Origin of the sequence: Skermanella aerolata KACC 11604, from assembly GCF_000936425.1 — a bacterium.
In the GTDB taxonomy this organism is placed as follows: domain Bacteria; phylum Pseudomonadota; class Alphaproteobacteria; order Azospirillales; family Azospirillaceae; genus Skermanella; species Skermanella aerolata.
Genome location: NZ_AVFK01000020.1, coordinates 1 through 55948 on the forward strand (window position 1 = coordinate 1; position 55948 = coordinate 55948).

The 55948-nt window shown below is 65.2% G+C and carries 57 protein-coding genes (1 of these 57 cut by a window edge); 26 read left to right on the plus strand and 31 right to left on the minus strand.

Annotated elements, in window-relative coordinates; translation table 11 throughout:
• The first annotated feature begins 630 nt into the window (after window positions 1-630).
• The 4 genes from N826_RS21955 to N826_RS21970 all read left to right on the plus strand — a co-directional run bounded on the left by N826_RS21955 (window position 631) and on the right by N826_RS21970 (window position 2777).
• Window positions 631-828, plus strand: coding sequence for a hypothetical protein (locus tag N826_RS21955; RefSeq protein ID WP_044432369.1), 198 nt, complete (start codon window positions 631-633; stop codon window positions 826-828).
• A 123-nt stretch (window positions 829-951) separates the two neighbouring features.
• Window positions 952-1281 carry an STAS-like domain-containing protein gene (locus N826_RS40380; protein ID WP_052831786.1) on the plus strand — a complete coding sequence of 110 codons (330 nt, stop codon included), beginning with the start codon at window positions 952-954 and terminating at the stop codon, window positions 1279-1281.
• Between the two features lie 89 nt (window positions 1282-1370).
• Entirely contained in the window at window positions 1371-1874 is a 504-nt protein-coding gene (locus tag N826_RS21965) for a hypothetical protein (protein WP_044432370.1), read from the plus strand.
• 72 nt (window positions 1875-1946) lie between these two features.
• Window positions 1947-2777, plus strand: coding sequence for an endonuclease III domain-containing protein (locus N826_RS21970; RefSeq protein WP_147040915.1), 831 nt, complete (start codon window positions 1947-1949; stop codon window positions 2775-2777).
• On the opposite strand, the gene N826_RS21975 is transcribed toward N826_RS21970, so the two are convergent.
• Complete coding sequence (locus tag N826_RS21975; RefSeq protein WP_044432371.1) at window positions 2720-4057, minus strand: hypothetical protein; 1338 nt, start codon at window positions 4055-4057, stop codon at window positions 2720-2722. The genes N826_RS21970 and N826_RS21975 overlap by 58 nt on opposite strands.
• Window positions 4054-5184: a hypothetical protein gene (locus N826_RS21980; RefSeq protein WP_044432372.1), complete on the minus strand. Its 1131-nt coding sequence runs from the start codon at window positions 5182-5184 to the stop codon at window positions 4054-4056. The genes N826_RS21975 and N826_RS21980 overlap by 4 nt, the downstream gene beginning before the upstream one ends.
• A 251-nt stretch (window positions 5185-5435) precedes the next feature.
• Here N826_RS21980 and N826_RS21985 point away from each other — a divergent pair, with 251 nt between their 5' ends.
• Window positions 5436-6920 (plus strand): protein adenylyltransferase SelO family protein, encoded by a 1485-nt coding sequence (locus N826_RS21985; protein ID WP_044432373.1) that lies wholly within the window; start codon window positions 5436-5438, stop codon window positions 6918-6920.
• On the opposite strand, the gene N826_RS21990 is transcribed toward N826_RS21985, so the two are convergent.
• Entirely contained in the window at window positions 6883-7263 is a 381-nt protein-coding gene (locus N826_RS21990) for a hypothetical protein (RefSeq protein WP_044432374.1), read from the minus strand. The genes N826_RS21985 and N826_RS21990 overlap by 38 nt on opposite strands.
• 227 nt (window positions 7264-7490) lie before the next feature.
• On the opposite strand from N826_RS21990, the gene ppk2 reads away from it, so the two are divergent.
• Window positions 7491-8405: a polyphosphate kinase 2 gene (gene ppk2, locus N826_RS21995; protein ID WP_084721021.1), complete on the plus strand. Its 915-nt coding sequence runs from the start codon at window positions 7491-7493 to the stop codon at window positions 8403-8405.
• 266 nt (window positions 8406-8671) lie between these two features.
• On the opposite strand, the gene N826_RS22000 is transcribed toward ppk2, so the two are convergent.
• From N826_RS22000 to N826_RS22045, 11 genes are all read right to left on the minus strand, one after another.
• Window positions 8672-10306: an ABC transporter permease gene (locus N826_RS22000; protein WP_052831834.1), complete on the minus strand. Its 1635-nt coding sequence runs from the start codon at window positions 10304-10306 to the stop codon at window positions 8672-8674.
• Between the two features lie 195 nt (window positions 10307-10501).
• The gene (gene upp, locus N826_RS22005) at window positions 10502-11152 is read right to left on the minus strand and encodes a uracil phosphoribosyltransferase (RefSeq protein ID WP_044432375.1); all 651 of its coding nucleotides are present in this window, start codon (window positions 11150-11152) and stop codon (window positions 10502-10504) included.
• 220 nt (window positions 11153-11372) lie between these two features.
• Window positions 11373-11672 (minus strand): 50S ribosomal protein L28, encoded by a 300-nt coding sequence (gene rpmB, locus N826_RS22010; RefSeq protein WP_044432376.1) that lies wholly within the window; start codon window positions 11670-11672, stop codon window positions 11373-11375.
• A 143-nt stretch (window positions 11673-11815) separates the two neighbouring features.
• A complete protein-coding gene (locus N826_RS41850; RefSeq protein WP_084721025.1) occupies window positions 11816-12073 on the minus strand; it encodes a toxin-antitoxin system HicB family antitoxin in 258 nt (85 codons plus the stop codon).
• On the minus strand, window positions 12070-12498 hold the full coding sequence (locus tag N826_RS22015; protein ID WP_044432377.1) for a putative toxin-antitoxin system toxin component, PIN family: 429 nt from the start codon (window positions 12496-12498) through the stop codon (window positions 12070-12072). The genes N826_RS41850 and N826_RS22015 overlap by 4 nt, the downstream gene beginning before the upstream one ends.
• A 98-nt stretch (window positions 12499-12596) precedes the next feature.
• Window positions 12597-13487 (minus strand): glutamate racemase, encoded by an 891-nt coding sequence (gene murI, locus N826_RS22020; protein ID WP_052831788.1) that lies wholly within the window; start codon window positions 13485-13487, stop codon window positions 12597-12599.
• A 116-nt stretch (window positions 13488-13603) separates the two neighbouring features.
• Entirely contained in the window at window positions 13604-14320 is a 717-nt protein-coding gene (gene tenA, locus N826_RS22025; RefSeq protein WP_044432379.1) for a thiaminase II, read from the minus strand.
• Between the two features lie 6 nt (window positions 14321-14326).
• Entirely contained in the window at window positions 14327-14659 is a 333-nt protein-coding gene (locus N826_RS22030) for a ferredoxin family 2Fe-2S iron-sulfur cluster binding protein (protein ID WP_044432380.1), read from the minus strand.
• 132 nt (window positions 14660-14791) lie between these two features.
• Window positions 14792-15430 (minus strand): hypothetical protein, encoded by a 639-nt coding sequence (locus N826_RS22035; RefSeq protein WP_044432381.1) that lies wholly within the window; start codon window positions 15428-15430, stop codon window positions 14792-14794.
• A gap of 135 nt (window positions 15431-15565) precedes the next feature.
• Window positions 15566-16690: a cysteine desulfurase family protein gene (locus tag N826_RS22040; protein ID WP_044432383.1), complete on the minus strand. Its 1125-nt coding sequence runs from the start codon at window positions 16688-16690 to the stop codon at window positions 15566-15568.
• Between the two features lie 53 nt (window positions 16691-16743).
• Window positions 16744-17229 carry an Rrf2 family transcriptional regulator gene (locus N826_RS22045; RefSeq protein WP_044432384.1) on the minus strand — a complete coding sequence of 162 codons (486 nt, stop codon included), beginning with the start codon at window positions 17227-17229 and terminating at the stop codon, window positions 16744-16746.
• Window positions 17230-17605: 376 nt separating this feature from the next.
• On the opposite strand from N826_RS22045, the gene N826_RS22050 reads away from it, so the two are divergent.
• Complete coding sequence (locus tag N826_RS22050; RefSeq protein WP_044432385.1) at window positions 17606-18268, plus strand: alpha/beta hydrolase; 663 nt, start codon at window positions 17606-17608, stop codon at window positions 18266-18268.
• A gap of 197 nt (window positions 18269-18465) precedes the next feature.
• Here N826_RS22050 and N826_RS22055 read toward each other — a convergent pair whose 3' ends face one another.
• Window positions 18466-19533, minus strand: coding sequence for an anhydro-N-acetylmuramic acid kinase (locus N826_RS22055; protein WP_044432386.1), 1068 nt, complete (start codon window positions 19531-19533; stop codon window positions 18466-18468).
• A gap of 141 nt (window positions 19534-19674) precedes the next feature.
• On the opposite strand from N826_RS22055, the gene tyrS reads away from it, so the two are divergent.
• Window positions 19675-20928: a tyrosine--tRNA ligase gene (tyrS, locus tag N826_RS22060; RefSeq protein ID WP_044432388.1), complete on the plus strand. Its 1254-nt coding sequence runs from the start codon at window positions 19675-19677 to the stop codon at window positions 20926-20928.
• A 201-nt stretch (window positions 20929-21129) separates the two neighbouring features.
• On the opposite strand, the gene N826_RS22065 is transcribed toward tyrS, so the two are convergent.
• Window positions 21130-24333, minus strand: a complete 3204-nt coding sequence (locus tag N826_RS22065) for a YhdP family protein (protein WP_044432390.1) — start codon at window positions 24331-24333, stop codon at window positions 21130-21132.
• 114 nt (window positions 24334-24447) lie between these two features.
• Here N826_RS22065 and N826_RS22070 point away from each other — a divergent pair, with 114 nt between their 5' ends.
• Complete coding sequence (locus tag N826_RS22070) at window positions 24448-27456, plus strand: bifunctional [glutamine synthetase] adenylyltransferase/[glutamine synthetase]-adenylyl-L-tyrosine phosphorylase (protein ID WP_244619667.1); 3009 nt, start codon at window positions 24448-24450, stop codon at window positions 27454-27456.
• Here the strand turns inward: N826_RS22070 and N826_RS22075 are convergent.
• The 5 genes from N826_RS22075 to N826_RS22095 all read right to left on the minus strand — a co-directional run bounded on the left by N826_RS22075 (window position 27440) and on the right by N826_RS22095 (window position 30443).
• Window positions 27440-29032 (minus strand): FAD-dependent oxidoreductase, encoded by a 1593-nt coding sequence (locus tag N826_RS22075; protein ID WP_044432393.1) that lies wholly within the window; start codon window positions 29030-29032, stop codon window positions 27440-27442. The two genes, N826_RS22070 and N826_RS22075, sit on opposite strands and share 17 nt — an antisense overlap.
• A gap of 11 nt (window positions 29033-29043) precedes the next feature.
• Entirely contained in the window at window positions 29044-29364 is a 321-nt protein-coding gene (locus tag N826_RS22080; RefSeq protein WP_044432394.1) for a twin-arginine translocation signal domain-containing protein, read from the minus strand.
• A gap of 15 nt (window positions 29365-29379) precedes the next feature.
• Entirely contained in the window at window positions 29380-29634 is a 255-nt protein-coding gene (locus tag N826_RS22085) for a hypothetical protein (RefSeq protein ID WP_044432396.1), read from the minus strand.
• A 32-nt stretch (window positions 29635-29666) separates the two neighbouring features.
• Window positions 29667-29831 carry a hypothetical protein gene (locus N826_RS22090; protein ID WP_157599358.1) on the minus strand — a complete coding sequence of 55 codons (165 nt, stop codon included), beginning with the start codon at window positions 29829-29831 and terminating at the stop codon, window positions 29667-29669.
• A 168-nt stretch (window positions 29832-29999) separates the two neighbouring features.
• Window positions 30000-30443 carry a GNAT family N-acetyltransferase gene (locus N826_RS22095; RefSeq protein ID WP_147040917.1) on the minus strand — a complete coding sequence of 148 codons (444 nt, stop codon included), beginning with the start codon at window positions 30441-30443 and terminating at the stop codon, window positions 30000-30002.
• Window positions 30444-30627: 184 nt separating this feature from the next.
• Between N826_RS22095 and N826_RS22100 the strand changes: the two genes are divergently transcribed.
• The 9 genes from N826_RS22100 to soxA all read left to right on the plus strand — a co-directional run bounded on the left by N826_RS22100 (window position 30628) and on the right by soxA (window position 39041).
• The gene (locus N826_RS22100) at window positions 30628-32553 is read left to right on the plus strand and encodes a potassium transporter Kup (RefSeq protein WP_052831792.1); all 1926 of its coding nucleotides are present in this window, start codon (window positions 30628-30630) and stop codon (window positions 32551-32553) included.
• A gap of 159 nt (window positions 32554-32712) precedes the next feature.
• A complete protein-coding gene (locus tag N826_RS22105) occupies window positions 32713-33183 on the plus strand; it encodes a (2Fe-2S)-binding protein (RefSeq protein ID WP_044432401.1) in 471 nt (156 codons plus the stop codon).
• Window positions 33184-33204: 21 nt separating this feature from the next.
• Window positions 33205-35397, plus strand: a complete 2193-nt coding sequence (locus N826_RS22110; RefSeq protein WP_044432403.1) for a xanthine dehydrogenase family protein molybdopterin-binding subunit — start codon at window positions 33205-33207, stop codon at window positions 35395-35397.
• A gap of 16 nt (window positions 35398-35413) precedes the next feature.
• Window positions 35414-35728, plus strand: coding sequence for a c-type cytochrome (locus N826_RS22115; protein WP_052831794.1), 315 nt, complete (start codon window positions 35414-35416; stop codon window positions 35726-35728).
• 11 nt (window positions 35729-35739) lie between these two features.
• Window positions 35740-37011: an NAD(P)/FAD-dependent oxidoreductase gene (locus tag N826_RS22120; RefSeq protein WP_044432405.1), complete on the plus strand. Its 1272-nt coding sequence runs from the start codon at window positions 35740-35742 to the stop codon at window positions 37009-37011.
• The gene (gene soxX, locus N826_RS22125) at window positions 37008-37412 is read left to right on the plus strand and encodes a sulfur oxidation c-type cytochrome SoxX (protein ID WP_044432406.1); all 405 of its coding nucleotides are present in this window, start codon (window positions 37008-37010) and stop codon (window positions 37410-37412) included. The genes N826_RS22120 and soxX overlap by 4 nt, the downstream gene beginning before the upstream one ends.
• Before the next feature lie 16 nt (window positions 37413-37428).
• Complete coding sequence (locus N826_RS22130; protein WP_211099344.1) at window positions 37429-37893, plus strand: SoxY-related AACIE arm protein; 465 nt, start codon at window positions 37429-37431, stop codon at window positions 37891-37893.
• Window positions 37894-37911: 18 nt separating this feature from the next.
• Window positions 37912-38232, plus strand: coding sequence for a thiosulfate oxidation carrier complex protein SoxZ (gene soxZ / locus N826_RS22135; RefSeq protein WP_044432407.1), 321 nt, complete (start codon window positions 37912-37914; stop codon window positions 38230-38232).
• Window positions 38233-38270: 38 nt separating this feature from the next.
• Entirely contained in the window at window positions 38271-39041 is a 771-nt protein-coding gene (gene soxA, locus N826_RS22140) for a sulfur oxidation c-type cytochrome SoxA (protein WP_244619668.1), read from the plus strand.
• Window positions 39042-39047: 6 nt separating this feature from the next.
• Here soxA and N826_RS22145 read toward each other — a convergent pair whose 3' ends face one another.
• The 4 genes from N826_RS22145 to N826_RS22160 form a co-directional block, all read right to left on the minus strand.
• Complete coding sequence (locus tag N826_RS22145; RefSeq protein ID WP_044432410.1) at window positions 39048-39929, minus strand: terminase small subunit; 882 nt, start codon at window positions 39927-39929, stop codon at window positions 39048-39050.
• A gap of 700 nt (window positions 39930-40629) precedes the next feature.
• Complete coding sequence (locus N826_RS41855; protein WP_084721029.1) at window positions 40630-41043, minus strand: DUF2442 domain-containing protein; 414 nt, start codon at window positions 41041-41043, stop codon at window positions 40630-40632.
• A 141-nt stretch (window positions 41044-41184) separates the two neighbouring features.
• A complete protein-coding gene (locus N826_RS22155; RefSeq protein ID WP_084721031.1) occupies window positions 41185-41457 on the minus strand; it encodes a helix-turn-helix domain-containing protein in 273 nt (90 codons plus the stop codon).
• A complete protein-coding gene (locus N826_RS22160; RefSeq protein WP_044432412.1) occupies window positions 41447-41710 on the minus strand; it encodes a BrnT family toxin in 264 nt (87 codons plus the stop codon). The genes N826_RS22155 and N826_RS22160 overlap by 11 nt, the downstream gene beginning before the upstream one ends.
• 619 nt (window positions 41711-42329) lie before the next feature.
• Between N826_RS22160 and N826_RS22165 the strand changes: the two genes are divergently transcribed.
• Window positions 42330-42551, plus strand: coding sequence for a hypothetical protein (locus N826_RS22165; protein WP_147040919.1), 222 nt, complete (start codon window positions 42330-42332; stop codon window positions 42549-42551).
• 66 nt (window positions 42552-42617) lie between these two features.
• Here the strand turns inward: N826_RS22165 and N826_RS22170 are convergent, their stop codons facing one another.
• Both N826_RS22170 and N826_RS22175 read right to left on the minus strand, forming a co-directional pair.
• Window positions 42618-43187: a 2,4'-dihydroxyacetophenone dioxygenase family protein gene (locus tag N826_RS22170; protein WP_211099345.1), complete on the minus strand. Its 570-nt coding sequence runs from the start codon at window positions 43185-43187 to the stop codon at window positions 42618-42620.
• 371 nt (window positions 43188-43558) lie between these two features.
• Window positions 43559-44182: a TetR/AcrR family transcriptional regulator gene (locus tag N826_RS22175; RefSeq protein ID WP_044432415.1), complete on the minus strand. Its 624-nt coding sequence runs from the start codon at window positions 44180-44182 to the stop codon at window positions 43559-43561.
• 229 nt (window positions 44183-44411) lie between these two features.
• Here N826_RS22175 and N826_RS22180 point away from each other — a divergent pair, with 229 nt between their 5' ends.
• The 5 genes from N826_RS22180 to N826_RS22200 are packed head-to-tail and all read left to right on the plus strand — an operon-like array spanning window position 44412 to window position 50929.
• Window positions 44412-45584: an isovaleryl-CoA dehydrogenase gene (locus N826_RS22180; protein ID WP_044432417.1), complete on the plus strand. Its 1173-nt coding sequence runs from the start codon at window positions 44412-44414 to the stop codon at window positions 45582-45584.
• 9 nt (window positions 45585-45593) lie between these two features.
• The gene (locus tag N826_RS22185; RefSeq protein ID WP_044432419.1) at window positions 45594-47201 is read left to right on the plus strand and encodes a carboxyl transferase domain-containing protein; all 1608 of its coding nucleotides are present in this window, start codon (window positions 45594-45596) and stop codon (window positions 47199-47201) included.
• 29 nt (window positions 47202-47230) lie between these two features.
• Window positions 47231-48022, plus strand: coding sequence for an enoyl-CoA hydratase/isomerase family protein (locus N826_RS22190; protein ID WP_044432516.1), 792 nt, complete (start codon window positions 47231-47233; stop codon window positions 48020-48022).
• A gap of 4 nt (window positions 48023-48026) precedes the next feature.
• On the plus strand, window positions 48027-50024 hold the full coding sequence (locus N826_RS22195; RefSeq protein ID WP_044432420.1) for an acetyl/propionyl/methylcrotonyl-CoA carboxylase subunit alpha: 1998 nt from the start codon (window positions 48027-48029) through the stop codon (window positions 50022-50024).
• Window positions 50025-50026: 2 nt separating this feature from the next.
• Window positions 50027-50929: a hydroxymethylglutaryl-CoA lyase gene (locus N826_RS22200; protein ID WP_044432422.1), complete on the plus strand. Its 903-nt coding sequence runs from the start codon at window positions 50027-50029 to the stop codon at window positions 50927-50929.
• A 28-nt stretch (window positions 50930-50957) separates the two neighbouring features.
• On the opposite strand, the gene N826_RS22205 is transcribed toward N826_RS22200, so the two are convergent.
• The 3 genes from N826_RS22205 to N826_RS22215 are packed head-to-tail and all read right to left on the minus strand — an operon-like array spanning window position 50958 to window position 53660.
• Window positions 50958-51968, minus strand: a complete 1011-nt coding sequence (locus tag N826_RS22205) for an ABC transporter substrate-binding protein (protein ID WP_044432424.1) — start codon at window positions 51966-51968, stop codon at window positions 50958-50960.
• Window positions 51969-52014: 46 nt separating this feature from the next.
• The gene (locus N826_RS22210) at window positions 52015-52803 is read right to left on the minus strand and encodes an ABC transporter permease (protein WP_044432426.1); all 789 of its coding nucleotides are present in this window, start codon (window positions 52801-52803) and stop codon (window positions 52015-52017) included.
• Window positions 52804-52805: 2 nt separating this feature from the next.
• Entirely contained in the window at window positions 52806-53660 is an 855-nt protein-coding gene (locus N826_RS22215) for an ABC transporter ATP-binding protein (protein ID WP_044432517.1), read from the minus strand.
• Between the two features lie 252 nt (window positions 53661-53912).
• Here N826_RS22215 and N826_RS22220 point away from each other — a divergent pair, with 252 nt between their 5' ends.
• A complete protein-coding gene (locus N826_RS22220; RefSeq protein ID WP_044432427.1) occupies window positions 53913-54782 on the plus strand; it encodes a DUF4351 domain-containing protein in 870 nt (289 codons plus the stop codon).
• 203 nt (window positions 54783-54985) lie between these two features.
• Window positions 54986-55330 carry a DUF4351 domain-containing protein gene (locus N826_RS22225; protein ID WP_052831797.1) on the plus strand — a complete coding sequence of 115 codons (345 nt, stop codon included), beginning with the start codon at window positions 54986-54988 and terminating at the stop codon, window positions 55328-55330.
• Window positions 55331-55364: 34 nt separating this feature from the next.
• Here N826_RS22225 and ilvA read toward each other — a convergent pair whose 3' ends face one another.
• A protein-coding gene (ilvA, locus tag N826_RS22230; protein WP_044432428.1) for a threonine ammonia-lyase, biosynthetic crosses the window boundary here: on the minus strand, window positions 55365-55948 show its 3' end. The gene runs 940 nt beyond the window's last position; only the last 584 of its 1524 coding nucleotides appear in the window; its start codon lies off the right edge, out of view — the gene reads right to left on this strand; its stop codon occupies window positions 55365-55367.

Sequence of the window (55948 nt, forward strand, 5' to 3'; positions counted from 1 at the left end):
TGGCCCAGTTGTTCGGGTCCTTCTGCAGCTTCATCACTTCGTCGTTGGCATATGCCGAGCCGGCTGTCGCAATGAATGCAACAGTCGCAAGCAGGATTTTCATCCGGCGCATATATCGTCTCCTCCCAGGTTTGTTGTCTGTCTTACAACACTCACACTTATTTTCTCGATCGACTTCTTTGAATGGCCGACCGTTTTCCGCCTCCTGACTTATGGGCGAATTTTTTAGAAGATCAGCCTACCTGCTCTTCCGAGGCTCTACAATAAGACTTTAGAAGGCACTGGGGGAATTGACCCTAAAGGGTTGATCCGGCGTGTATATGAGGGAAGTGGAGCATTTCTTTCGATGGGTTGTCGGCGCGTTTGATTGAACTAAAAGGGCGGAAGAAACTAAGTTTTAGGAAATTTGCAGAATTGTTACTTCGCACATGCAGCAAAAACGTCGGAAGGACTCGCCTGCCTACTGCTATGGACTTGTCAAAGTCTGGCAAAAGGTCAGAGCATCCCTAACCTTAGTAAGGCACTTAAATATCACAGTAGGGGACGGGGCACTGGGAAACCTCTCGCTGGTTACCAGTTCGTTAAGGCTTGTTCTCTGATGATCCCACCGCTGGACGCATCCAGGAGTCAATGATGATCGAACTCGTTCTGCTGGTCTGCCTTGCCTCGAACCCGACCGAATGTCACAAGGAATGGCCTCCGTTCGAATCGGCCCAGGCGAGCATGCACGCCTGCCTGTTCGAAGGGCAGCGCCAAGCCGTGCAGTGGGCGGAAGCCCATCCCAAGTACCGCGTCCGCAAATGGAGCTGCGGCCTGTCGGCCTCCTGAGCCGTTCCGGCCGGGCGTTTCCGCTCACTTTCGCGGGTCCCCATTGATAGCTCGCCGGTTCCGGCGATTTTCGCTAACCTCCGTCGGCAGGACAGGGCTCGAGAGGCAGGGCCGGAGGACGCGATGATCAGGATCGACATCGGCAAGGACTTCTCGCAGGTCACCGGCGGCCGCCGCCGCGACAGCGGCGCGCACAGCGCCGAAGCTTTCCGGGACGACCTGCTCGTCCCCGCCTTGCGGCGGGGCGGGCGGGTCGTCGTCGACATAACCGGCCCCTCATACTCCATGGCATGGCTGGAGGAAGCCTTCGGCGCCCTTCAGGACCTGGGTTTCACGAGTGAAGACCTGTCGGACCGCTTGGAGATCGAGGCCAAGGGCGACTACCGCTATACCGCCGAGGCAATCCGCGGCTATATCCTGCGGTCCGATCCGGTCGTTTCCAGTACGGAATAAAATCCTTTATTTCGCATCCCGCCTCTTGGCGCGGGAAGGTTTCCACGTTACAGTGAACAAATCATGAACAGCCGCTCGGGATCGATTTCATGTGGGAGGACAAGGCGTTCCTGGGCAGTGTGCTGACCAGTCTTGTGCTGACCAGTCTTGTCGGCGGCGCGCTGGGTGGCGCGCTGATCATGGCGTTGACCAACACGGTGCTCAGCCGGATCGGCCTGCGAAGCGGCGACCTGACGGCCCGGATCGACGACCTGTGCCGCGACATCGAGCGCTACGCTGATATCGGCGTCCATGTCTGGTCGATGCCCACCGCCGATCTGGGGGTGGAAGGCATCCGCCTGCGTTCCGCGCTCTACGGCTTGCAGCGCCGGATCGAGATGTGGCTGGACCTGCTGGACAGGGAAAGCTGGCTGTTCCGGTTCGACGCCGGGGACGACCTGATCGCCTTGTTCGAGGCAGTCACCGGCGGCGATTTCCCCGAAGCCAACCGTGCGGCCGATCCCGCCCGCTGCCAGGATATCCAGCGGCGGGCCGCCGGCCTGATCGTAGCGATACGCCGGTCCCGCCGAAGCCTGCTGCACGGGCTGTTCTGACTGGCTCTCAAGGCGGGCTTTCCTAGGGAAGCGTTCGTTCTACTTGGTATTTCTTCAGTATGAGGGATGCCGATGGCCCAGCTTTCCGAGACGGCCCTGATCGAGAAGGTGCTGGAGATACACCACAGGCTCTGCGTCGCGTACGAATGTCCGGTGGCGTATTTCCACAGTCTCGATCCCTTGAGCGAACTGGTTTCGTCGCTGCTGTCGCACCGGACCCGCAACGCCGATTCGGGCCGGGCGTTCAAGGCGCTCCGGGCAGCCTATCCGGACTGGGCGGCCGTCCGCGACGCGCCCACCGCCGATATCCAGCAGACCATTGCCGGCGTCACGTGGCCGGAACAGAAGGCGCCGCGAATCCAGCAGATCCTGCGCGGCATCACGGAGCGCCGGGGCGGCGAGCTGTCGCTCGACTTCCTCGCCGACCTGGAGGTGACGGAGGCGCGGGCTTGGCTGGAAACGCTGTCCGGCGTGGGTCCCAAGACCAGCGCCGCCGTCCTCAGCTTCAGCACGCTGCGCCGGCCGGCCCTGCCGGTGGACAGCCACCACCACCGGGTCGCCGTCAGGACCGGCATGATCCCGCCGACCCTGGCGGTCGGCCCGTCACATGCCGTGCTCTCGGCGCAGTTGCCGGCGAACTGGGATGCCCAGCGGATCTATGACAACCACGAAGTCATGATGCTGCACGGCCAGCGCTGCTGCTACTTCCGCAATCCCGCCTGCGGCCGCTGTACGCTGCTCGACCTCTGTCCGACCGGCCAGCGCCGGATGGCGCCCGGCAAGCAGTCCGGAAAGGATGCCGGCACCGATCCAGTCAGCGACCCGAGTGCCGACCCTGGCGCCGATCAGGTCCGGGCGGCCGCCGACATCAGCTTGGATCGCAGTTCCTTCGTCCGTTCATAGCCTTCGACGATATCGCAGATCCGCAGGCGGTCCACGATGATCTGGTCGATCTCCGCCCTGGAAAGCCCTTGGGCGACCGCCGAACGGACCTGTTCCAGGGCTTCCTGATCCATCGACCGGGTGATCGTGTCGAAACGGGCCTTGGTGTGGTGGTCGATCTTCAGCGACCGCGCCAGATCGCGGAACTGGCGGAGAGCGCCTGCACGCTCTTCCGCCTCGACGGCCTGGGCATCGGTGGCGGGTGCTGGATTGGCCTTGGTGGCCGCCATCGACACCGCCGAGTCCTCGGCCGTGCGGTTCAGGTTCTCCACGACGAAATCGCCGATCGCGCGCCGGGTTCGGTCCAGCGTCCTGGCATCGACGTTGATGCTGCCCCATTGCCGCTTGCGGCCCAGTGCGTCCAGGCTGCTGACCAGACGCCCCGCCACCTTGGCGGCGACCTGCAGGTCGGTGCGGGGGATGTCGACAAGCCGGTCCGCGTCCTCCCCCAGCTTGTCGATCACCGACTGGGTAAGGTCGCCGACAAGGGCGTCGCGCTGCCGCTGGGTCGCCTGGATCTTCACCCGCTCCAGCAGTTCCAGGACCTTCGCCGGCTCTCCCGACAAGGCCAGCAGGATACGGGTGAACAGCGCCACGTCTTCCGGCAGGGGCAGCGTGATGAAGACTTCCTCGATCATCTGGACGTGGTGGGGCTGGAGATCCTCGAACGGCTTGGGCGGCAGGTCGGCCTTTATCTGCTCGATCCGGGCGCCGAACCGCAGGAAAGCCGCCATGTCGGCGATCTGGTGCAGGACATCCTCGTCCCGCCCGATCCGCTCGGTGCGCAGGCGCTGGTCGGTCGCGGCGCGCTTGGCGAAGTCGGCCAGGATATCGGACGCGGCCGGCCACAGGCGCTCGCCGAAGGCGAGGGCGAAGTCCCGGTGCTTGGTCGTCTTGCCCATAAGCTCGGCCCGTATGGCGACCGACTTGGCTTCCCCCATCGCCGATTCGAAGATCTCCGTGACGGGCCGGATGATCGCCCGGTTGAACCGCTTCGAGCCGCGCCGGTAGGACAGGGGACCGTCGAGCAGGTCTTCCACCGGAGCGAACAGGATGCGCGCCACCGACAGGGGGCGGGGCGGCCGTAGCCAGAACAGGCGGTGGCGGACCTTCGAGATCGCCTCGTCCAGCTGGGTCCGTTCCGGCAGCGTATCGACGATGCGGACGATCTGGATCAGCTTGTCGTCGGAAGCCTGGGCTATCGCGCTGCTGAGTTGCTGAAGCTCGGCCCAGGTGGTCATAGCATGGCTCCCTTCAGCACTTCGTTCCGGGCGACCTGCTCCATCAGGTTCCTGCCGGTCCTCCAGTCCTGGTTCAGCCGAACCCATTTGCGCTGGATGGACTTCGATTCCTGATCCAGCCCGCTCTCGGTCCATTCCGAGACTTCCCTCGGCATGACCGGGATCAGCCGGGCCATCTCCAGGATCGTATCGCGCTGGCGTTCGTGCGGCTCGTTCTCGACCGAGGTCCAGAGCGCCACGATATAGGACCAGCCGTCCAGCAGCCACGCAAGCCTGGACATCTGGCCGCTGATGATCTTCGCGTCGCGATCCCAGTTCCGCATGATGCTGAGCACGTTGCGGATCAGGCCGTCGCTCTCGCCCATCGTAACCCGGGCCATCGACGTCGTATGTAGGGCCACCGCCGCCGCGAAGCGTCCGACCTCCGCCGCCGCCGTCACGTCGCGGCTCTGCCACTGGGTCAGCGATTCGGCGAAGGCGTCCAACTCGCCCAGCAGACGCCGGAGCCGCCCCGGAGTAGGCGCCCACGGCAGCCCGACCGTGAAGGTCGATCGGGTCAGGACCTCGATCCGCTGGTAGAGGATCTCGGGCGAAATCTGCAACGCATGGGCTACCTGGAAGATCGCCCGCTTCATGCGGGCTTCGGTATCCTCGCCGGGACGTCCGGCCAACAGTTCCTGCGCGGAGATCCCGGCCAGCTTCAGCATGTCCACGACCAGCAGGAAGTTGGTCAGCAGCGCCTCTTCCTTCTCCTGCGCCAGCAGGGTCTCTGCGCGCCGCATCGCGTCGCGTCCGGCAAGCCCCTTGGCCGCAACGGAGAGGGTTGCGGTCCGCACGGTCGCCGGGTCCATCCGCTCGATCGCCAGCACCGCATCGTACAAGGCATGGTCGTGCAGGGTCACGGTCGCGAACTGGACCAGCGAGCGCCATGCCAGGATATAGGAGCCCTTGCCGCCGGCAAGGTTGGGCAGGATCAGTTCGACCCTGTCGCCATCGGACTGCCGGATGCGGGACTGGACCAGCAGGGGAGTGGTGAAATCCACCGCGACCCCCCGTTGGGCGAAGGTCGACGGAGCGAACTCCGCCGGTTTCTCCATGATCTGCCCGAGTATGTCGGCCGATGACATTCAAGAATACTCCAGAACACGCTTGCAACCAGTCATTACCTTAGACTGTCGAGGTTAACGCAATATATAGATGTAAAGTTTTGGTATATTTTATGTAAAATTTACTGCGCTTTACGGATGGTCGATGCATCGTGCCATTTCCGGGAAATCGAGTATACAGAAGCTGCATGCGACCGTTTCGCCATGCCGCCTGTTGTGGCCGGGGTATCCGCTATAAGACTCGCATCAGGACTGGGAAGATCGAAGGTACCATGGCTGAATCGGTTCGGAACGTCTTCACCGCCGCCCGTCATCACGAAGAACTGGGCGACGCCTTCTACGACGCCGTGGAGCCGGCGCGCTTCCCGGCGCATATCCAGCGTTGGAGAAACCGGCGCTGGGCGGAGCGGGTGGGGCTGGGCGGCCTATCGGACGGGGAGTGGATCGCCCATTTCGGCCGGTTCGAGCCGCTGCCCGGCAGTCTGGACCGTCCGCTGGCGCTGCGCTACCACGGCCACCAGTTCCGCAGCTACAACCCCGAGCTCGGCGACGGGCGGGGCTTCCTGTTCGCACAGTTGCGCGACCCGGTAGACGGCCGCCTGCTCGACCTTGCCACCAAGGGCAGCGGCGAGACGCCCTGGTCGCGCGGTGCCGACGGGCGCCTGACGCTGAAGGGCGGCGTGCGCGAAGTGCTTGCGACCCAGTTGCTGGAGGCGCGCGGCGTCGACACCTCGAAGAGCTTCAGCCTGATCGAGACGGGCGAGAACCTGTACCGGGGCGACGAGCCGTCGCCGACCCGCTCGTCCGTGCTGGTGCGGCTCAGCCATTCCCATGTCAGGATCGGCACTTTCCAGCGGCTGGCCCATCTCAACGACGAAGCGGGCCTGCGCCGCCTGATCGACCACGGCATCCGGTACTACATGCCGGACCTTTGGCAGGACCTTAAGCCGGCGGACGAAGCAACCCGGACGCTGGCATTCCTGGAGCGGGCCTGCGCCAACATCGCTCGCATGGGGGCGGAGTGGACGGCGGCCGGATTCGTCCACGGCGTCATCAATTCCGACAACGTGACGATCACGGGCGAAAGCTTCGACTATGGGCCGTACCGGTTCCTGGCGGAATACGATCCCAAATTCGTCGCGGCCTATTTCGACCCGTACGGCCTCTACGCCTATGGCCGGCAGCCCGACGCGCTGCTGTGGAACCTGACGCGGCTGGCGGAATGCCTGATGCCGTTCGCATCTCCCGCCAAGCTGGAAGCCATCCTGGACGGTTTCTCCGCCACCTTCGCCCGGTCGCTGGCGAAGGCGACGCTCGACCGTCTCGGGCTGGAGCAGGCTCGGGAGCCCGCGGGGCTTGCCGACGACATGGCCTTTGCCGGCGTCGTCTACGACTTCATGAACGGCAGCCGGGTCCCGTTCGAGCGGTTCTTCTTCGACTGGCGCGGCGGTCCGGCCAGCCTGGAGCGCGCCGAAGCCGGTCCGGCGGCGGAGTTCTACCGTTCCCCCGCTTTCGAGCCGGTGCGCGCCGGATTGCTGAAGCGCAATCCCGCGGCCGGGGCCAACCTGGACCACCCGTATTTTGCGGCAGGGCGGCCCTGCACGCTGCTGATCGACGAGATCGAAGCGCTATGGGCTCCGATCGCGACGGCGGACGACTGGTCCGGCTGGCACGCCAAGCTGGACGAGATCGCCCTGGCCGCCGAGGCTTATGGCGTGACTACTCCTGAGGCTGGCGAGGCTTCGCCGCTTCCCTGAAGCAGCCGGCCCGGCCCATCGCGGTGAACCGGCAGACCATGCCGGTGCTGAAGCGGAACTGCTCGGAGCTTTCGCGCCGCACCGCGACGCCGTTGGAGAACTGAACCCAGCCGAGCGAGTCCATCTTCGCGATGACTCCGTTGGAGAACTGCAACTCGCCCTTCTGCGATTTGACCACCTTGACGCCGTCGGACATCACGATGTCGTTGACCCCTTCGCGGAAGGCCGCGATCCCATGGGAGCAGCGGACCCCGCCGACCGAAACTTCGCAATTGAAGGGCCGCTGGTTCGGTCCGAGGACGACCATCGCGAAGACGGCGACTTCCAGCACATTCATCAGCACGGCGCATTTCCCTGAACGGAAGGTTCCCAGCGGCATTCGGTATAAGATGAAACTGGTAAAGATACTCTTCACCATCATGCCGCGTTACTGGACATTCCAGATGTCCCGGTGCGGCAAAACTCCGCATGGGAGACAATGTCACGCTGTACCGGCTCCGGTTGGAATACCATGACCGCAATCATCGACCGTCGGTTTCGGGCCGGCGCATCTGCGGGAGAGAAGCGGCCATGGGCGACAAGAAGGCGAACGGCAAGAAGACCAGGGGCAACGGGCCGGATGTCGCCGGGGAAGTGCTGACCGACGCGCGGGAAACCGCCGCCGTCGAAGCCCATTGGCATGGCCTCGACCATGGCAACCTCCCGGAAAAGCCGGTCAAGAAGTACAAATACATCGATGAACTGGCCCGCCTTCAGTTCGAACTGATCAAGCTCCAGGAATGGGTGCGGGTCGAGGGCTTGAAGGTCTGCATCATCTTCGAAGGCCGCGATGCCGCCGGCAAGGGCGGCGTCATCAAGCGAATCGCCGAGAGCCTCAACCCCCGAATCTGCCGCATCGTCGCCCTCGGCACCCCGACCGAGCGCGAGCGCGGCCAATGGTACTTCCAGCGCTACGTCGCCCAGTTGCCGGCCAAGGGCGAGATCGTCCTGTTCGACCGGAGCTGGTACAACCGCGCCGGCGTCGAGAAGGTCATGGGTTTCTGCACCGACGAGGAATACAAGGAGTTCCTGCACTCCTGCCCGGTGTTCGAGGACATGCTGGTGCGGTCCGGCATCGTTCTGATCAAGTACTGGTTCTCCGTCAGCGACGAGGAACAGGAGCGCCGCTTCACCGAACGCACCAACAACCCGATCAAGCGCTGGAAGCTGAGCCCGATGGACCTGGAGTCGCGCAAGCACTGGGTAGAGTATTCCCAGGCCAAGGACCTGATGCTGAAACACACCGACCTGAAACGCACCCCCTGGCACGTCGTGGACGCCGACAACAAAAAACGCGCCCGCCTGAACTGCATCGCCCACCTGCTGGGGCAGATCCCGTACAAGGCGCTGCTGCCGGAAGCACTGGAACTGCCGCCGAGGCAGGAGGACACGGGGTATAAGCGTCCGGCGAAGGACTCGCAGCGTTGGGTGCCGAAGTTGTATTGAGGCTATTTTGATCGGCGTCTATTAGGCGGGCGGTATTCGGTAAGATGTCAGGCTGAAGAGGCCCGACCTACAAAAAAGCCCTCGGCGCTCTTGGCCGTTTGGATATAAAAGCACGCTGGCGTAGGTCGGGCCTCTTCAGCCCGACATCCAGCGTTCCAGACCAGCCAATGTTTAGCACCCCGAAGAGTTCGACCGGCGCTTGGCAAGTGTTGGGCCACGGCCCAACAAACACTGTCCGCACAGGTCAAGGTCTTCGGCCCCTGGTCTCAGTCGTCCGCGTGCCCTGGCCGCGACCGCGTGATCGCCAGGCTCAGCAGGATCACCGGGATGATGCCGACCGCGACGATTGCCAGGGCGGGGGCCGCCGCTTCGGCCAGCCGCTCGTCCGATGCCAGCTGGTATGTGCGCACCGCCAGCGTGTCGAAGTTGAAGGGGCGGACGATCATGGTCGCCGGCAGTTCCTTCATGACGTCCACGAAGACCAGCAGCCCCGCCGTCAGCAGGCTGCCCAGCATCAGCGGCGCATGGACCTTCCGGAGCGTGCTCGACGCGGTCTGGCCCAGGATGCGGGATGCGTGGTCCATGTTCTGGCGGATCTTGCCCAGGCTGGCCTCGATCGTGTTGAACGACACCGCCAGGAAGCGGACCAGATAGGCGAAGACCAGCGCGCCGATGGTGCCGCTCATCAGCAGGCCGGTCGAGATGCCGAAATGCTCGACCATGAAGGCGTCCAGCGCGTTGTCGAACCGGGCGAAGGGGATCAGCACGCCGATCGCGATCACCGATCCCGGCACCGCGTAGCCCATCGACGCCACCCGCGCCGCTCCCTTCAGCATCGGCGACGGGCGCAGCCGCAGGCCGTAGGCGATCACCAGCGCCAGGGCCACCGCCAGGGCGGCGGTCAGCGACGCCAGCAAGACGCTGTTGGTGGCGAGCCGCCAGAACATCTGGCCCAGCAGGGCGTCGCCTTCCCGCATCGCCAGCCGGACCAGCGCCGCTCCCGGCACGAAGAAGCCCAATATCAACGGCAGCACGCAGGCGACCAGCGCCAGGACGCCGCGCAAGCCGCGCAGGCGGTAGCTGGGCAAGGTGCGGTAGCGGCTGGTGGTGTGGTGGAACTTGGCGGCTCCGCGCGACCAGCGCTCGACCAGCAGCAGCGCCAGCACGAACAGCATCAGGACGGAGGCGAGCTGCGCCGCCGCGACCGGCTGGCCCATGGCGAACCATGTCCGGTAGATGCCGGTCGTGAAGGTATCGACCGCGAAATACTGCACGGTCCCGAAATCGGCCAGCACCTCCATCAGCACCAGCGCCAGCCCGGCGACGATCGCCGGCCGCGCCAGCGGCAGTGCCACGCCGAAGAAGCTGCGGTAGGGGCCGCGTCCCAGCGTCCGGCTGACCTCCAGCACGCAGACGGACTGTTCCAGGAAGGCGGCGCGCGACAGCAGGTAGACGTAGGGGTACAGTACCAGCGTCAGCATGACGACGGCGCCGCCCAGCGAGCGTATTTCCGGGAACCAGTAGTCGCGCCGCGTCCAGCCCATGACCTCGCGCAGCGTCGTCTGCACCGGACCGACGAACTGGAGCAGGTCGGTGTAGACATAGGCCATCACATAGGCCGGAACCGCCATCGGCAGCAGCAGCGCCCATTCCAGCACGCGGCTGCCGGGGAATCGGCACATCGTCACCAGCCACGCGGTCCCGACCCCCAGCACCAGCGTCCCGGTCCCGACGCCCAGCACCAACTGCGCCGTATTGGCGAGGTAATAGGGCAGCACGGTGGAGGCAAGGTGCGACCACACACCGTCGGTCGGGACCAGGATGCGGCTCAGCACCACGATCACCGGCATCGCCACGAGGCAGGCGATGGCAAGCGTGGCGATGGTCCAGCCGCTCGGCATCAGGCGATGACGGGCGCGGCCGGCGGCGGTGCTCAGGGACTGGAAGGTCAAGGCGTCAACTTTGCTGAAACGATCGGCACCGTACATAGCGAACGGGCATCGTCCCACAAGCTGCTAATCAGTCGCAATACCATGATTGCCGCACCCCGCCATGCCGGGGACGCAACTCTGTTTAAGGGAACGGCCGGGAGGCCGTTACTTGGTGCCGAACATCCGGTCGCCGGCATCGCCCAGGCCGGGGACGATATAGGCGTTCTCGTCCAGGTGGCTGTCCAGCGAGGCGGTATAGACCTTCACGTCCGGATGCGACTTCTGGAAGACGGCTACGCCCTCGGGCGCCGCGACTAGTGCCATGAAGCGGATGTTCTGGTCCTCGACCCCGTGCCGGTTCAGCACGTCGCAGGCATAGGCCGCGGAATTGCCGGTTGCCAGCATCGGATCGACCAGCACGAAGATGCGGCCTTCCGGTTCCGGCAGCTTGACCAGATACTCGACCGGCTGCTTGGTGTCGTGGTCGCGATAGAGGCCGACATGCCCCTCGCGGGCCGACGGCACCAGTTCATGGAGGCCCTGCGCCATGCCAAGGCCAGCCCGCAGGATCGGGACGATGGCGAGTTTCTTGCCGGCCAGCACCGGCGCGTCCATGGCGGCCAGCGGCGTCTCGATCCGCTCGGTCGTCATGGGGAAATCGCGTGTGATCTCGTAGCCCATCAGCAGCGCTATTTCCTTCAGCAGCGCCCGGAAGCCCATGGTGGAGCGGTTTCGGTCGCGCATATGGCTCAGCTTATGCTGGATCAGCGGGTGGTTCAGGATGAACAGGTTCGGAAAGTCGGGATGGGTCTGCATGGGCGGGACTGTCCGAAACCGTTGGGGCCGAAGCCGTTGGAAGAACTCCGCGACACAATAGCGCGCCGAGGCCCGGCGAGGAAGTCGGTTGTTAACGCTTCCGGCCTTCCCGCATTACCCCGATCCCAGCCTTGAGCCATCCTCCAGACAGCATTGAAGCCGGACCGCCTGTCGCGGGTCCGGCTTCAATCCATCGAACTTTCCACCATCGGAAGAAGGTTCAGGCGGCTGCCTGGATCTTCTCGATCTTGGAGGCGATGCGGCGCTTGATGCGGCGCGCTTCGAGGCTCAACTGCGCATCCTTGGCGTCGAGCAGGAAGGCATCGAGGCCGCCCTTGTGCTCGATCGAGCGGATGGCGTTGGTCGACAGGCGCAGACGGATCATTCCACCCAGCGCGTCGCTCAGCAACGAAGTTTCCTGCAGGTTCGGGTGGAAGCGGCGGCGATTCTTGTTGTTGGCGTGGCTGACGTTGTTGCCAAACATCACGCCCTTGCCGGTCACGGCGCAACGTCGTGCCATCGGACAGGTCCTTAACTCTGTGAACACAAAAACCAAGGTCCGGACGGCACTCCGCCCGGCGGAAGCGGGGTTATAGGCAGGTCACCCGGCGAAGTCAAGGCGAGTCCGGAGCGGAAAATGCCGGGGCCGCTTTCTACAGCGCCTTATCCCTGGCTGGAAAGATCATCCCCCGGTACCGGGGGATTACCAGCACCCGCACGTTTTAGAATTTCCAATGCCTTCGGAATATCGGCGCGTGCGGCACGCTCGGCAAAATAGCTCTCTGTGCGGAGCGCTGAAAGCTTCTCGGCAAGAGCGACGTTGATCAACTGGTTTAATGCAACGCCCTCGCTCTCAGCAACTTTACGTGCCTCATCGAGAAGGGATGGTTGGAGCCGTAGAGCGAAATTGCTTTTTCTCATGACTGACCCTCCAGAAACCTAACCGCTTCACCCGGCGTCAAAACCCTTATGCCGAAGCCTTCTGCCGAACCACGAAAGTCGCGCACGTTGAATGTTACGATAGCGTCGGCTTGGCCATTCACTGCCGCTTCCAGCACCATATCGTCATCAGGGTCCCGGACGGCAGGGCGCCATAAAAAGGCAAGACGAACCGGTTCGGCTACCGCTGCAACGGCATCAAGTACGGCATTCATATCGTCGACTGACAATCGCGCTGCATCAAGATGTCCTGGACGGGTCATCACTGCCTCATACTCGATCATCAGCGGAACTGACGCCAGTAGTGTCAGGCGCTGTTCAAGCCCTGCGACCAGCAGGCGGCGCGAAGCTCCAGCATCGCTACGGATTGCTGCCACCATAGTTGCTGTGTCGAGGATCAATCTCATTCATAGATATTAGATATCGCACGCGATATTGCAATGGTCGGAAATGCCCATTTTATGAGCATTCCCGCAGTAAGTCTGTTTCGTCTGATGGCGGCCGGTTATGTCCGTACCAGCTTCGCCGTGTCCTTTGATGAGGCAGTCGCTCCCGCCTGCTGGAGATCGACCAACTCGACCATCGCCGCCGTGATCGGGAAGGGGAGGAAGTTGGCGGCGACGCGGGCGAAGCGGTCGGGGGCGTCGGTCGCCAGAAGCCGGATCGGGGCGGGGGCCGGACCGGGAAGCAAACCGTTTCCGGCGGCGACTCCGGCGCGCTCCAGCATTCCGGCGACGACCTCGGCTGTCGTGACGGCGCTGTCCACAAGCTTCACGTCCGGACCGACGATGCCCTTGAGCACGGGGCTGAGCAGCGGGAAATGGGTGCAGCCGAGCACCAGCGTATCGGGTCCCGCCCCCGATCCGCCGAACAGCGGCGCCAGATAGCGCTGAGCCGCCGCTTGCGCGACCGGGCCGTCGAGCCAGCCTTCCTCCGCCAGCGCCACGAAGACGGAACATGCTTGGGTGACCACGTCGGCGTCGCCCCGGATCCGCTGGATCGCGTGCTGGTAGGCGCCGGCCCGCGCCGTGCTTTCCGTCGCGATCACGGCGATCCGTCCGGAAACCGACGCGGCGCAGGCTGCCTCCGCGCCGGGCTCGATCACGCCGGTCACCTCGATGTCGGGATAGGCGTCGCGCAGCGCGTCCAGCGCGTGGGCCGATGCCGTGTTGCAGGCGACCACCAGCAGCTTGATGCCACGCTCGACCAGCAGGCCCGCCGCCTGGACGGCGTAGCGGGCAATCGTCTCGGGGCTCTTGGTGCCATAGGGCAGGCGGGCGGTGTCGCCGAGATACAGCAGCGATTCAGCGGGCAGGCGCTCGCGCAACGCACGCAGGACGGTCAGGCCGCCGACACCGCTGTCGAAGATGCCGATCGGCCGGTCATGAAAGCTCATGTGAGGGACGCTCATGAGGGGAGAGGGTGCCGTCAGCCTGACCCAAGTTTGGTAAACGGCAAATTAATCGGAGTCCCTCGCTCGAGATCTCCGCATGAATTTCCCGCAGCCAAGCATTACGGCAACAGCCTCAGCCCCATCTCCCAGAAGCCCGCTTCCAGCCGGCTCGCCGTGGTGAAGGTCTTCGCCAGATCGCCGAACCGCGCGTCGCCGCCGCGCCGGGCGTACAGGCTGTCAAGCTGGACGATCTCCGCCGCCGCGACCTGTCCGTACTCCTCGCCGGCGTACATCTCGATCCACTCGCGGTACGGGTTACCGTCCAGCTTCGTCGCGGGATCGGCCATCAGTTCGGCGGCGATCTCGGCATAGCCGACGATGCAGGGCGCCAGCGCCACGTGCAGGTCCAGCAGGTCGCCCGCCATGCCGCGTTCCAGCACGAAGCGGGTATAGGCCAGGGTGCCGGCCGCTTCCGGCGCCGCGGCCATGGCGTCCTCGTCCAGGCCCCAGTCCGAGCAGAACTTGACGTGCAGGCCCATCTCAAGGTCGAGGATCGCCGAAAGCGACGCCCCGGCCTGCCGCATGTCGGCCAGCGTGTCGCTCTTGTAGACCGCCAGCGCATAGGCGCGCGCGAAATGGATCAGGAACAGGTAGTCCTGGATCAGGTAATGGCGGAACGCCGCCTGCTCCAGGGAACCATCGCCCAGCCGGCGGACGAACTCATGCCGGGTGTAGCGCGTCCATTCCTCGCCGGCGGCTTCGCGCAGGCGGTCGAAGAACCGGTTGGGTGTCCGGTGCTCAGGCGTCCAATGCTCAGGCGTCCGGTGCTCAGGCATGCGGCCTCAGCCGCCCTGCATGTTGCGGGTACCGGACGGCAGCTTCAGCGTCAGGCCGTCCAGTTCTTCCGACATGATGATCTGGCAGCCCAGGCGCGAGGTCTTGGTCAGGCCGAACGCCAGGTCCAGCATGTCTTCCTCGTCCTCGGACGCGTCGTTCAGCAGGTCGTACCATTCCTGCTCGACGATGACGTGGCAGGTCGAGCAGGCGAGCGAGCCTTCGCACGCTCCTTCCAGGTCGATGTCGTTCTTGTGGGCGATTTCCAGCACCGACAGGCCAACGGGAGCATCCACGTCGCGGCGGGTGCCCTCGGTGTCGATGAAAGTGATCTTCGGCATGATGCCATAACTCCGTACGTTTTATTCTTATCGGTCCGAAACCGCGAATGCGGGACTAAAGGTTCGGGCTTGGGCTTCGTCAAGCGAATCCGTCACTTTGCCCGGCGAATACCTCTCCCGCACGCTTATGTCCTAGTGCGCGGATCCTTCGGGAAGACGCTGGCGGCGCTCCCGTATCGTGGCCGCCAGGGCTTCCAGCCGCTCCAGCCGGGCCATGGCGCCGGCGGCGGAGGTATGCTGGTCGGCACGGAACGCGGCGGACAGGTCCAGGATGCATTGCTCGATATCGCGGGCGGCCCGGTTCGCCAGCCGGTCCAGCGCCGCCGTGTCGTCCGTTCCGGCCGCCTCTGTCTCCAGCACCGCCAGTTCCGGGTCGATCGGAGCGGCGGTGCCGGTGAATGTCGTCCTCGCCATGTCCAGCAGATAGCGCGCGCGGCGCACGGGATCGCGCAGCGTATCGTAGGCATGCTGAAGCGCGTCCAGGTGCGCCCTCGCGTTGGACTTCTCGCGCGGTCCCTTGTCGGCGAAACGCTCCGGGGCGAGCGTCCGGCGAAAGCCGGTGAACTGGCGCTCCAGCACCGCCGAATCGACGTCGAAGCGCACCGGCAGGCCCAGCCGCGTAAATGGATCGAGGACACGCGGAGGCTGCACCGTGCCGCAATGATGGCAGAACAGGGCGCGCTGCGACACCGGCTGGGAACATAGCCAGCAGGAGACGATGTCCCCCGTCACCGTGCCGGGTCTTCCGCTTCGTGGTTTACGCTCAGTCATGCCGGATCGCTTCTGTCATGATGGCTCGAGGGCGCAGTACAGCACCCGCCGCATGTCGTCCTTAGAGATGTCTTTACAGATAAGGTGCCCCCTCGGCAACGCCAGCGGTCAGGAGACAGTCTTGAGGAGAGGTCGTCAGGTGCCGGGACTAGGGGTCCTTCGCCGCAGCGCCGCCCAGGCCTCGACCAAGCGGTCGATGTCTCCCGCCGTCGTCGCCCAGCCAAGGCTGATGCGGATCGCCGATCCCGCCTCGGCGGCGGGCACGCCCATGGCGGTCAGCACGTGGGACGGCTTGACCTTGCCGCTGGAACAGGCCGATCCGGCGCTGACCGCTATCCCGGCAAGGTCCAGCGTCATGATCTGGGTCTCGCTGGTGGCCCCCGGCATCGCAATGCAGGTCGTATTGGCGACCCTCGGCGAGGCATGGCCGTAGACCAGCGCCGGTTTCCCCGCCTCCTGTGCCGCCCGGATCAGCCGGCGCTCCATGTCGTCGCGCAGTTCGGCAAGCGTGCCCAGGGCATCCAGCCCCTCGCGGGCCAGCCGGGCGGCGGCGCCGAACCCCGCTATGCCGGCGACGTTCTCGGTCCCGGCCCGGCGCCGGTGCTCCTGCCCGCCGCCCCGCAGTACCGGAACGATCGGGATGCCGTCGCGCACGATCAGCGCACCGACGCCCTGCGGTCCCCCCAGCTTATGGGCTGACAGGGTCATCAGGTCGATGCCCAGCGCATCCATGTCCAGCGGGATCCGGCCGGCGGCCTGGACGGCGTCGCTGTGGACCAGCGCGCCGTGGGCATGGGCGACGCGGACGACATCGGCCAGCGGCTGGATCGCGCCGGTCTCGTTGTTGACCCGCATTACGGAGACCAGGGCAGGTCCTTCGGCAGCGTTCAGCAGGCGCTCCAGCGCCTCCAGGTCGACCAGCCCGCCGGCGGTGACCGGGATGCGCGGGGCGTCCGGCACCGTTTCCAGGACGCTGTCGTGTTCGATCTCCGATACCAGGACGCTGGTGCGGCCGGTGGCGCGGAGGGCCGCCGTATTGGCCTCCGTGCCGCCCGAGGTGAATACGACGCGCGCCGGAGCGACGCCGCACAATACAGCGACTTCCGCCCGCGCGTCCTCGACCACGCGGCGGGCGCGGCGGCCGAAACCGTGGACGGACGACGGGTTGCCGGAAACCTCGAAGGCGGCGATGACGGCATCGCGCACCTCCGGCCGGATCGGGGCCGTCGCGTTGTAGTCGAGATAGATGGGATCGCGCATGCCGGCTTCTTGTGTATCACAGGTCCGTCGGGCGAGGCCCGTTCGCGTTGAGCCTACTCCGCCGCTTCAGCCGCCGCAGCGCGCGGTTCGACGACCGCGTCCGGCAGCATGACATGGGACGATCCGAGAACCCGGCGCTCGCACACGTCGGCGACCGTGACGCTGCTGAGATACAGGTGGATCTGGTTGCCCAGCTCCTCCCACAGGTCATGGGTCAGGCAGCGGCCCAGGTTGGTCCGGCAGCCGGCGGGGGAGCCGGCGGCGCAGCGGGTGGCGCGGATCGGTTCGTCGACCGCGAAGATGATGTCGGAAATCCGCATCTGGTCGGCGGGACGGGCCAGCAGGTATCCGCCGCCGGGACCGCGCACGCTCTTGACCAGACCGCCCTTGCGCAGGCGGGCGAACAGCTGTTCCAGGTAGGACAGCGAGATTTCCTGCCGCTCGGCGATGTCGGCAAGTGCGATCGGAGCGCCTTTGCCGCTGCTCGCAAGATCGACCATCGCCATTACGGCGTAGCGCCCCTTGGTGCTCAATCTCATTCCAGCCACTCCTGCTTCTGCCTGAACACCATCCCCGATATACCCTTACCGCGTCCTCGCCGACGGGTGATATTTACCACGGCATCGTTCCTGCGGTCGATTTACTGGCGAAGATGCTTGAACACCCCGTCATTCGCTGTGGTATAGTCGGCGGTCTTGTCGAATTGGTATGACCAACACGCCTGGGTAGTCAGCGGGCGCCGCGGATCACCTCAATTCGGTATATAATGACCTAGTGCAGTGGTCAAGTATTCCAACGGCGGGATCTTCGCATGCTCGGGTGAACATCCTACTCCATTTCTCGGTTATCAACGAGCCCCGCCCACTCATACCGTCAGGTATGGGCCAACCTGTTTTCGCCGGGACCCACACCGCAATGCCTGAAGTAATGATCAATGGACCGGCCGGACGGATCGAAGGCCGGTATGTTCACGGCAAGCAGCCCAACGCGCCCGTCGCGCTGTTCCTGCATCCCCATCCGCAGCACGGCGGGACGATGAACAACAAGGTGGTCTACACCCTGTTTCACGCGTTCGGCCGCCGGGGATTTTCGACCCTCCGGTTCAATTTTCGGGGCGTCGGACGCAGTCAGGGCACCTACGACCGGGGTGAGGGCGAGCTGAGCGACGCGGCCTCGGCGCTCGACTGGCTCCAGACCTTCAACCCCAACGCCTCGGCGTGCTGGATCGCCGGCCACTCGTTCGGCGCCTGGATCGGCATGCAGCTCCTGATGCGCCGGCCAGAGATCGACGGCTTCATCTCGGTGGCCCCGCCGGCCAACTCGTTCGACTTCAGCTTCCTGGCGCCCTGTCCGTCCAGCGGCCTGATCGTCCACGGCAACAAGGACGAACTGGTGCCGGAGCAGAGCGTCCAAAAGCTGGTCAACAAGCTGTCGCACCAGCGCGACATCCGGATCGACTACCGTCTGGTCGACGGTGCGACGCACCTGTTCTCCAACCACGTCGAACAGCTCGACAAGCACGTCGACGACTACCTCGACAATGCGCTCGGCAGCCGCATGGCGGCGGTGGCAGAGTAATACCAAAGCCGGCAAGTTACGGCCTGCCGACATCCGATACCAGAACCGGAAAGTTCCGACTTGTCGGCGCGTCGGTGTTGGGCCACGGCCCAACCTACAGGCTCCTGCTTCGTAGGTTGGGCCGTGGCCCAACAACTCCGCCATGGATGAAAGTCACACAAAAGGTCGGAACTGTCCCGAGTGTCCTCACGCCACCCCTACGGCGCGCTGAAGCGTCCGCCGGTGACCGGCTGCGGCACGCCTGTCGTGCCGGGCAGACTCAGTGGCAATCCAAGTTGGCTGCGCACCGCCAGATAGCCGAATGCCTGCGCCTCCAGCGCGTCACCCTGCCAGTCCACCGCATCCACCGGCTGTACCACCGTCCCCAGCATCTGCCGCAGCAGACCCATCAGGAAGCCGTTCAGTCGGCCGCCGCCCGTCACCAGCCAGCGAACGGGCGGTTCCGGCAGCAGTTCGGCCGAGCGGGCGACAGAGGCGGCCGTAAAGGCGGTCAGCGTCGCGGCGCCGTCGGCGGCGCCCAGGGACGAGACAGGCGACGGGTCGAAGGCGTCGCGGTCGAGCGACTTCGGGGCTGGCTGGCCGAAATACGGCGAACTCATCAGCCGCGCCAGCACGTCCTGGTCGATCGTGCCGGAGGCTGCCAGCGCCCCGTTTGCGTCATAACCTCGCCCTGTGTGCGAGAGCACCCAGTCGTCGATCAGCGCATTGCCCGGACCGGTGTCGAAGGCCAGCACGTCGTCGTCGCCGTGACCCAGCCACGTCACGTTGGCGACGCCGCCGATGTTGAGCACCGCCAGCGGCCGCTCCAGCGTCGCGGCCAGAGCCCGGTGGAACAGCGGCACAAGCGGAGCGCCCTGGCCGCCGGCGGCGACATCGGCGGTCCGGAAGTCGAACACCACGGGGATGCCGGTCAGCCGCGCCAGCAGCGACCCGTCGCCGATTTGCCATGTCCGGCCCTGGTCGGGCGCGTGGAAGATCGTATGGCCGTGGAAGCCGATCAGGTCGATGCCGCCCGCTTCCCGCGCCAGCCGTCTGACCGCATCGGCGTGCAGTTCGGTCAACTCGCGCTCGACCTCCGCCACGGGGCCCTTGCCGCCCAGGCAGCCGCGCAGCTTCGCCCGGAACTCGTCGCCGTAGGGGATCGTCAGATGCGCGCCGGTCTCGACGTGGGAGATGCCGTCGGTGCGGATCAGCGCCGCGTCGATCCCGTCGAGCGAGGTGCCGCTCATCAGGCCCAGGGCTGTCCGCAGGGGAGAGGACGTCATGGTTTCACCGCCGTTGCTGGTGGAGGGTTGTGGAAGGTGATGGAAGAACCGTAATGCTGCAAGCCCCGCTGGCCCGGTCAGGCCCTTTATGCTAACAGACGCGCCTTGACTAAACCTTGCATCAAACCCTGGAACAGCGTGATGAGCGATCTCCGTTCGGAATTTCTGCGCACCCTGTCGGCGCGCGGCTTCATCCATCAGTGCACGGATGTGGAAGGCCTGGACAAACTGGCCTCCGAGGGAGTCGTCACCGCTTATATCGGGTATGACTGCACGGCGGACAGCCTGCATATCGGTCACCTCGTCTCGATCATGATGCTGCGCCTGCTCCAGCGCACCGGCCACAAGCCGGTGGTCCTGATGGGCGGCGGCACGACCAAGATCGGCGATCCGACCGGCCGCGACGATAGCCGCAAGATGCTGACCGACGAGCAGATCGCCGCCAACATGGCGAGCATCAAGCGGGTGTTCGGCCAATTCCTGACGTTCGGCGACGGACCGACCGACGCAGTGATGGTCAACAATGCCGACTGGCTGGAGAAGCTGGAATACATCACCTTCCTGCGCGACATGGGCGTCCACTTCACGATCAACCGCATGTTGACCTTCGACAGCGTCAAGTTGCGGCTGGAGCGTGAGCAGCCGATGACGTTCCTGGAATTCAACTACATGATCCTCCAGGCCTACGACTTCCTGGAACTGTTCCGCCGGGCCGGCTGCCGGCTCCAGATGGGCGGCTCTGACCAGTGGGGCAACATCGTTAACGGCGTCGAGCTGGGCCGCCGGGTTGAGCAGGCCAGCCTGTTCGGCCTGACGACGCCGCTGATCATGACGTCGTCGGGCGTCAAGATGGGCAAGTCGCAGGGCGGCGCCGTCTGGCTCAACGCCGACCGGCTGTCGTCCTACGACTATTGGCAGTTCTGGCGCAACACGGAGGACGGCGACGTCGGCCGCTTCCTGAAGCTGTTCACCGAACTGTCGCTGGAAGAGATCGCCGAGCTTGAAAAGCTCGAGGGCGCCGGCATCAACGAGGCGAAGAAGCGGCTGGCCTTCGAAGCCACCAAGCTCGCCCACGGTGAGGCCGCTGCCTTGGAAGCGGCGGAAACCGCCAGACGGACCTTCGAGCAGGGCGCGATGGCGGAGGGCCTTCCGACGATCGAGGTGACGTCGGGCGACCTGGCCGCCGGCATTCCGGTGGTCGACCTGCTGGTGCGCGCCGAGCTTGCCGCATCCAAGGGCGAAGCCCGCCGCCTGATCAAGGGCAACGGCGCCCGCCTGAACGACGAGCCGATCGGGGACGAGGCCCGTGCCGTAACGGCGGCCGACCTGAACGTGGATGGCGTGCTGAAGCTGTCCGCCGGCAAGAAGCGGCACGTGCTGGTCAAGGTGGGGTGAGAGGCCGTAAGTAGCCGTTTCTTGTTTCGTCATGCCAAGACTTGATCTTGGCATCTCCTAGCGTCACTTCCGATTTGGCGTCAGCGCCCTGTCACAAAACCGGAGCCGGGGTGGGAGCTTGATGCCAGGAGATACCAAGATCAAGTCTTGGTATGACGGCTTCCAAGTCTTGGTATTGGGGTTGAAGGCACTTCGCTCTCCTCAATCCGACTCCGGATACTCATAGACCCAGGGGTCCTTCTTGACCCCTGGATCATGGTCCAGGAAGAACAGGTTCCGCAGGAATCCCGGCGCCAGCACGGCCAGCGGATTGACGCTTACGTTAGGATCGCTGAGTTTTCCGTCGATCCTGTACGTGGCGGAGAAGACGCCCTGACCCTCGCCGCCGGTCACGATGTTTCCCAGCAGCGGGATGATGCCCAGCAGGCGGTTCAGGCCGTAGACAGGCACGATCGTTCCCTGCAACTCCGCCCGGTCCGTCCCGACGTCGACCAGACCCTCCATCGTCAGGCCGAGCGCCGAACCCGATGTGCGGACGCTCTTGAACCAGATCTTCTTCAGCGCCTCTTCCCAGCGGAATTCGCCGGTCAGCTTGGCGAAGCTGATGCTGCGGCCTTCCACCAGCTCGGCGAAACCGCTGGGCGAGGCGGCGTTGAGCAGACGGGCCAGCGCCGGGGCGTTGACCACCTCGTAGTCGTTCATCTCGATCCGGCCAGCCAGCGCGCTGTCGGGCTTGGTCGGGTCGGTACGGCCGACGATGGTCAGCCGGCCGCCGCGTATGTTGTCGAACAGGTCGAGCGCATGGAGCAGGGCGCCGGCGTCGCTGGTTTCCAGTACCAGGCGCCGTGCCCTGCCGTCCGGTCCGTAGCGCAGGACCATGGGAGCGTTCGCGTCGCCGACCTTCGATTCCACCTGCGCCGAGGTCCAGTCCAGCCGATCGCGCTTGAGATCGGCCTGGACATCGCGCAACGCGCGGCCCTCGCCCAGGATGACGCGGCCGAGCTTGGCCGTCACTTCCAGCGGGACCTTTTCCTCAGGGTTCCCGGCTTCGGCGCCGTCGCGGCCCGGCCCTTTGCCGTCCTCCATCAGCGGACGGGCGTCCAGGCTGCGTCCGGACACCTGGAGCTTCCAGCCGCCTCCGGCCATCGGAACGGCGGAACCTGAGGCCCGCGTCTCCCCCAGCGACAGGTCCGAGACGCTGGCGCTGGCGACCGTGTCGCCGCCGCCCGCCAGTTCGACCGCGCCGGCCGCCTTCAGCCCCGCCGTGTCGATCGCGATGCCGGACAGGCGCAGCGCATCGCCCCGGTTCAGTTCCAGCGTGCCCTTGGCGGTGCCCGGCAGCCCCCGAGCCTTGGTCCAGCCCAGCGGTTCGACCGACATGGCGGCCTCCCGCAGGTCGAAGGTCGCGGCAAGGTGGCCCTGGCCGGGCTTGGCGACGGTGTAGACCGCGTCCATCTGGACCGGACCCGACAGGTACGGCTTGGTCGGGAAGCCCAGCCGCTCGCGGTCGCCGTCGCCCAACTCGCCGCGCGCGGTGATCCGCGTCAGGACGTCGGCCTTGCTGGAGAACGCCTCCATCCAGCTTATTTCTGCCGGGATGCCGTTGACCCGAGCCTTCCCGGTGATCGTCAACTTCTGTGGGTCCAGCGTCAGGTCGGCGTCGCCCTTGGTGACCGGAAGGCGCGGGATCAGGCCGCTGATCGAGACGTCCGAAACCTTGCCCTTGGCACCGAAGACGACATCGTCGATCGTCAGCTTGTTCTCCAACGGGAACTTGAAGGTCAGCCGGGCGTTGGCCGAACCGCCGACGGCGGAGGGCTTCAGCCCCAGCTTGTCGGGAAAGCCCAGCGGCTTGTGGTTCAAGACCTCGAGCGCCGTCCGCAGCGGACCGGACAGGGGGGCGGCGATGTCGATGAACTGGTCCTTCTTGTCCAGGCCGGTGATGACGACCTTCGATGCCCCTACCGTCATGTCCATGAGCCGTCCCCCGGCGGATTCGGCGGTCAGCGTCGTCGGTGAGATGCGGACCGTTCCGTCCACTCCCGTCACCTGGGGCAGTTCCTTGAAGTATTTGACCGATACTCCCTTGACGCGGATATCGGTATCAAGCTCCTGGAGGACGGAGCTTTCCGGACTGTCGAGGTCGATCAGAGCCTGGAACTTGGCGGCGGCCTGATGGGCGATGCCGGCGGACAGGTTGGCGGTGATCCAGTTCCGGGCGTTCCACCCAAGGCCCTGCGGCCAGTAGCGGTTCAGGTCGTCGACCGGCACGTTCTCGGCCCCTGCTTCTCCGGTGACCTCCAGCTTGCGGGCGCCCAAATCCACCGCCGCGGCCTTCAGCGACACCTTGGGTCCTCCCAGATCCACCTTGAAGTCGTCGATGGTGACGCGCTGGTTCAGGCCGCTGAACGACCCGGTAAGCTCGACCGAAGCGAGTTTCAGTGGTTCCGCATAGAATTCCGGGAGTGTCAGGATGCCGTCCTTGCCGGAGACCTTCACGGTGGCGTCGAGCGGCGTGAAGCTGCGGTCGAACCGGACCTTGGCCGATCCGCCCAGCACCATCCCCAGGGCTGCCAGCCGGCGCAGTTCCGGGGCGCGGTCCGCCAGCTCGGCCGGGGCGATATTGTCAAAGCTCGTCTCGACCGAGGTGATGCCGTCGCTGCCCCGGAAGATCAGGTCCGCGCGCAGCCGCGTGGTCCGCTTGCCGGTTTCCAGGTCCAGCCACGCGTCGCCGCGCAGGCCGCCCTCGTTGCGGCGAAGCGCCAGGTCGACGCGGGGAGCGCGCCAGACCTGATGGGTCACCTGATCGTCCAGGATCAGCCGCGCGCCATCCACCCTCACCTCCGTCAGCCGGGAAAGCGGGCCGGGCTGGCTGCCGGGCGGCAACTGGAGCGCCTTCAGGACTTCCGCCGCAGGATCGATATCGTCCTGCTCGACCGCCAGTTCTTCCGTCCTGACATCGACGTCGATCCCTTCCGTCGTGCGCTGAAGACGCAGTTCGGGGCGTATGAGCCTCAGTACGGTCGGCTGGACATGGCCGCGCAACAGTTCCCGCATGTCGAAGCTGATGCCCAGCGCCGGCACCGCCGCGATCAGCGCCCCTGTGCGGCCATGGACCCGGACGTCGCGGGCGCGGATGTCGAAGGCGCGGAAATTGAAGCTCCCCGGTTCCAGCTCCTGCTCCGAACCACCCCAGTTCAGCACCGTGTCGCCGATCTCGACCCGGACACCTGTCTCGGCGTCGTTGAGGGTCTGCTCGATCCAGGGGGTCAGGAAATCGACCTTCACCGGACCGGTGGAAAGCCGCCAGAAGAACAGCCCCGCCAGCACGACCAGTCCGATCAGGACGGCGCTGACCGCTTCGATGGCGATCAGGAATGTCAGTCTTCCCGCTTTCCGGATCACGCCGAACGATCCGGTTCGACCGCGCCAAGGGGGCCGGCGGGGAAGGGATGGTTGACCTGCGTGCGATCGGCGCGCAGTCTCATCCACCCCTGAGCCAAGCAGTCAGTGCCGATCGTGTCCACTATCCCCGTTCCCGTCCCGTCTTCCCTTATCACGCCGCCCAGGCCGGCCGATCCGGCCGCCGTCAAGGTCGGGCTGGAGCGCTGGGCCGAGCAGGCCGCCCGCTGCCCGGACCAGGACGCCGCGACCTTCGCGCGGGAATATGTCGAGGACGCGGCGGGACGGGTGCTGCTGGAATCGGTGTTCGGCAACTCGCCCTTCCTGACGCAGGCGCTGATATCGGACCTGCCCTTCGTCCGGCGCCTGTTCACGGACGGATACGACTCCGCCTTCGACGCCGAGTTGGACGCGATCCGGACCGAACTGGCGACGGAGCGCGAGATGCCGCGCCTGATGGCGCGGCTGCGGATAGCCAAGCGCCGGGTTGCCCTGCTGACCGCCGTCGCCGATATGGCCGGAGCGTGGGATCTCGCCCGGGTGACCGGCGCGCTCAGCCGGTTCGCGGAGACAGCGCTCCACCTTGCCTGCGACCATCTGCTGGTCAAGGCCGCCGGGGCTGGTTCGCTTATCCTGCCCGATCCGGAAAATCCTTCCGTCGGGAGCGGTCTGATCATTCTGGCCATGGGCAAGTTCGGGGCGCGCGAGCTCAATTATTCCAGTGATATCGATCTGATCGTCCTATACGACGATCATGTCGTTCAGACTACCCAGCCGGACAACATGGCGCGAACCTTTGTCCGTCTCGCGCGCGATCTTGTCCGCATTATGGAGGAACGGACCCGGGACGGCTATGTCTTCCGTACAGATCTCCGTCTGCGCCCCGATCCGGGGGCGACACCGCTGGCGGTATCGGTTTCGGCGGCGGAGGCCTATTACGGGAGCCTCGGGCAGAACTGGGAGCGGGCGGCCATGATCAAGGCCAGGGCCGTGGCGGGCGACCTGGATGCTGGCCGCACCTTCCTGCGCTTCCTGGTGCCGTTCATCTGGCGCCGCAGCCTGGACTTCGCGGCGATCCAGGACATCCACTCGATCAAGCGCCAGATCAACGCCCATCGCGGCTACAAGGCCGTTGCGGTCAACGGTCACAACGTAAAGTTGGGGCGAGGCGGCATCCGCGAGATCGAGTTCTTCGCGCAGACCCAGCAGCTGATCTTCGGCGGACGCGACCCGACGCTCCGCACCTCCGGCACGGAGCCGAGCCTGCTGGCCCTGGTCGAGGCCGGACGGATCGACCGCAGCGTGGCGGACGAACTGATCCAGGCCTACCGCTATCTCCGCACGGTCGAGCACCGCATCCAGATGAAGGAGGACCGCCAGACCCATGCCCTTCCGGCGGACGATGCCGGGGTCGCGGCGCTCGCCCTGTTCATGGGCTATGACGGGCCCGAGCCTTTCCGGACCGACCTGCTGGCGACCATGACCCTCGTGGAGGACCATTACGCCGCCCTGTTCGAGGAAGCGCCGCCCCTGGCCGGCAGCGCGGGCAACCTCGTCTTCACAGGCACGGAAGACGATCCGGACACGCTGGAAACCCTGCGGAACATGGGTTTCGGCAACCCCGGCGCCGTCGCGTCGCATGTCCGCGGCTGGCATCATGGCCGCTACCGGGCGACCCGCAGCACGCGGGCGCGGGAGCTTCTGACGGAGCTTGGGCCGGCGCTGCTCGAGGCGCTGGGTTCCACACCACACCCCGACGACGCCTTCAACCGGTTCGACGAATTCCTGGCCCGGCTGCCGGCGGGGGTCCAGCTCTTCTCGATGTTCTACAGCAATCCCAACTTGCTGAACCTCGTGGCCGAGATCATGGGCACGGCGCCGCGCCTCGCCGAGGTGCTGAGCCGCAACCCCAACCGGCTCGATGCCGTGCTGACGCCGGGTTTCTTCGACGGGCTGCCCGACCGGCAATCGCTGGCCGAACAGCTCGACCTGCTGCTGGCTCAGGCGCGGGACTTCGAGGACGTGCTGAACATCGCCCGGCGCTGGACCAACGACCAGATACTCTGGGCCGGCATCCACATCTTGCGTAACATCACCGACGGAGAACGGTGCGGGCCGTTCCTGTCCGACGTGGCCGATCTGGCGCTGGCGGCGCTGGAGCCGCGCGTCACTGACGACTTCGCCCGCCGCCACGGCCGGTTCAACGGCCATTCCGTGGCGATCTTGGCCTTGGGCAAGCTGGGCAGCCGGCAGATGACCCTGCGGTCCGACCTGGACCTCATCATGGTCTACGACGTGCCGCCTGGCCTTGGGACTTCCGACGGACCCAAGCCGCTGGCGCCGAACGAGTATTTCATCCGCCTGACCCAGCGGATGATCAATGCCGTGACAGCGCCGACCGGCGAGGGGCGGCTGTACGACATCGACATGCGCCTGCGTCCCAGCGGAAACTCCGGTCCGCTGGCGATCAGCCTCGAAGCGTTTACCCGCTACCAGCTCAACGACGCCTGGACGTGGGAGCACATGGCGCTGACCCGCGCCCGCGTGATTCACGGTCCGGCCGAACTGGCGTCGCGCCTGAACGATGCGGTCCGGGAAGTCCTGACCCGCCCGCGCGACCCCGACAAGCTGCTGCGCGACGTGGCGGAGATGCGCGTCCGAATCGACAAGGAGTTCGGCACCACCGACATCTGGGAAGTCAAGTATGTCCGGGGCGGCACCATCGACGTCGAGTTCATCGCCCAGTACCTGATGCTCCGCCATGCCTCCGACCATCCGGAGATCCTCAGCAGCGACGCCGCCACGGCGTTGCGTGCCGCCGCCCAGGCCGGCGTGCTGGACGGGACGGTCGCGGAAGACCTGTGCGCCGCCCTGTCCCTGTGGCGGCGCATCCAGGGCTTCCTGCGCCTGACCACCGAGGGCAAGTTCGTCGCCGACAAGGCCCCGGCGGGCCTGCGCGAGGCTATGATCCGCGCCGCCTTCCCGGAGCGCGCCGAGGACCAGGATTTCGGCTTCGACGCATTGGAATTGCTGGCGCGCGATATCGCGGCCAGGGCATACCGGCATTTCACGGCACTGGTGGACGAGCCGGCGGCGAAACTGGGTCAGGCTACACCCGCTCCGTGATCCGCTGCTTCAGGTGGTCGCAAAGGCGCAGCGCCAAGGCTACCAGCGTCAGCGTCGGGTTGATGTTGCTGCCGGTCGGGTAGACCGAGCTTCCGGCAACGTACAGGTTGTCCAAACCATGGACTTTGCAATCGGCGTCCACCACGCCGGTCCGCTCGTCGTCGGACATCCGGGTCGTTCCCATCTGGTGGTACCCACCGACCATGGATGGGCTCCAGGAGGTCCCGCCTTCCCGCAACCAGGGATCGAATTGGAACAGCCCGAGGCCCAGCCGGGCCAGCTCGCCGCCCAGCAGCTTGCCTTGGACCTGGAGCGTCCGCTTGTCCAGTTCCCCCAGCCGCCAGTCCAGCACCGGCAGCCTTGAGCCGAGCGCGTCGCGCCGGTCCGACAGGGTGATCCTGCTGTCCGGGTTTGGCGCCTGTTCCGCCTGACACAGGAAATAGACCTGCTGCACACCGTCGGGCTTCGGCACCATGGGACGGTTATGGACCGCCCGCCGGTACAGGTTGTAGGCGGTGATGTCGGTTCCCTGGATCAGGTCCCACAACCCTTCGGCCAGCCGGTCGGGCACCCGTCCGGCCTCGATCGACTGGGCGAAGCGGCGCATCGTCGCCATGGACGTCTCGTCGGTCACGTATAGAAGCTGAAGCCGGGTGTTGAGGATCTGCTCGGCCTTCGTCTTCTCCGCTGGGACCGTGATGGAGGGGCAGAAGACGTGCTCGCCGAACCAGCCCGGCCGGAACATATCGATCAGGTGGAACGGGTCGCTGGTCGCCAGGCTGCCGATCCGGTCGCGCGGATGCTCCATGAAGAAGCGGCCGACCACATCGCGCCGGTTGCCGATGCCGTGCGGCTCGATCCGGTCCGACGCCAGCATCAGCCGGGCATTCTCGATCGCCCCGCAGGCCAGCACGAAATGGCGGGCCTTGACGCGGGCCTTGTGGCCGTTGAAAGTCACCAACTCGACCGACTCGACCTTATGGGCTGCGGCGTCGCTGACCACTTCGGTGGCGTTGGCGTTCAGCAAAACGCGGATGTTCGGGGCCTTGCGCAGCTCTTCCCGGTAGACCTCGCCGAAACGGGTCGGCGTTGCGATCTCCCAGAAGTGGAACTTCAGCCGCGACTCGTCGAGGACGATGGGTTCGACGTTCAGCTTGTCCCAGATCTCGGCGTTCTTCCGTCTCGGCCCGAGTGAACAGATCGGTCTGGCCAAGTCGTACCAGGGCTCCAACTCCTCGGGGCCGAACGGCCAGCCGCTGAACGGGACCCAGGAACGCTGCTGGAAATCGATCGGCTGGAACTCTCCGCACCAGTTGTCCCAATGGTTCGAACTGCCGCCGAAGAAGCGCAGCCGCGCGTCTTCCAGGCCGAAATAGGGCACGCCGACGCTCTCGCCCCGATAGAGCGCCTGGGTGGCGTCGTCATAGTCCATATCCCCGCTTTCGATCACCAGCACATCGATGGATGTGCCGATCAGGCTGCGGGCCATGCTGATGCCGGCGGGGCCGGCGCCGACGATGCAGATGTCGGCTTCGAGGACGGAGCCGTCGTCCAGGGTGCGCAGATCGATGAACATGCCTGGGTCCCTTATGCCAGCGCCAATGCGGAACAGGTAAGCGCCAGCGAGCGGGGCAGGACCCAGCCATCGACTGTCACGACCTCGCCGTCCTCAAGGTCGAGCCGGGCGTGACGGGCGGTGTGGCCGCGCATGCCGGTTTCCCCGGCTTCCGCCAGCGAGACCTGCCACGCCCGAGCGGCGGATGCTTCCTCCGGATGAAGCTCCAGGTATGTCCGTCCCAGGGCACGCATGGCTTCCAGCGGGTCCCGTGCCGGGAATACCACCGGCAGGCCGGCCGCGGCGGCGGCCGTCACGGCGGCCAGGGCTTTCAGGAAGTGGCGTCTGCGCATTCGTATCGGCATCTTTCAGTGGTGTACCGGGAGATGGAGCGTCGAATTGGGCTCGACGTTACGGCGCAGCGCGGCGTTGAACCGGCTGGGTTTAGAGTTCACGAACAGGAAGACCGCGGCCGCATTGACGACGGGGATCACGATCAGCAAGGACATCCATCCCGGCCAGCCGGCCCGCCGGCAGATCTTCCAGCATCCCGGCAGCGGCGCCATGACCGCGCAGAACAGCAACAAGAGCAGACCCATCTGGAAGGCGTGGAATGAGATCATGGTGGCCCTTCTTCATGGTGCGCGGACGCCGTTCACGAGCGTCGGGCGATACCTGGTTCGTTAGACCGGGGGCTTTGCAGCAGCAGGATGAGGATGACGAATCCCAGGTAGGGGATCAGGAGCAGCAGGGAGAGTGCCGGCGCATAACCCCAGCGACGGCACAATTGCCAGCACGGCGGGATGATCAGCGGCGCCATCAGCAGCCATCCCAATATCACGAAGATAAGCATTGAGATAAAAGTTGACATGAATTTAGTTTATTCGAACCCACCCCTTTCTTGCAACGATGTCAGTTGTTCTAATGCCGAAGGCGTTCGGTGAATGGCGCGAACCACAACGTACTGCGACTTGTGCGGCACGTGACTTTAACGGAGTTCCACCGTGTAGCGCACGAAGCCGTCGGCGGCTGCGAAGCTGTCGTAAAGGCGGCGTGCCGCCGCATTGTCCGCGCGCGTCTGCCAGTAGACCTTTCTCCAGCCCTGCTCGCGGCCCTGGGCGATGAGATCCTCGATCAGGGCACGGCCGGCGCCATGCCCTCGTACGTTGTGGGCGACGAACAGGTCTTCCAGGTAGCAGACCGGCGTCGCCGACCATGTTCCGGGGTGGAGCATCGCGACGGCGAAGCCGACGACCTTGTTCTTCCGCACCGCCAGCCGGGCGAAGATGCCGGACTTCGGATCGAGGATGCGGCGCCAGGTTTCCGCCGTGACCTCTTCGGGGACCATCGTCTCGTAGAAGCTGAGATAGCCGTTCCATAAGCAGCGCCAAGCCACTTCGTCCGCTGCCGTGGGGTCACGGATCTCGATCATTCCCGGTCCTTTTCCAGGTTGCCTGTGCGATCCCCCTCTTTAGCCGATTTTCGGTGCCGATCACCCCCGCTTTTCGACGCACGGGAGCAGGGCATGAGGGACAAAAGATGGCTGGTGAGACTTTGCATTCGCCTGCGTGTTTGAGTGAAGCTGTCGAGGAACGCCGCAATAGGGGTCGAAACGCATGAGTAGCGGAAACGAGATGGTGAACCCCGCCCCGCATCCCCAGGCCGGGCCTCACGCGGAACAGTCTTCCGTCGCGGCGCTCGTCTTTGGCGCGATCGGGGTAGTCTTTGGCGATATCGGTACAAGTCCGCTCTATACCATGAAGGAAACCTTCGCCGGTCCGCATCCTCTGGAACTCGACCGACTGCATGTCCTGGGCGTGCTGTCGCTGATCTTCTGGGCCGTCACCATCATCGTTTCGGTCAAATACGTCATCGTCATCATGCGGGCCGACAACCGGGGGGAGGGCGGCAGCCTGGCGCTGCTGGCGCTGCTCAACCGGGTGACCCACGGCAAGCCGGGCGTCGCGGCGCTGGTCGGCATGCTCGGCGTCTTCGCCGCCGCGCTGTTCTACGGCGACAGCATGATAACGCCGGCCATCTCCGTGCTGTCCGCGGTGGAGGGGCTGGAGGTGGCGGCGCCGCAACTCCATCCCGCCGTAGTCCCGCTGACCATCGCTATCCTGATCGCGCTGTTCGTGATCCAGAGCCATGGGACGGCGCGGATCGGAGTGTTCTTTGGTCCGGTCATGCTGCTGTGGTTCAGCACCTTGGCCGTGCTCGGCATCCTGAACATCGTCCAGGACCCGGAAGTCCTGTGGGCGCTGAGCCCCCATTATGCCGCCGCCTTCATGATCGAGGACGGCTTGACCGCCTTCCTGGCGCTGGGCGCGGTCGTGCTGGCCGTTACCGGGGCGGAGGCGCTGTACACCGACATGGGCCATTTCGGCCGGCTGCCGATCCGGTTGGCCTGGTACCTGCTGGTGCTGCCGGCCCTGATGCTCAACTACTTCGGACAGGGCGCGCTGCTGCTGACCCATCCCGACAGCATCGTCAATCCGTTCTTCCACCTGGGGCCGGGCTGGGCCGGCATCCCCCTGGTGCTGCTCGCCACCACGGCGTCGGTCATCGCCTCGCAGGCGGTGATATCGGGTGCCTTCTCGGTGACCCGGCAGGCGATGCATCTGGGCTACCTGCCGCGCATGAGCATCGTCCATACCTCCGAGACGGAGATCGGACAGATCTACATTCCCGTCCTCAACTGGACCTTGGCCGTCTTCGTGGTGGCGCTGGTCTTGGGCTTCCAGACCTCGACCAATCTTGCCTCCGCCTATGGGGTAGCGGTGACCGGGACGATGGTGATCGACACCGTGCTGATAGCCTTGGTCATGGTGCTGCTGTGGCAATGGCCACGGCGCTACACCGTGCCGCTGGTCGTTTTCTTCCTGATCGTGGATCTGTCGTTCTTTATCGCCAATTCGACCAAGATTTTGCACGGCGGCTGGTTCCCGCTGACCATCGGGCTGGTCATCTTCCTTTTGCTGACCACCTGGAACCGGGGCCGCGCGCTGCTGAAGGCCGGTTTCGAGCAGAATGCGACCCCGGAAGCCGAGTTCTTCAAGAAGGTCGCGGAGGACGTCGTGCGGGTGCCGGGAACCGCGATCTTCCTGGCCAACGTGAGCGGCGGCGTGCCGCTGTCGCTGCTCAACAACCTGAAGCACAACCATGTCCTGCACGAACGCGTCATCCTGCTGAGCGTCATCATTGAGGAAGTCCCCTATGTCTCCCATGACCGCCGGGTCAGGGGCATCGACCTGAGCTGCAACTGCAATCGCGTGAATCTGCACTACGGCTATATGCAGTCGCCCAACATCCCTCGGACCTTGAGGGAGGCCCGCTACGACCAGCTTGGCTTCATCTATGAGCCTGCGACCGTCTCGTACTTCCTCAGCCGCAAGACCGTCATTCCCAGCGCCAAGCCCGGCATGCCGATCTGGCGGGAAAAGCTGTTCGCCTGGATGTTCCGAAGCTCGGCCAACCCGCTGGAGTTCTTCTGCCTGCCGTTCGACCGGGTGGTGGAGCTGGGTGGACAGGTGGAGATCTGACGAAGAACCCCTGAACACGCAGAGTTGATCGCATTCCGCCATCGCCAATTGCGCCGTCTCCCCGGACGGTTTAATGTAATTGGTAGAACAAACAAAAATACCGAACGAATACAAGGGATTGAGACCACCGCCCAGGTGGTCCGGGACAGGAGGATTTCCGTGGTTCAGCTTACCATCAATGGAAAAACGCACGAGGTCGACGCCGATCCGGATACTCCGCTGCTGTGGGTGATCCGTGAGCAGGTCGGCCTTACCGGCACCAAGTTCGGCTGCGGCATCGCGCAGTGCGGCGCCTGCACCGTGCATCTGGACGGGGTCGCCACCCGCTCCTGCGTCATGCCGCTCAGCGCCGTCACCGCCGATCAGAAGATCGTCACGATCGAGGGGCTGTCGCCCGACAGCAGCCATCCGGTGCAGAAGGCCTGGGCGGCATTGGACGTGCCGCAATGCGGCTACTGTCAGTCCGGCCAGATCATGGCCGCCGTGGCGCTGCTCCAGTCGAACCCCAATCCGACCGACGACGACATCAATACCGAGATGAGCAACATCTGCCGGTGCGGCACCTATAACCGCATCCGCGCCGCGATCAAGATGGCGGCCGGCGATACCGGCGAAGCAACCCGCGGCTGACGCGAAGGATTGAGGATAACCATGACGACCATGCTCAAGACCTCGCGCCGCGGCTTTCTGGCGGGTTCGGCCGCCGCTGCCGGCGGCTTCATGCTGGGCTTCCACGTGCCCTTCACCGCGGCCGAGGCTGCCGAAGCGACGACAGGAGCCGCCGTCCCCGAACTCAACGCCTGGGTGGTGGTGAAGCCTGACGATACCGTCGTCATCCGCATCGCCCGCGTCGAGATGGGGCAGGGCACGCTGACCGGCCTTGCCCAGCTCGTCGCCGAGGAGTTGGACTGCGACTGGTCCCGCGTCACGACCGAGTACCCGACGCCCGGCCAGAACGTCGCGCGCAACCGCGTCTGGGGCAACTTCCAGACTGCTGGCAGCCGGGGCATCCGCGACTCGCAGGACTATGTCCGCAAGGGCGGTGCTGCCGCCAAGCAGATGCTGATCCAGGCCGCCGCCAACGAGTGGAAGGTGCAGGCCTCCGAGTGCAGCGTCGACAAGGGCGTCATCAGCCATGCCGCGTCCGGCAAGACGACGACCTACGGCAAGGTGGCGATGGCGGCCGCCCAGCTCCAGCCGCCCACTGACATCCAGCTGAAGGACCCGAAGGACTGGAAGATCGCCGGCAAGCCGCTTCCCCGGCTGGATACCGCTGAGAAGCTGAACGGCGCGCAGGTCTATTCGATCGATATGAAGCTGCCGGGCATGCTGAACGCGGCGGTCCGTGAGTGCCCGGTGTTCGGCGGCAAGGTCAAGAGCTTCGACGCCAAGGCGGTCGAGTCGATGCCCGGCGTCAGACAGGTCGTCGCGGTCGGCGACACCGCCGTCGCCGTGGTGGCCGATACGTGGTGGCGCGCCAAAACAGCGCTCGACGTCCTGCCGGTCGAGTGGGACGAAGGCCCCAATGCCGGCCTGTCCAGCGAGCAGATCGCAGCCACCCTGAAGGAGGGCCTGGACGCGACCGAAGCCTTCGTCGGCAACCAGGCCGGCGACATCAAGGCATCGCTCGGCAAATCCGGTATCAAGAAGGTCGAGGCGGTCTACAGCTATCCCTATCAGCACCATGTCACCATGGAGCCGATGAACGCGACGGCGCTGTTCACCGCCGACAAGTGCGAGGTCTGGACCGCGACCCAGAACGCGGAGGCCGCCCTTGCCACCGCGTCGACCGCCGCAGGATTGCCGATCCCGCAATGCGAGGTCTACCGCCTGCACCTGGGCGGCGGGTTCGGCCGGCGGTCGTCCAGCCACGACTATGTCCGGCATGCCGTCCTGATCGCCAAGCAGATGCCCGGCACGCCGGTCAAGCTGATCTGGTCGCGCGAGGAGGACATGCTGCACGGGCGCTACCATCCGATCACCCAGTGCAAGCTGACCGGAGCGCTGGACGCGGACGGCAACCTGGACGGTCTGCACATGCGGATTTCCGGGCAGTCGATCCTGGCCAACATCAACCCGCAAGGGCTTCAGAACGGCAAGGACCCGGCGACTTTCCAGGGCCTCAACCCGACCGGGACCGAGGGCGTGCTCGGCTACACCGTGCCGAACCTGCTGATCGACCACGCGATGCGGAACCCTCCCGTGCCGCCGGGGTTCTGGCGCGGCGTCAACAACAACCAGAACGCCATCTACCTGGAGTGCTTCGTGGACGAGCTGGCCCATGCCGCCGGCAAGGACCCGCTGGAGTTCCGCCGCAAGCTGCTGGTGAACCATCCGAAGCATCTGGCCGTGCTGAACGCGGTCGCGGAGAAGGCCGGCTGGGGCACGCCCGCTCCTGAAGGCGTCTATCGCGGCCTGTCGCAGCACATGGGCTACGGCAGCTACGTGGCGGCCTGCGCCGAGGTGTCGGTCAGCGACAGCGGCGACCTGAAGATACACCGGATCGTCGCGGCGACCGACTGCGGCCATGCGGTCAACCCGCAGCAGATCGCGGCGCAGGTCGAAGGCTCGTTCGTCTATGGACTGACGGCGCTGCTCTATGGCGAGATCACGCTGAAGGACGGACGGGTCCAGCAGGAGAACTTCGACACCTATCAGATGATGCGGATGGACCAGATGCCGGCGGTCGAGACCATCGTCCTCCCATCCGGCGGATTCTGGGGCGGTGTCGGGGAGCCGACGATCTTCGTGGCGGCACCTGCGGTTCTCAATGCTATCTTCGCCGCGACCGGCAAGCGCATCCGGTCGGTTCCGCTGGCCAACGCGGACCTGCGCAAGGCCTGATGGGGAAGGACCGCCCATGGAGTTGAGAACGGTACTTGGCGTCATGGTCCTGTTCTTGAGCGGGCCGGCCGTGGCGCAGCAGCCGGCCCCGCTCCCCCTTACCAAGGAGCCTCCGGGGGCGTCCTCCTGCTCCGGCTGCCATGGCCGGAGCGGCGGGATTCCGGCGATCCAAGCCAAGTCGGCGGACGAGATTGCGGCGGCGATGCTGGAATACAGGGCGGGGCAGGGATCGCCCACAGTGATGGACCGGATATCCAGGGGGTTCACCGAACAGGAGATTCGGGACATCGCGTCCTGGATCGTCCAGCCGCGCCGAGGGGAAAAGGGGTGAGGGGGAAAGTCATGGATGGACCGATCCCAAACCGTCGCGCGGTTCTGAAGTCGCTGGCGCTCGGCGCGTCGGCGACGGTGCTGGCCCGACCCGTCTTCGCGCAGGCGAAGGCCAAGGTCGTGGTGATCGGCGGCGGCTTCGCCGGCGCTACCTGCGCCCGTTTCCTGAGCCGCCACGGGCTGGATGTGGCCCTGGTCGAGCGCAACCGGACATACGTTTCCTGCCCAATGAGCAGCGCCGTCGTGACCGGGCTGCGGCCGATGGACGGGCAGAAGTTCGGCTATGACAAGGTCAAGGCCGACGGTGTCGCCATGATCCACGAGCACGCCGCCCGCATCGATCCGCAGGCACGCCAAGTCCGGCTGGATAACGGCACTATTCTGGAATACGACCGGCTGGTGCTGGCTCCCGGCATCGACATGCGGTTCGACGCGCTGCCCGGCTACGACGCGGCGGTGGCCGAGAACGTGCCCCATGCCTGGAAGGCCGGCCCGCAGACCACGCTGCTCCAGCGCCAGTTGGAGGCGATGGAGGACGGCGGCGTCGTGGTGATGTCGGTACCGCCCGTGCCGTACCGTTGCCCGCCCGGCCCCTATGAGCGGGCGAGCCTGATCGCCCATTACCTGAAGACCCGCAAGCCGAAGTCCAAGCTGATCGTGCTGGATGCCAAGGACAGCTTCTCTAAGCAGAAGCTGTTCCAGAATGCCTGGAAGGAGCTTTACCCCGATACGCTGGAATGGGTCGGCCTGTCGCAGGGCGGGCAGGTGACCGCCTTCGAGCGGGAGGGCAAGACCTTCGTGACGGATTTCGAGCGTTATTCCGCAGCCGTCGCCAACGTCATCCCGCCGCAGAAGGCGGGAGCCATCGCCTTTGCGGCGCAAGTGACCGACCGCAGCGGCTGGTGTCCGATCGATCCGGTGACCTTCGAATCGACGCTTCAGCCCAACATCCACGTGATCGGCGACAGCGCCATGGCGGGCGCCATGCCGAAATCCGCCTTTTCCGCCAATGCCCAGGCGAAGGTCTGCGCGGAGGCCGTGGCGATGCTGCTGGAGGGCGGGGTTCCGACCTCGCCCAAATTGATCAACACCTGCTACAGCCTTGTCGCCCCGGATTACGGGATTTCGGTCGCGGGCGTCTATGCGCCGGCCAAGGGCGTGCTGGCCGATATCGAGGGCGCCGGAGGGGTCAGCCCGCTGGACGCTCCCGCTTCCGTCCGTGCGACCGAGGCCCGCTATGCGGAGGCGTGGTTCGAGACCGTCACGGCGGAAGTCTTCGGATGATCGGCGTCGTGCTGGCACTGGCTCTGCTTCCTTATACCGTGGTCGGCGATGCGGTGCCGGCACCGCTGGTGGAGGCTCCGGGCGATCCGGCGCGGGGCCGCGCCGTCGTCACCAGCCGCCAGCGCGGGCTGTGTCTGCTGTGTCATACCGGCCCGTTCCCGGAGGAGCGGTTCCAGGGCGATCTGGCGCCCAGCCTGGCCGGAGTGGGGTCGCGGCTGTCGGAGGGACAGATCAGGCTGCGGCTGATCGACAGCCGTAGGCTTGACCCCGGCTCCATCATGCCAAGCTATTATCGGACGGACGGGTTGGAGCGGGTCGGCGCCGCGTGGCGCGACAAGCCTGTCCTGAGTGCCGAAGAGATCGAAGACGTGGTGGCGTTCCTTGCCACCTTGCGCGACTGACCGGAGGGTCCAGGACTTGACGATATTGGCGACACGCCGCGACATCCTGCGGACCGGGGCTGCCACCGGAGCGGCTTTCGCCACCCTGTTGCTGGTGCGCCCTGTTATGGCGAAACCGGAGGAGATGGAGGCGGCGATTCGCGCCTTCACCGGCTCCGCCCCGGTTGCCAAGGGCAAGGTCGAACTGGTGCTGCCGGCGCTGGTCGAGAACGGCAACTCCGTCCCGCTGGCGGTCAACGTCGCGCACTGGATGGAGCCGAACGACTATGTGAAGACGATAGCGGTCTTCAACGAGAAGAACCCGCAGCCCAACGTCGCGACCTTCCACCTGACGCCGCGCTCCGGCAGGGCGAGCGTTTCGACCCGCATCCGCCTGGGCGACAGCCAGAAGATCACCGCCATCGCCCAGCTCAGCGACGGCAGTTTCTGGGTGGACGAGGCCGAGGTGATCGTGACGCTGCCGGCCTGCGCCGAGAGCTGACCCCGGAGAATCGAAGACATGGCTCGCACCCTGATCAACGTCCCGCCGACCGCCAAGCGCGGCGAGGTCGTCGAGATCAAGACCCTGATTTCGCACCCGATGGAGACCGGCTTCCGCACCGGTCCAGACGGCGCGCTGATTCCGCGCGACATCATCCACCGCTTCACCTGCACCTATAACGGCGAGGAAGTCTTCAGCGCCGACCTGTTCCCCGCCATCACGGCCAACCCCTTCATCACCTTTACGACGGTGGCGACGGAGAGCGGCGAACTGGCCTTGAGCTGGACCGACGACAAGGGTCAGACCCAGACGGAAACGGCGAAAATCACGGTCGAATGAGCGCAGGGTCACGGCGGCTTTCCTTTCTGGGTGTGGGTGTGGCTCCGGTTCTGATCGTGTCGGCGCTGGTCGGGTCGGCGGCGGTCGGTTTGGCGGATGCCGATGGTGACAGCCGGCGGTCCGGCTTCGATTTCATGGGACCGCAGACCCAGGCGATGCAGGGCGACGATACCTCCAACCCCGGCATGCTCGCGGTGCTGGAGGGGGAGGACATCTGGAACCGCAAGGCCGGGGCTGCGGACAAGTCCTGCGCCGACTGCCACGGCGACGCGGCGCGGTCGATGCATGGGGTGGCTGCCCATTACCCCGCTTTCGATACCGGGACCGGCGGCCCGATCAACCTGGACCAGCGCATCAATACCTGCCGGGAGAAGAACCAGGAGGCCGAACCTTTCCCGTGGGAGAGCGCGGAAATCCTGGCTCTTTCGGCCTATGTCGGCCTCCAGTCGCGCGGTATGCCGGTGCAGGTCGGGGACGACGCCCGGCTGGCGGGAGCGATCAAGGCGGGCGACGAGGCTTTCCACCGGAAGCAGGGGCAGCTCGACTTCTCCTGCGCCGACTGCCACGACGCCAATTGGGATCGGAAGCTGGGCGGCAGCGTGATCCCGCAGGGACACGCGACCGGGTACCCGATCTACCGGCTGGAATGGCAGTCGATGGGATCGCTTCAGCGGCGCTTGCGGAACTGCATGGCGGGGGTCAGGGCGGAACCGTACTCCTATGGCTCGCCGGAGTTCGTGGAGCTGGAGCTTTACCTGATGTCGCGGTCGCGCGGCATGGCGGTCGAGACTCCTGCGGTTCGTCCCTAAACGTACTTAAACGTCATTATCTTGGGCTTCGACAAGGGCCGCGGCATAGGCGTCGATGCGGGCGTCGGCGTCCTGGACCCAGGAAAGCGCGGGGTTTGCCGGGTTGCCGTGCGGCCATAGCCACTTGCCGGGCGACTGGCGGGTCGGCCAATCGGCTTCCGACAGGAGGTCGAGCGCGTCGTCGAAGAACATCGCCGCTTCCTCCGTGAAGGCGAGGCTTTGATAGACTTGCGGGTGACGGGACTTCAGCGTGTCGCGGCAATGGGCGATCATGCTGATCTTGGCCTGAAGCACCCGGATGGCGTGGTCCGGCCGCATGCGGGGAGGAGGAGGGGGTGCGGGAGCCGGCTCTACCGGCAGCTGCGGTGCCGGCGGCATTGGCGGGTCGAATACGGCCTCGGGTTCGGGTTCTTCGGGCGTGGGGACGGGAACGGGAACGGGCTGCGGGGCGGGTTCGGACGGCGGTGCGTCGCGCGTGTCGGACAGGGCCGAGGTTCTGCCGGACTGGCCCCGGTTGCCGTTGGCGTAATGGCCCTGGAAGCGGGCGAGCATGTCGATGGCGCGGAGCGCGCCGCTGGTGTTCTTCTTCGACATGCTGTCGGTCATCAGGCGCTTGAGGTTGGCGACCAGATCGTCATGCTCCGTGCGGTGGCTGTCCTCCCTGGCAAGCGCCAGTTCCGCGATGCGGGCCGCGACGTTGACGTCGGCCACCAGCCGCGACCCCGTCTGCCGCGCACTATCCCAGGCATACCCAGCCCGCCGTGCGGCTTCGGCCTGGCTGCACCCGGCAACGATATGCCGGGCGAAGACTTCCTGCCGGTGCGGCAGCGGCGGCGTGGTTTGGGCAGCCGTGTTGGTTTCGGCTGAGGCTTCAGCAGACTGGGGCATGGCAGGGACTTTCCGGGTGTTGATTGAAAGGACTTTAGTCCTTTTAGCTAGGCGGTGTCAAGGCGGCTGTGCTTATGGGCTTAGCGGCATGCGGGTGTGATTTGTAGTCGGTAGGTCGTGGTAGAGCGAAGCGGCACCCGACATAGACACGCCTGCTTGTCGAGTGCCGCTTCGCTCTACCACGACCTGCCGCACTAACTAAATCAATGGTTTAGCTTTGCTTCAGGACGCGAGTTTGATCCGGCTTTGATGTTACCCTACAGTTTGTAGGGTAACATCAAAGCCGGATCAAACTGGGCGCTCTGGCTGCGGCGCGTCTTGCGTGTTGACTAGGGATATACAGGACGCCTATCGTCGAGGCGTGCGAGGTAAGCGTCCTGCAACGGTCGCGCCCGCTGCCCGCCGAGGAGGGGCCGTTTGGCACCGATAGTCACTTAGGCGGGGGATAGGCGAAGCGCCCGGGTCGTCATATCTAATCAGCTATGCGAGCGTTTTTCAGGTGCTCGGGCGGAATCAAGCGGCTTCGGAAGAACTAGCGGCGAACATCGAATTCCATCGCCAGATCGATAAGCTGTTCGCATCATTGTGACATGGACTGCTCCCTATCGGCGGGCGAGCCTCCGACTCTCTGTTCGAGAGGGAGCCATGCTGCAGAAAGCAAAGACGGCCGGTATCGTATTGTTCGCAATGGAGACAAAAATTACGCTGACTTCGACGGCCGACCACCCCTCCTGCCATTCTGACGCGCTGCCTCAGGCTTTGCCTGAGAGGTCGAAGCGCCGGCTCTGGCGGCGCGTTGGCGATCCATGAAGGCTTTGGTGCCGAACAGTCCCGCCAACAGTCCGGGGATGCTGAGATCGACATCCAGCTTTTCCCAATGCAAGCCGTATCCTTGGCCCAGTATTTCCACTTCGGCCAACGCGTCCGGGCTTGCTTCTTCAAGTCCTTGAGCCAGACGTACCGGGAAGGCGAAGCTGCATCCGTTGGAAAGGCCCACGTTGATGAGGCCGCTGGCGGCGTCGAAACATGCGGCTATGGCACGGGGATCAGCATCCAGCATTTCTGCGCCGCGCAACTCGGCGGCTGTGATTTGGGTTGAAGGATCGTCGGCCATGCAATGTCCTCCATGCTTTGAAAGCCAAATACCCACAATGTGGACGACCTTGATCGAGGTCAGCGGCAGGATCGGATAAATCCAGCAGACGCAGATGTAGTTCAGGGTGCCAAAACGTTTCCGTCGCTCCAGGGATTCAATTCAGGCAACAAGCTTCCGCTTCAGCCGTTCGGCCATTCCCTCGGGGTCGTCGTAGATCAGGTCGATGATGGTCAGGGTGAACGCGTCCGGCTCTGTGCGGCGCTGCTCCCAGTTTTGCAGGGTTGAGCGTGGAATGTGAAGGAGTGCTGCAAACGCGGCCTGACTCATGGAGAGGCGCGCCCGCGTCGCCTTGAGCTTGGCGGCATGGTCCAGAGGGGCGGGTGTGAACTCGCTCCAGTCCGGGTTGTCATCGTTGAGCATTTTAGCAGCCATATTTCTTGACCTCCCGCTCGTTAGCTTTGCGAACCGAGATTACTCGAAAGACTTCATCACGGGCCGTATAGACGCATACATGCAAGCGGCCTTCGACATAGCCGAAACACACCAGCCGCTCTTCACTGTAGTCGAACCGAGTGTCCAGAAATTCGAAGACTCGGCCAGCAAGAACCTGTTCTCCAAATGCCAGCGGCAGATGGTGGTCCTGCTGATTGGTTGCATCCTTGTTCGGATCGAAGCTGATTTCCATACGATCACTATCAATCAAAAGTACGCTGTTAGCGTAGAAAAGTCAAGTGCGGAAACGCTACGACGTTGGGCTGGAGCTGCTGGCAGCAAGTTCAATCCGGCTGGCGGAGCTACTATGGTGGGGTGTTCTCTTTTCCGGGCCTGATATGGATTCATACGTCCGGATGTCGGAAAGATCCAGCTGAGATAGCGCGCCATGGTAGCGCATCGCCGCCGTCAATGTCGGATTTCGGGTAAGTCTTGACATCCCATGGCAACCCATTCAGAGTCGCCGCAGCTTCGTTGTCGCGAAGCGGCCGAACTGCGGAGGTGAGAGTCCACAGTCCGGCCTGACCACTGATGCCCAGGTTAAGGAGTTACCATCAATGGCTGAGGCCAGCTTTACCACAACGCCCGGCGCGTTGCTGCGCCGTTTTTTGCGGGCCGCTGCCGCGGAGGTTTCGGCCTTCGCGGCAGCGGCAGGACCGCCGCTTAGATCACCATTTGGGGCAGGGCTGTCGGCTTAGGCGGCTGATCGCTTCGGCGTTATCGTAATTCGGGGGACTTGCACCTTTTCAACGGTGCGGGAATGCCCTGTTATGGCGGTCTTCGACCGTTTCGCCGTCCAGGGAGGTCATCCCATGCGCACGCTCGGAAAGCTTTTTGTCATCTGGGGCGTGCTGTTCCCGCTGATCGTTCTGCCGTCCGTCGGCAGCGGGGCTTACCGGTTCATGCCTGCGTTCGACGTTCATTTCGGCTGGCTGCATATGGAATACGGCACCGTCATCGAGACGGCGCTTTGTATGCTCGGGATCGGCCTGTCCTTGTGGACCTTGCCCTGCCTTCGGGGTAGCTGCCGGTGAACGGCGCCAAGTGCCGGAAACCGGGCCGGCATCTTGGCGTGGAGGCGGAGCGGCAAGGGGAGGGGGTTACCTGACCAGACGGTTCAGGTGGTCGGCCCCGAGGCCGATGGCGTCGAAGTGGCGGCGGGCGTTTTCCAGCTTGGTGAAGACGTCCTCGTATCCGAGGGCCTCGCCCATAGGATCGACATAGGTGTAGCCGCCGGTCACGTGGAACAGCGTGACCATCTCCTCGACGCCCTCGGGGACGACGAGGGTGTGGGTCTCGCCCGGCGGTTCGAAGGCGTAGTCGCCTTCCCGCGCTACCCAGTCGTGCTCCAGGTAATGCCAGGAACCGCGCAGCGTGAAGGCGTGGACCGGGCCGGAATGCCGGTGCCGCGACAGGACGCCCGATTGCCGGACCTTCAGCAGGTTGACGTAGAACCCTTGCGAGACGCTGAGGATCAGCGGCTTGAACCAGACGCCTGGAGCCTGCGGCACCCAGTCCCGCTCGTCATCGTCAAGCTTCAGCGCTCCGCCGAAGAAGACGTCCGGCATCATCCCGAACGGCTGCGGCTTCTGGTAGGCGATCCGGCTGGGGTCCTGGCGGGCCTTGTCGGCGGTTGCGGTCGCGGGCATGGTTGCGGTTGTGGCGGTCATTGCGCCGTCCTTCTTGCTGTGTCTCTCCAATTTCCTGGTCCTAATACCAGGAGCCGAAGAGTTTGACCTGCGGTCGGCAAGTGTTGGGCCACGGCCCAACCTACGAAGCAGGAGCCTGTAGGTTGGGCCGTGGCCCAACAAACACCGTCCCAACAGGTCAATGTCTTCGGCCCTCGGTATAATATGGTGCATTGCCCCGCCGGCGGCTCAGGAAATCGGCTTGTTCTTCGGATTGCCGGAGAACGGAAAATTATGGTTAACGAAGTGGTAAACAATTTCCCATAATACTGGGGCTCGCGACGGTATCGCGTTCCTCGGACTTGCCCCGCGCGGTCATTCGCTGCGGGGCATTTTTTTACCGGAACGGTGCGTCAGGTGGCTTCGGCGACGGCGGGCGCGTCGACCGTCCGGACCAGCCCGTGGCGGACCATGCCGGTATAGATGCCGGTCACTTCCTCCTTGCTCAGCCGGCCCGCCGGCTTGAACCACGTGCAGACCCCCGTCAGCATGGCGAGGATGCCATAGGCCGCGACGGTGGTATCGGCCACGGTGAAGCGGCCGCTCGCCACGCCGTCGTCCAGGATGCCGATCAGCTTGCGCTCGTATTGCTGGCGCAAGCCCACGACGATGTCGTAGTTCTTGGATTCGAGGCTGCGAAGCTCGGAATAGCAGATGAAGACTTCCCGTTTCCGCGCGATGTGGTATCCCACATGGAAGGCGATGAAGGCTTGAAGCCGGTCCTCGGGATCGGCGATGCCGTCGAGAGCCTGATCGAGCCGTTCCAGCAACTCGTCCATGTGGACCTTGATCAGGTCGAACAGGAGGTCCTGCTTGGTGGTGATATGGTTATAGAGCGAGCCGGCCTGGATTCCGACCTCCGCCGCCAGACGCCGCAGGCTCATGGCTTCGTAGCCCTGGGTGTAGATCAGCCGGAGCCCCGCCTTGCGGATCGCCTCCATCGTCTTGGGGCCATTCGATCCGACGGTGCGCGCCATGGTGCAGCACTTTCCCTTGAAGCCATCTGTCGCTGGACGGACCGGAAGGGCCAGTCGAATACGAACGTTTGTATAGCCAACGATGAGGGGAAGCCAGCATAATCACTGCCTTACCGCAGGTTTGAAACCAAATCCGCTGTTGCGGCTGCTGTTATAAAAACGTATGTTCGTAATTAAAGAAGCCGGGTGGAACGTCCCGGCGTGACCCCCTGGGGAGGAACGCTCTAAAATGCCGGTAGCATCGAACCCTGATCTGGACTTCGGCCTTGGCGACGACATCGACATGCTGCGCGACAGCGTGCGCGCCTTCGCTCAGGAGAAGGTGGCGCCCCGCGCGGCCGAGATCGACGCCAAGGACGAGTTCCCGATCGACCTGTGGCCGGCGATGGGCGAACTGGGCCTCCACGGCATCACCGTCAAGGAGGAGTTCGGCGGCGCCGACATGGGCTATCTGGCCCATTGCGTCGCGATGGAGGAGATCACCCGCGCTTCCGCCTCGGTCGGGCTGTCCTACGGCGCGCATTCCAACCTCTGCGTCAACCAGATCCACCGCTGGGGAACGGACGAGCAAAAGAACCGCTACCTGCCCAAGCTGATCTCCGGCGAGCATGTCGGGGCGCTCGCCATGTCGGAGCCGGGGGCCGGGTCCGACGTGGTTTCGATGCGCCTGCGCGCCGACAAGCGGGGCGACCGCTACGTGCTGAACGGCTCCAAGATGTGGATCACCAACGGCCATTATGCCGAGACGCTGGTGGTCTATGCCAAGACCGATCCGTCCGCCGGGCCGCGCGGCATCACCGCCTTCCTGATCGAGAAGGGCTTCAAGGGCTTCCGCCCGGCGCAGAAGCTGGACAAGCTGGGCATGCGCGGCTCGCCCACGTCGGAACTGGTGTTCGAGGACTGCGAGGTCCCGGAGGAGAACGTGCTGGGACCGCTCGGCAAGGGCGTCAACGTCCTGATGTCGGGCCTGGACTACGAGCGCGCCGTGCTGGCAGCCGGGCCGGTCGGCATCATGCAGGCGGCGCTCGACGTGGTGCTGCCCTATATCCACGACCGCAAGCAGTTCGACACGCCGATCGGGGAATTCCAGCTCGTCCAGGGCAAGGTCGCCGACATCTACACCCGGCTGAACGCCTGCCGTTCCTATGTCTATGCGGTGGCGCGCGCCTGCGACGCCGGCAAGACGACGCGCAAGGACGCGGCCGGGGCCATCCTGTTCGCGGCCGAGGCGGCGACCCAGGTGGCGCTCGACGCGATCCAGCTTCTCGGCGGCAACGGCTACATCAACGAGTACCCTACGGGCCGCCTGCTGCGCGACGCCAAGCTCTACGAGATCGGGGCCGGCACCAGCGAGATCCGGCGCATGCTGATCGGGCGCGAGCTTTTCAAAGAAACCAACTGAGGCGCCGCGATGACCATCCTGAAAAGCGGCATCGACACGCGGGACGCGTCGTTCTCTGACAACGCCGAGGCGATGCGGTCGCTGGTCGCCGACCTGCGCGACAAGGTCCACGAGATCAAGCAGGGGGGAGGGGCGCGGTCGCGCGACCGGCACCTGTCACGCGGCAAACTGCTGCCGCGCGACCGGGTGCGGACGCTGCTCGATCCCGGAACGCCGTATCTGGAGCTGTCCCAACTTGCCGCCTACGGCGTATACGAGGAGCAGATCCCGGCCGCGGGCATCCTGACCGGTATCGGGCGGGTCGCGGGGCGGGAATGCGTCGTCGTCGCCAACGATGCCACGGTCAAGGGCGGGACGTATTTCCCGCTGACGGTCAAGAAGCACCTGCGGGCACAGGAGATCGCGCAACAGAACAACCTTCCCTGCATCTATCTGGTGGACAGCGGCGGCGCCAACCTGCCGAACCAGGACGAGGTCTTCCCGGACCGCGACCATTTCGGCCGGATCTTCTTCAACCAGGCCAATATGTCGGCGCAGGGTATCCCGCAGATCGCCGTCGTGATGGGAAGCTGCACCGCGGGCGGCGCCTATGTCCCGGCGATGTCGGACGAGTCGATCATCGTCCGCAACCAGGGCACCATCTTTCTCGGCGGGCCGCCGCTGGTGAAGGCCGCGACCGGCGAGGTCGTGACGGCGGAGGACCTGGGCGGCGCCGATGTCCATAGCCGGACATCGGGCGTCACCGACCACTACGCGCTGAACGACGCCCATGCGCTGAGCATCGCGCGGCGGGTGGTCGGCCACCTGAACCGGCCGAAGAACCTGGGGGTGGAGACGCGGAAGCCGGTGGATCCGCTGTACCCGTCGGACGACCTGTACGGCATCATCCCGACCGATTCCCGCAAGCCCTTCGACGTGCGCGAGGTGATCGCCCGCATCGTCGACGGGTCGGAGTTCGACGAGTTCAAGCAACTCTACGGCACGACGCTGGTCTGCGGCTTCGCCCATATCTTCGGCTATCCCGTCGGGATCATCGCCAACAACGGCATCCTGTTCTCGGAGTCCGCGCTGAAGGGCGCGCATTTCGTCGAGCTGTGCTGCCAGCGCGGCATCCCGCTGGTGTTCCTCCAGAACATCACCGGCTTCATGGTCGGGCAGAAATACGAGGCCGGCGGCATCGCCAAGGACGGCGCCAAGCTGGTGACCGCCGTCGCCTGCGCCCAGGTGCCGAAGTTCACGGTCGTTATCGGCGGCAGCTTCGGGGCCGGCAACTACGGCATGTGCGGCCGGGCGTTCAACCCGCGCTTCCTATGGATGTGGCCCAACTCCCGCATCTCCGTGATGGGCGGCAGCCAAGCCGCCGCCGTGCTGGCGCAGGTCCGCCGCGACGGCATGGAAGCGCAGGGCAAGAGCTGGAGCGCCGAGGACGAGGAAGCCTTCAAGGCTCCGATCCGCGACCAGTACGAGCACCAGGGTCATCCCTATTACGCCAGCGCCCGGCTGTGGGACGACGGCATCATCGACCCGGCCGATACCCGCATGACGCTGGGGCTCGGCATCTCCGCCGCCCTCAACGCCCCGATCCCGCCGCCGAAGTTCGGCGTGTTCCGGATGTGATGGGGATGGCGCAGGGAGGGGAAAGCAAGATGGACGACAACCACGTTCTGACCGAGATCCGCGAGGATGGCGTAGCGACCGTCACCCTGAACCGGGCGGAGGTCCACAACGCCTTCAACGACGCGATGATCGCGGACCTGACCGGCGTCCTGCGCCGGCTGGGCGACGACGGAGCCGTGCGGGCGGTCGTGCTGAGGGCGGAAGGCAAGAGCTTTTCGGCCGGGGCCGACCTGGGCTGGATGCAGCGGATGGCGAATTACGGCCATGCCGAGAACCTGGCCGATGCCGGCGCGCTGGCGGAACTGATGCGGGTGCTGAACTTCCTGCCCAAGCCGACGGTGGCGCGGGTCCAGGGGCCGGCGTTCGGCGGTGGCGTCGGGCTGGTCGCCTGCTGCGACATCGCGATAGCGTCCGATGCGGCGTCGTTCAGCCTGTCGGAAGTGCGGCTGGGGCTGATCCCGGCCGTGATCTCGCCCTATGTCGTGGCGGCCATCGGCGAGCGGGCGTCCCGGCGTTATTTCCTGACGGCGGAACGGTTCGACGCGGCGGAGGCCTTGCGGCTGGGGCTGGTGCATCGGGTCGTGCCGGCGGAGGAATTGGACGCCGGAGTGGATGCCGTCCTTGCCCGGTTGGCGGAGGGTGGTCCGAACGCGCAGCACGCCGCCAAGGACCTGATCTTCGCGGTCGCCCATCGGCCGGTCGACGCCGGCCTGATCCGCGACACCGCCGAACGGATCGCCACCATCCGCGCCTCCGCCGAAGGGCGGGAAGGGTTGGCGGGGTTCCTTGAAAAGCGCAAGCCGGCCTGGACGGCGAGGTAGACCCATGTTTTCCAAGATCCTGATCGCCAACCGGGGCGAAATCGCCTGCCGGGTCATCCGCACGGCCCGGCGGCTCGGCATCCGCACGGTGGCGGTCTATTCCGACGCCGACGCCAAGGCGCTGCATGTCGAAATGGCCGACGAGGCCGTCAACATCGGCCCGGCCCTGGCGCGCGACAGCTATTTGCGGGGCGATGCCATCCTGGATGCCGCCCGGCTGACCGGGGCGGAAGCCATCCATCCCGGCTACGGCTTCCTGTCGGAGAACGCCGGTTTCGCCGAGGCTTGCGCCGAGGCCGGCATCGTCTTCATCGGACCGCCGGCATCGTCGATCCGCGCCATGGGCGGCAAGTCGGAGGCCAAGGCGCTGATGGAAACCGCCGGCGTGCCGCTGGTGCCCGGCTACCACGGCGAGGACCAGTCACAGGAGCTTCTGCGCGCCGAGGCGAAGCGCATCGGCTTTCCCGTGCTGATCAAGGCGTCTGCCGGAGGCGGCGGCAAGGGCATGCGCGTGGTGACCAGCGCCGAGGAGTTCGACGACCAGTTGAGCGGCGCCAAGCGGGAGGCGATCAACTCGTTCGGCGACGACCGGGTGCTGATCGAGCGGTACGTGACGCGGCCGCGCCATGTCGAGATCCAGGTCTTCGCCGATACCAAGGGCAACTGCGTCTATCTGTTCGAGCGCGACTGCTCGATCCAGCGCCGCCACCAGAAGGTCGTGGAGGAGGCGCCGGCCCCCAACCTCGACCCCGATACCCGGCGGCGGATGGGCGAGGCGGCGGTCGCCGCCGCCAAGGCGATCGGCTATGTCGGGGCGGGGACGGTCGAGTTCCTGCTGGACGAGGACGGCTCGTTCTTCTTCATGGAGATGAACACCCGGCTTCAGGTCGAGCATCCGGTGACCGAGTATATCACCTGCCAGGACCTCGTGGAGTGGCAGCTTCGGGTAGCGTTCGGCCAGCCGCTGCCGAGGAGCCAGGACGAGCTTTCCATCCAGGGGCATGCGATCGAGGTCCGGCTTTATGCCGAGGACCCGCAGAAGGGCTTCCTGCCGCAGACCGGCCGGCTGGACCATCTGGTGTTTCCGAAAGAAACGTTCCACGTCCGCGTCGATACCGGCGTGCGGGCGGGGGACGTGATCTCGATCCACTACGACCCGATGATCGCCAAGCTGATCGTGTGGGCCGACGACCGCGCCTCGGCGGTGCGGCGGCTGCGGACGGCGCTCCAGGCCACCCAGGTCGTCGGGCTGGGGGCGAATACCGAGTTCCTGCTGGCCATCGCCTCGCATCCGGCGTTCCTGGCGGCGGATCTGGATACCCGCTTCATCGAGCGGCATCAGGCCGATCTGCTTCCGGAGCCGGCGTTGGCAGGTGATGACGTGCTGGCATTCTCCGCGCTTGGCGTCCTGCTGGACCGGCGGGCCAAGGCGCAGGCCTGGGCGGCGGAGTCGGGCGATCCGTACAGCCCCTGGGCCGGCAATGACGGCTGGCGGTTGAACGACGACGCCCACGATACGCTGACGCTGCGCGACGGCGGGACCGACCGGGCGGTGAACTTGATCTACCGGCGCGGCGGCTACCGGCTGGACCTGCCGGGTGGTGCCGTCGAAGCTTCGGGGCAGTTGGATGGCGACGGCAACCTTGCGGCCGATCTCGGCGGACGGCGCGTCCGAGCCACGATCGTCCGGCGCGGCGCCGATGTTACCGTGTTCCACCAGGGCGGCAGCCACCGGCTCACGCTGATCGAGCCGTTGGCCGGAGCGGAGGATGCCGAAGCTCCCGGCGGCAAGCTGATCGCGCCGATGCCGGGCCGGATCATCGCGGTGCTGGCCGAGGCGGGCGCCGAGGTGGCCAAGGGCCAGCCGCTGATCGTGATGGAGGCGATGAAGATGGAGCACACCATCAAGGCTCCGGCGGAAGGGCGGATCGGCAAAGTCCGCTACGCCGTCGGCGATCAGGTCGAGGACGGCGCCGAGCTGATCGTCTTCGAGGAGGCGTGACGATGGCGCTTCCCTCATATGTCCGGATCGTCGAAGTGGGACCGCGTGACGGGCTCCAGAACGAGAAGGCGACCGTCCCGCTGGCGGTCAAGATCGAGCTGATCGACCGCCTGTCGGATACCGGGCTGCCGGCGGTCGAGGCCGGGGCCTTCGTGTCGCCCAAATGGGTGCCGCAGATGGCTGATACGGCCGAGGTTCTGGCCAGCATCCGGCGGCGGTCGGGCGTCGGCTATCCCGTGCTGGTGCCCAATATGAAGGGGCTGGAGCAGGCGGTGGCGTCCGGGGTCGAGGAGATCGCGATTTTCGGGGCGGCGTCGGAAGCCTTCAGCGCGAAGAACATCAACTGCTCCATCGCTGAAAGCCTGGAGCGCTTCCGTCCGGTCGCGGAGGCGGCGCTGGCCCAAGGCATCCGCGTGCGCGGATATGTCAGTTGCGTGCTCGGCTGCCCGTACCAGGGCGAGGTGCCGGTATCGGAAGTCGCCCGCGTATCGAAGGCGCTGCTCGACCTCGGCTGCTACGAGATCTCGCTCGGCGATACGATCGGCGTCGGCACGGCCGGCAAGGCGCGGGCCTTGGTCGAGCAGGTGTCCGCGGTAGTGCCGCTGGAGAAGCTTGCGGTCCATTTCCACGATACCTACGGACAGGCGCTGGCCAATATTCATGCCTGCCTGGAGGCAGGGGTGGCGGTGGTCGATGCCTCGGTGGCGGGACTGGGCGGCTGCCCCTACGCCAAGGGGGCGTCGGGCAACGTCGCGACCGAGGATGTCGTGTATCTGCTGAACGGGCTGGGGGTCGACAGCGGCGTCGATCTCGAGGCGCTGGCCGCGACGGGCGCCTGGATCAGCGAGGCGCTGGGGCGGCCGAACGGGTCGAAGACGGGGAGTGCGCTTGCGGCGGCGGGGTGAGGCGTCGCCTCACCCCCTCCCATGACCGTTACTGCTTCGGGGCCTTGTTCACGAACTGCGGATCGAATGTCTTGCCCAGGTCGATCTGCGCGCTGGCGAATTCCGGCTCCAGGGTCTTCAGCATGTTGTACATGCTGTCCATGCCTTCCTTGGTGACGATGCCGTCCTTGGAATAGCTTTCCTTCGAGCCCTGCACCGCCTTCATATACAGGTCCTTGTCGCCGAGATGGTATTCGGCGGGGACAGCGGCGGCGATATCTTCGGGGCTGGCATTGGCGATCCAGTGCAGCGACTTGACGAAGGCGTTGGTCAGCCGCTGCATCGTCTCCGGATTGGCCTTGATGAAGTCGCTCTTGGCGTAGAGCACGGCGGCCGGGTTCGATCCGCCGAACAGCTTCTTGCTGCCTTCGGCCGTGCGGGTGTCGATCAGGACCGAAATGTCGCCGTCCGTCTCCAGCTTGGAGATGACGGGGTCCAGGTGCGAGATCACGTCGACCTGACCCTGCTTCATGGCGGCGACCGCGCTGGCCCCGCCGCCGATGCCGATCAGCGCCGCGTCGGTCGGTGCTAGGCCGCTCTTGACCAGCGCGTATTGCGCCGCGAGAGCGGTGGAGGAGCCGGGCGCCGTGACGCCGATCTTGAGGCCCTTGAAGTCGGCGGCGGACTTGACCTTGTCGGCCAGATCCTTCCGCACCGCCAGCACGATGCCGGGGAACTGGCCCAGCTCGACAACGGCCTGGATCTCCTGGCCCTTCTGCTGCATGCGGATCGTGTGCTCGTAGGCGCCGGTCACGACGTCGACCGAGCCGCCGATCAGCGACTGGAGCGACTTGGCGCCGCCGCCGAAGTCGTTGATCGAGACGTTCAGGCCTTCCTCCTTGAAGAAGCCTTTCTGCTCGGCGATGGTCAGCGGCAAATAATATAGCAGCGGCTTGCCGCCGACACCGAGCGTGATGTCTTTCTTTTCCTGGGCGTCGGCGGTGCCCGCCAGCGCCAGCAGCATGCCCGCTGCCGCCAGAATTCCCGTGAATCTCATCATCGCTCCCTCATTCGCATGATTCTTGTTTATGGATCGGTCGGATGGGTCAGTTGGATGCCATGGCCGGCTGCGGACGCCAGACCAGAAGCCGGTTCTCGACCTTCGTCACCAGCCAGTCGATGACCAGGACACAGGCCGTCAGGACGAACATGCCGGCGAAGACGCCCGTCACATCGAAGACGCCTTCCGCCTGCTGGATCAGGTAGCCGAGGCCGGCGGACGATCCCAGATACTCGCCGACGACGGCGCCGACCATCGCGAAGCCGACCGACGTGTGCAGGGACGAGAACATCCAGCTCAGCGCCGACGGCAGGTAGACGTGGCGCAGCAGTTGGCGCTCGTTCATGCCGAGCATGCGGGCATTGGCGAGGACGGAGGGGCTGACTTCCTTGACGCCCTGGTAGACGTTGAAGAACACGATGAAGAAGACCAGCGTGACGCCCAGCGCCACCTTGGACCAGATGCCCAGGCCCAGCCACAGCGCGAAGATCGGCGCCAGCACGACGCGGGGCAGAGCGTTGGCCGCCTTGACGTAGGGGTCGAACACGGCGTTGACCATCGGACGCCTGGCGAACCAGAACCCGATCAGGATGCCACCGACCGATCCGATCACGAAGGCCAGCGCCGCTTCCAGCAGCGTGATGCCCAGGTGGTACCAGACCGTGCCGCCTATCACCCACTGGACGATCCTGCCGCCAACGTCGATCGGCGTCGAGAAGAAGAACCGCATCGTCTTGGGATCGCCGAACAGCGTCGTCGCCGAGATCAAGTGCCAGATCACGATCACGACGACGGCGACGAGCACCTGGAGAAGGAGGAGTTTCGCCCGCTTCATCGTCACGCTCCTCCGTTGCTTTGCCGGTAGCCTTTCAGGACTTCCTCCTTCAGGGCGTGCCAGATCTCGCGGTGGGCGGCCAGGAAGCGCGGATCGAGCTTGATTTCGCTGATGTCGCGCGGACGCGGGATCGCGATCGGGTAGTCGCCGATGATGCGGGCGCTGGGACCGGCGGACATGATGACGACCCGGTCGGCGAGCGAGATCGCCTCTTCCAGGTCATGGGTTACGAACATGACCGCCTTGCGGTCGGCCGACCACAATCCCAGCAGCAGGTCGCCCATGATCAGGCGGGTCTGCGCGTCGAGCGGCCCGAACGGCTCGTCCATGAAGATGATCTTCGGGTCGCGGATCAGCACCTGGGCCAGACCGACGCGCTTGCGCTGGCCGCCCGACAGCATGTGCGGGTAGCGGTCGCCGAAGGCGCCCAGCCCGACCTTGCCCAGCCATTCGCGCGCCCGGTCGCGTGCCTCCTTGCCGGAAACGCCCGCGACCTCCAGCCCGATAGCGACGTTCTCGAGCGCCGTCTTCCACGGCATCAGGCTGTCCTGCTGGAACAGATATCCCGCCTGCCGGTTCAGCCCGGACAAAGGCTCGCCGAAGATAGCGACGGTGCCGGAGGCGGGCTTGAGCAGGCCGGCGGCGGCATTGAGCAGCGTGGACTTGCCGCATCCGGTCGGTCCGACGATGGCGACGAACTCGTCGCCGCGCACGGCCAAGTCGGTCGCGTCGACCGCCTGATAGGTCCCGCCGTCCGGCAGGTCGAAGGTTATCTTCACCCCCTCAAGCGCCACCGCCGCGGACTGCGCATCCGGGCCGGAGCCCGGCTGCTGGGAAATAACGGCTGCTTGAGCCATCGGCGGCACCTCCATCCCTCCTGAATTCTTCCGGCCTTCATGGCGGCCGGTTTTCGAAGCGTCAAGCTTCGGAAACATCCTGACGGGCGCAACCATACTGCCTGGAGGCATCTCAGGAAATACCGTTATGTCCTTGAAGCGATTGCCGGGAAGCGATTGCCGGCGCGACACCGCACCGCATGGCATGACGTATCGAAAGGAGTATTCAGCGCCCGGATACATCCTCATGCATGCAGGAAGGCCGGGCGGAGCATGGCGGGTAAGTTCGACGCGGCGATCAAGGACCTGATGTGGCGGGGCATGCCGGCCCTGCTCGGGCTGCTGGTGAAGACGCCGATCGCCCGGATCCTCAGCCCCGACTTCTCGGTGGTCAAGGAGCGCCGGCCCGACCTGCTGGCGGAGATGGTCGACCGCGGTCTCCTGCACCTGGAGTTCCAGGCCCAGGACGCCCGGAGGATCGAGTGGCGGATGCTCGACTACTACGGCGAGTTCGGCAACCGCTACGACGGCGTACCGGTGACCCAGATCGTGATCTACCTGGGCGAGAAGCGCAGCCGGATGCAAACCAGCATCGATCATCCGAACCTGAGCTTCAGCTTCCAACTGATCCACCTCTCCGACATCGACCCGACGCCGCTGCTGGACAGCCCGTCGCCCGACGATGCGGTGCTGGCAATCCTGTGCCGGAACGGCAATACTCGCCAGAATATCCGGCGCATATTGATGCGCCTGGCCGAACTCTATCCCGGTATGCGGCGCGACGCCGCCGCACGACTGGTCATTCTCGCTCAGTTGCGCCGGGCCGTCCCGGCTGTTGTGGAAGAGGTGGAAGCCATGGGTAACATCACGTTCGACATCAAGGACCATCCCGTCCTCAACGACATCTTCGAGAAGGGCGTGGTCGAAGGGATCGGCAGGGGCAGGCTCGAGGGAGAGCTTCTCGGAGAAGCCCGTGGCCGGGCCGAGACGCTGCTGCGCCTGCTTCGCAAGCGTTTTGGCGCGGTTCCCGATACGGTGGTCGAACGGGTCCATGCCGCCGGGATCGAAGATCTCGACCGTTGGGCCGACGCGGTGCTCGACGCACCCAGCTTGGATACGGTCTTCGAACCGTCGAAGCATTGAACTTGGCCACGGAGCGGTTTCATTCCGCGCCAGGCTTGGTGGAATTGACCAACCTTTAATCATACCAGGGGCCGAAGAGATTGACCTGTGAGGACAGTGTTTGTTGGGCCACGGCCCAACCTACAGGCTCCTGCTTCGTAGGTTGGGCCGTGGCCCAACACTTCCGGAGCGCCAGTCAAAATCTTCGGCTCTTGGTATGAGATATGGGGAGCCGCGTCGGCGTCAGCTTCCTACGGCTGGTCATTCTTGTTCAGTTGCGTCAGCAGGTTCCGGCCGTTGTGGAAGAGGTGGAAACCATGGGCAACATCACGTTCGACATGAAAGACCACCCCGTCCTCAACGACATCTTCGAGAAGGGCGTGGTCGAGGGCAAACATAAAGGTGAGGCTGGGATGCTGCTGCGCCAGCTTCGCAAGCGCTTCGGTGCAGTGCCCGACGCCACGGTCGAGCGCTTACAGATGGCGGGAAGCGACGATCTCGACCGCTGGGCCGATGCGGTGCTCGACGCGCCCAGCCTGGATGCGGTGTTCGAAACGTCGAAGCACTGAGCCGGGTGCTGACGGCGGCTCAGTGCTTGACGCATCAGGTCGCGTCCCCTTTCAGGAAGCACTGGTAGGCGGTGTTGCCGGTTTCGTCCCAGCAGGGATAGCCCAAATCGTCCAGCCGGCGGCGGAACTCCGCGCGGTCGGCTTCCGGGACCTGGATGCCGGCCAGCACACGGCCGTAGTCGGCGCCGTGGTTGCGGTAGTGGAACAGGCTGATGTTCCACTCCGTCGCCAATCCATCCAGGAACTTCAGCAGCGCGCCCGGCCGTTCGGGGAACTGGAAGCGGTAGATCAGCTCGTCCACCAGCCCGCTCACGCGGCCGCCGACCATGTAGCGGACATGGAGCTTCGCCATCTCGTTGTCGCTCATGTCGTGGACGATCAGGCCGGCGTCCCGCAGCAGGCCGATAATCTCCGATTTCTCCTTCTCGCCGCCGGCGATCTGCACGCCGACGAAGATGTGGGCTTCCGGTCCTTCGGCATAGCGGTAATTGAATTCCGTGATTGATCGCCGGCCCAGCACCTGGATGAAGCGGCGGTAGCTGCCCGGTCGTTCCGGTATCGTCACGGCCAGCAGCGCCTCCCGGTGTTCGCCGATCTCGGCGCGCTCCGCGATGTGGC

Coding starts and splice junctions, on each gene's coding strand:
- N826_RS21955 (WP_044432369.1), top strand. CDS start 631: ATGATGATCGAACTCGTTCTGCTGGTCTGCCTTGCCTCGAACCCGACC.
- N826_RS40380 (WP_052831786.1), top strand. CDS start 952: ATGATCAGGATCGACATCGGCAAGGACTTCTCGCAGGTCACCGGCGGC.
- N826_RS21965 (WP_044432370.1), top strand. CDS start 1,371: ATGTGGGAGGACAAGGCGTTCCTGGGCAGTGTGCTGACCAGTCTTGTG.
- N826_RS21970 (WP_147040915.1), top strand. CDS start 1,947: ATGGCCCAGCTTTCCGAGACGGCCCTGATCGAGAAGGTGCTGGAGATA.
- N826_RS21975 (WP_044432371.1), bottom strand. CDS start 4,057: ATGACCACCTGGGCCGAGCTTCAGCAACTCAGCAGCGCGATAGCCCAG.
- N826_RS21980 (WP_044432372.1), bottom strand. CDS start 5,184: ATGTCATCGGCCGACATACTCGGGCAGATCATGGAGAAACCGGCGGAG.
- N826_RS21985 (WP_044432373.1), top strand. CDS start 5,436: ATGGCTGAATCGGTTCGGAACGTCTTCACCGCCGCCCGTCATCACGAA.
- ppk2 (WP_084721021.1), top strand. CDS start 7,491: ATGGGCGACAAGAAGGCGAACGGCAAGAAGACCAGGGGCAACGGGCCG.
- N826_RS22000 (WP_052831834.1), bottom strand. CDS start 10,306: ATGCCGAGCGGCTGGACCATCGCCACGCTTGCCATCGCCTGCCTCGTG.
- upp (WP_044432375.1), bottom strand. CDS start 11,152: ATGCAGACCCATCCCGACTTTCCGAACCTGTTCATCCTGAACCACCCG.
- rpmB (WP_044432376.1), bottom strand. CDS start 11,672: ATGGCACGACGTTGCGCCGTGACCGGCAAGGGCGTGATGTTTGGCAAC.
- N826_RS41850 (WP_084721025.1), bottom strand. CDS start 12,073: ATGAGAAAAAGCAATTTCGCTCTACGGCTCCAACCATCCCTTCTCGAT.
- N826_RS22015 (WP_044432377.1), bottom strand. CDS start 12,498: ATGAGATTGATCCTCGACACAGCAACTATGGTGGCAGCAATCCGTAGC.
- murI (WP_052831788.1), bottom strand. CDS start 13,487: ATGAGCTTTCATGACCGGCCGATCGGCATCTTCGACAGCGGTGTCGGC.
- tenA (WP_044432379.1), bottom strand. CDS start 14,320: ATGCCTGAGCACCGGACGCCTGAGCATTGGACGCCTGAGCACCGGACA.
- N826_RS22030 (WP_044432380.1), bottom strand. CDS start 14,659: ATGCCGAAGATCACTTTCATCGACACCGAGGGCACCCGCCGCGACGTG.
- N826_RS22035 (WP_044432381.1), bottom strand. CDS start 15,430: ATGACTGAGCGTAAACCACGAAGCGGAAGACCCGGCACGGTGACGGGG.
- N826_RS22040 (WP_044432383.1), bottom strand. CDS start 16,690: ATGCGCGATCCCATCTATCTCGACTACAACGCGACGGCCCCGATCCGG.
- N826_RS22045 (WP_044432384.1), bottom strand. CDS start 17,229: ATGAGATTGAGCACCAAGGGGCGCTACGCCGTAATGGCGATGGTCGAT.
- N826_RS22050 (WP_044432385.1), top strand. CDS start 17,606: ATGCCTGAAGTAATGATCAATGGACCGGCCGGACGGATCGAAGGCCGG.
- N826_RS22055 (WP_044432386.1), bottom strand. CDS start 19,533: ATGACGTCCTCTCCCCTGCGGACAGCCCTGGGCCTGATGAGCGGCACC.
- tyrS (WP_044432388.1), top strand. CDS start 19,675: ATGAGCGATCTCCGTTCGGAATTTCTGCGCACCCTGTCGGCGCGCGGC.
- N826_RS22075 (WP_044432393.1), bottom strand. CDS start 29,032: ATGTTCATCGATCTGCGCACCCTGGACGACGGCTCCGTCCTCGAAGCC.
- N826_RS22080 (WP_044432394.1), bottom strand. CDS start 29,364: ATGCGCAGACGCCACTTCCTGAAAGCCCTGGCCGCCGTGACGGCCGCC.
- N826_RS22085 (WP_044432396.1), bottom strand. CDS start 29,634: ATGATCTCATTCCACGCCTTCCAGATGGGTCTGCTCTTGTTGCTGTTC.
- N826_RS22090 (WP_157599358.1), bottom strand. CDS start 29,831: ATGGCGCCGCTGATCATCCCGCCGTGCTGGCAATTGTGCCGTCGCTGG.
- N826_RS22095 (WP_147040917.1), bottom strand. CDS start 30,443: ATGATCGAGATCCGTGACCCCACGGCAGCGGACGAAGTGGCTTGGCGC.
- N826_RS22100 (WP_052831792.1), top strand. CDS start 30,628: ATGAGTAGCGGAAACGAGATGGTGAACCCCGCCCCGCATCCCCAGGCC.
- N826_RS22110 (WP_044432403.1), top strand. CDS start 33,205: ATGACGACCATGCTCAAGACCTCGCGCCGCGGCTTTCTGGCGGGTTCG.
- N826_RS22115 (WP_052831794.1), top strand. CDS start 35,414: ATGGAGTTGAGAACGGTACTTGGCGTCATGGTCCTGTTCTTGAGCGGG.
- N826_RS22120 (WP_044432405.1), top strand. CDS start 35,740: ATGGATGGACCGATCCCAAACCGTCGCGCGGTTCTGAAGTCGCTGGCG.
- soxX (WP_044432406.1), top strand. CDS start 37,008: ATGATCGGCGTCGTGCTGGCACTGGCTCTGCTTCCTTATACCGTGGTC.
- soxZ (WP_044432407.1), top strand. CDS start 37,912: ATGGCTCGCACCCTGATCAACGTCCCGCCGACCGCCAAGCGCGGCGAG.
- N826_RS22145 (WP_044432410.1), bottom strand. CDS start 39,929: ATGCCCCAGTCTGCTGAAGCCTCAGCCGAAACCAACACGGCTGCCCAA.
- N826_RS41855 (WP_084721029.1), bottom strand. CDS start 41,043: ATGGCCGACGATCCTTCAACCCAAATCACAGCCGCCGAGTTGCGCGGC.
- N826_RS22155 (WP_084721031.1), bottom strand. CDS start 41,457: ATGGCTGCTAAAATGCTCAACGATGACAACCCGGACTGGAGCGAGTTC.
- N826_RS22160 (WP_044432412.1), bottom strand. CDS start 41,710: ATGGAAATCAGCTTCGATCCGAACAAGGATGCAACCAATCAGCAGGAC.
- N826_RS22165 (WP_147040919.1), top strand. CDS start 42,330: ATGCGCACGCTCGGAAAGCTTTTTGTCATCTGGGGCGTGCTGTTCCCG.
- N826_RS22170 (WP_211099345.1), bottom strand. CDS start 43,187: ATGACCGCCACAACCGCAACCATGCCCGCGACCGCAACCGCCGACAAG.
- N826_RS22175 (WP_044432415.1), bottom strand. CDS start 44,182: ATGGCGCGCACCGTCGGATCGAATGGCCCCAAGACGATGGAGGCGATC.
- N826_RS22180 (WP_044432417.1), top strand. CDS start 44,412: ATGCCGGTAGCATCGAACCCTGATCTGGACTTCGGCCTTGGCGACGAC.
- N826_RS22185 (WP_044432419.1), top strand. CDS start 45,594: ATGACCATCCTGAAAAGCGGCATCGACACGCGGGACGCGTCGTTCTCT.
- N826_RS22190 (WP_044432516.1), top strand. CDS start 47,231: ATGGACGACAACCACGTTCTGACCGAGATCCGCGAGGATGGCGTAGCG.
- N826_RS22195 (WP_044432420.1), top strand. CDS start 48,027: ATGTTTTCCAAGATCCTGATCGCCAACCGGGGCGAAATCGCCTGCCGG.
- N826_RS22200 (WP_044432422.1), top strand. CDS start 50,027: ATGGCGCTTCCCTCATATGTCCGGATCGTCGAAGTGGGACCGCGTGAC.
- N826_RS22205 (WP_044432424.1), bottom strand. CDS start 51,968: ATGATGAGATTCACGGGAATTCTGGCGGCAGCGGGCATGCTGCTGGCG.
- N826_RS22210 (WP_044432426.1), bottom strand. CDS start 52,803: ATGAAGCGGGCGAAACTCCTCCTTCTCCAGGTGCTCGTCGCCGTCGTC.
- N826_RS22215 (WP_044432517.1), bottom strand. CDS start 53,660: ATGGCTCAAGCAGCCGTTATTTCCCAGCAGCCGGGCTCCGGCCCGGAT.
- N826_RS22220 (WP_044432427.1), top strand. CDS start 53,913: ATGGCGGGTAAGTTCGACGCGGCGATCAAGGACCTGATGTGGCGGGGC.
- N826_RS22225 (WP_052831797.1), top strand. CDS start 54,986: ATGGGGAGCCGCGTCGGCGTCAGCTTCCTACGGCTGGTCATTCTTGTT.